The 57,671-nt window shown below is 71.9% G+C and carries 57 protein-coding genes and 1 rRNA gene; 15 read left to right on the top strand and 43 right to left on the bottom strand.

Annotated features, from left to right (window positions below; translation table 11 throughout):
• Window positions 1–136 precede the first annotated feature (136 nt).
• Entirely contained in the window at window positions 137–790 is a 654-nt protein-coding gene (locus VFZ92_RS03205; protein WP_330874150.1) for a TetR/AcrR family transcriptional regulator, read from the bottom strand.
• Between the two features lie 130 nt (window positions 791–920).
• Complete coding sequence (locus VFZ92_RS03200; protein WP_330874149.1) at window positions 921–1,751, bottom strand: class I SAM-dependent methyltransferase; 831 nt, start codon at window positions 1,749–1,751, stop codon at window positions 921–923.
• An 83-nt stretch (window positions 1,752–1,834) separates the two neighbouring features.
• Between VFZ92_RS03200 and VFZ92_RS03195 the strand changes: the two genes are divergently transcribed.
• Window positions 1,835–2,824 (top strand): PHP domain-containing protein, encoded by a 990-nt coding sequence (locus VFZ92_RS03195; protein ID WP_330874148.1) that lies wholly within the window; start codon window positions 1,835–1,837, stop codon window positions 2,822–2,824.
• Between the two features lie 4 nt (window positions 2,825–2,828).
• Here VFZ92_RS03195 and VFZ92_RS03190 read toward each other — a convergent pair whose 3' ends face one another.
• Window positions 2,829–3,764, bottom strand: coding sequence for a hypothetical protein (locus VFZ92_RS03190; RefSeq protein ID WP_330874147.1), 936 nt, complete (start codon window positions 3,762–3,764; stop codon window positions 2,829–2,831).
• 253 nt (window positions 3,765–4,017) lie between these two features.
• Between VFZ92_RS03190 and VFZ92_RS03185 the strand changes: the two genes are divergently transcribed.
• The 5 genes from VFZ92_RS03185 to VFZ92_RS03165 are packed head-to-tail and all read left to right on the top strand — an operon-like array spanning window position 4,018 to window position 6,960.
• The gene (locus VFZ92_RS03185) at window positions 4,018–4,275 is read left to right on the top strand and encodes a hypothetical protein (RefSeq protein WP_330874146.1); all 258 of its coding nucleotides are present in this window, start codon (window positions 4,018–4,020) and stop codon (window positions 4,273–4,275) included.
• The gene (locus VFZ92_RS03180) at window positions 4,275–4,679 is read left to right on the top strand and encodes an ATP-binding protein (protein WP_330874145.1); all 405 of its coding nucleotides are present in this window, start codon (window positions 4,275–4,277) and stop codon (window positions 4,677–4,679) included. The genes VFZ92_RS03185 and VFZ92_RS03180 overlap by 1 nt, the downstream gene beginning before the upstream one ends.
• Entirely contained in the window at window positions 4,676–5,416 is a 741-nt protein-coding gene (locus VFZ92_RS03175) for a SigB/SigF/SigG family RNA polymerase sigma factor (RefSeq protein WP_330874144.1), read from the top strand. Before VFZ92_RS03180 ends, VFZ92_RS03175 begins: the two co-directional genes overlap by 4 nt.
• A gap of 52 nt (window positions 5,417–5,468) precedes the next feature.
• Entirely contained in the window at window positions 5,469–5,906 is a 438-nt protein-coding gene (locus VFZ92_RS03170; RefSeq protein ID WP_330874143.1) for a DUF4383 domain-containing protein, read from the top strand.
• A 52-nt stretch (window positions 5,907–5,958) separates the two neighbouring features.
• Window positions 5,959–6,960 (top strand): hypothetical protein, encoded by a 1,002-nt coding sequence (locus VFZ92_RS03165; RefSeq protein ID WP_330874142.1) that lies wholly within the window; start codon window positions 5,959–5,961, stop codon window positions 6,958–6,960.
• A 594-nt stretch (window positions 6,961–7,554) separates the two neighbouring features.
• Here the strand turns inward: VFZ92_RS03165 and VFZ92_RS03160 are convergent.
• Window positions 7,555–8,556 (bottom strand): DNA topoisomerase IB, encoded by a 1,002-nt coding sequence (locus VFZ92_RS03160; protein ID WP_330874141.1) that lies wholly within the window; start codon window positions 8,554–8,556, stop codon window positions 7,555–7,557.
• Window positions 8,557–8,634: 78 nt separating this feature from the next.
• Between VFZ92_RS03160 and VFZ92_RS03155 the strand changes: the two genes are divergently transcribed.
• Window positions 8,635–9,717: a glutamate--cysteine ligase gene (locus VFZ92_RS03155; RefSeq protein WP_330874140.1), complete on the top strand. Its 1,083-nt coding sequence runs from the start codon at window positions 8,635–8,637 to the stop codon at window positions 9,715–9,717.
• Between the two features lie 77 nt (window positions 9,718–9,794).
• Window positions 9,795–10,187 (top strand): STAS domain-containing protein, encoded by a 393-nt coding sequence (locus VFZ92_RS03150; RefSeq protein WP_330874139.1) that lies wholly within the window; start codon window positions 9,795–9,797, stop codon window positions 10,185–10,187.
• Here VFZ92_RS03150 and VFZ92_RS03145 read toward each other — a convergent pair.
• The 4 genes from VFZ92_RS03145 to VFZ92_RS03130 form a co-directional block, all read right to left on the bottom strand.
• Window positions 10,184–10,522, bottom strand: coding sequence for a hypothetical protein (locus tag VFZ92_RS03145; protein ID WP_330874138.1), 339 nt, complete (start codon window positions 10,520–10,522; stop codon window positions 10,184–10,186). The two genes, VFZ92_RS03150 and VFZ92_RS03145, sit on opposite strands and share 4 nt — an antisense overlap.
• 70 nt (window positions 10,523–10,592) lie before the next feature.
• Entirely contained in the window at window positions 10,593–11,048 is a 456-nt protein-coding gene (locus VFZ92_RS03140) for a nucleoside deaminase (protein WP_330874137.1), read from the bottom strand.
• A gap of 16 nt (window positions 11,049–11,064) precedes the next feature.
• Entirely contained in the window at window positions 11,065–13,689 is a 2,625-nt protein-coding gene (locus VFZ92_RS03135) for a CHAT domain-containing protein (protein WP_330874136.1), read from the bottom strand.
• A 107-nt stretch (window positions 13,690–13,796) separates the two neighbouring features.
• A complete protein-coding gene (locus tag VFZ92_RS03130; RefSeq protein WP_330874135.1) occupies window positions 13,797–14,135 on the bottom strand; it encodes a hypothetical protein in 339 nt (112 codons plus the stop codon).
• A gap of 9 nt (window positions 14,136–14,144) precedes the next feature.
• Between VFZ92_RS03130 and VFZ92_RS03125 the strand changes: the two genes are divergently transcribed.
• From VFZ92_RS03125 to VFZ92_RS03105, 5 genes are all read left to right on the top strand, one after another.
• The gene (locus tag VFZ92_RS03125; RefSeq protein ID WP_330874134.1) at window positions 14,145–14,990 is read left to right on the top strand and encodes a S8 family peptidase; all 846 of its coding nucleotides are present in this window, start codon (window positions 14,145–14,147) and stop codon (window positions 14,988–14,990) included.
• Between the two features lie 139 nt (window positions 14,991–15,129).
• A complete protein-coding gene (locus VFZ92_RS03120) occupies window positions 15,130–15,741 on the top strand; it encodes a sigma-70 family RNA polymerase sigma factor (protein ID WP_330874133.1) in 612 nt (203 codons plus the stop codon).
• Complete coding sequence (locus tag VFZ92_RS03115; protein ID WP_330874132.1) at window positions 15,719–16,171, top strand: hypothetical protein; 453 nt, start codon at window positions 15,719–15,721, stop codon at window positions 16,169–16,171. Before VFZ92_RS03120 ends, VFZ92_RS03115 begins: the two co-directional genes overlap by 23 nt.
• A gap of 184 nt (window positions 16,172–16,355) precedes the next feature.
• Window positions 16,356–17,150: an SAM-dependent methyltransferase gene (locus tag VFZ92_RS03110; RefSeq protein ID WP_330874131.1), complete on the top strand. Its 795-nt coding sequence runs from the start codon at window positions 16,356–16,358 to the stop codon at window positions 17,148–17,150.
• Window positions 17,151–17,202: 52 nt separating this feature from the next.
• Complete coding sequence (locus VFZ92_RS03105) at window positions 17,203–19,248, top strand: diguanylate cyclase domain-containing protein (protein WP_330874130.1); 2,046 nt, start codon at window positions 17,203–17,205, stop codon at window positions 19,246–19,248.
• A gap of 157 nt (window positions 19,249–19,405) precedes the next feature.
• Here VFZ92_RS03105 and VFZ92_RS03100 read toward each other — a convergent pair whose 3' ends face one another.
• The 6 genes from VFZ92_RS03100 to VFZ92_RS03075 form a co-directional block, all read right to left on the bottom strand.
• Window positions 19,406–19,948 carry a snapalysin family zinc-dependent metalloprotease gene (locus VFZ92_RS03100; RefSeq protein WP_330874129.1) on the bottom strand — a complete coding sequence of 181 codons (543 nt, stop codon included), beginning with the start codon at window positions 19,946–19,948 and terminating at the stop codon, window positions 19,406–19,408.
• An 88-nt stretch (window positions 19,949–20,036) separates the two neighbouring features.
• The gene (locus VFZ92_RS03095; protein WP_330874128.1) at window positions 20,037–21,197 is read right to left on the bottom strand and encodes an alkaline phosphatase PhoX; all 1,161 of its coding nucleotides are present in this window, start codon (window positions 21,195–21,197) and stop codon (window positions 20,037–20,039) included.
• Between the two features lie 97 nt (window positions 21,198–21,294).
• Window positions 21,295–21,885: an ATP/GTP-binding protein gene (locus VFZ92_RS03090; RefSeq protein WP_330874127.1), complete on the bottom strand. Its 591-nt coding sequence runs from the start codon at window positions 21,883–21,885 to the stop codon at window positions 21,295–21,297.
• Window positions 21,886–21,914: 29 nt separating this feature from the next.
• Window positions 21,915–22,337: a roadblock/LC7 domain-containing protein gene (locus VFZ92_RS03085; RefSeq protein WP_330874126.1), complete on the bottom strand. Its 423-nt coding sequence runs from the start codon at window positions 22,335–22,337 to the stop codon at window positions 21,915–21,917.
• On the bottom strand, window positions 22,334–25,261 hold the full coding sequence (locus VFZ92_RS03080) for a nitrate- and nitrite sensing domain-containing protein (RefSeq protein WP_330874125.1): 2,928 nt from the start codon (window positions 25,259–25,261) through the stop codon (window positions 22,334–22,336). The genes VFZ92_RS03085 and VFZ92_RS03080 overlap by 4 nt, the downstream gene beginning before the upstream one ends.
• A gap of 429 nt (window positions 25,262–25,690) precedes the next feature.
• Window positions 25,691–26,713, bottom strand: a complete 1,023-nt coding sequence (locus VFZ92_RS03075; protein WP_330874124.1) for an ABC transporter substrate-binding protein — start codon at window positions 26,711–26,713, stop codon at window positions 25,691–25,693.
• Window positions 26,714–26,858: 145 nt separating this feature from the next.
• Between VFZ92_RS03075 and VFZ92_RS03070 the strand changes: the two genes are divergently transcribed.
• Window positions 26,859–28,106: a 4-hydroxybenzoate 3-monooxygenase gene (locus VFZ92_RS03070; protein WP_330874123.1), complete on the top strand. Its 1,248-nt coding sequence runs from the start codon at window positions 26,859–26,861 to the stop codon at window positions 28,104–28,106.
• 1,085 nt (window positions 28,107–29,191) lie between these two features.
• Here VFZ92_RS03070 and VFZ92_RS03065 read toward each other — a convergent pair.
• The 10 genes from VFZ92_RS03065 to ald form a co-directional block, all read right to left on the bottom strand.
• Window positions 29,192–30,067, bottom strand: a complete 876-nt coding sequence (locus VFZ92_RS03065; RefSeq protein WP_330874122.1) for an ABC transporter ATP-binding protein — start codon at window positions 30,065–30,067, stop codon at window positions 29,192–29,194.
• Window position 30,068: 1 nt separating this feature from the next.
• On the bottom strand, window positions 30,069–30,878 hold the full coding sequence (locus VFZ92_RS03060; RefSeq protein WP_330874121.1) for an ABC transporter permease: 810 nt from the start codon (window positions 30,876–30,878) through the stop codon (window positions 30,069–30,071).
• Entirely contained in the window at window positions 30,875–31,642 is a 768-nt protein-coding gene (locus VFZ92_RS03055; RefSeq protein WP_330874120.1) for an ABC transporter permease, read from the bottom strand. The genes VFZ92_RS03060 and VFZ92_RS03055 overlap by 4 nt, the downstream gene beginning before the upstream one ends.
• A gap of 407 nt (window positions 31,643–32,049) precedes the next feature.
• Window positions 32,050–32,811: a pseudouridine synthase gene (locus tag VFZ92_RS03050; RefSeq protein ID WP_259627360.1), complete on the bottom strand. Its 762-nt coding sequence runs from the start codon at window positions 32,809–32,811 to the stop codon at window positions 32,050–32,052.
• Complete coding sequence (gene scpB, locus VFZ92_RS03045) at window positions 32,804–33,478, bottom strand: SMC-Scp complex subunit ScpB (protein WP_414719795.1); 675 nt, start codon at window positions 33,476–33,478, stop codon at window positions 32,804–32,806. Before scpB ends, VFZ92_RS03050 begins: the two co-directional genes overlap by 8 nt.
• A complete protein-coding gene (locus VFZ92_RS03040; RefSeq protein WP_330874118.1) occupies window positions 33,418–34,338 on the bottom strand; it encodes a segregation and condensation protein A in 921 nt (306 codons plus the stop codon). Before VFZ92_RS03040 ends, scpB begins: the two co-directional genes overlap by 61 nt.
• The gene (locus VFZ92_RS03035) at window positions 34,335–34,679 is read right to left on the bottom strand and encodes a hypothetical protein (RefSeq protein WP_330874117.1); all 345 of its coding nucleotides are present in this window, start codon (window positions 34,677–34,679) and stop codon (window positions 34,335–34,337) included. Before VFZ92_RS03035 ends, VFZ92_RS03040 begins: the two co-directional genes overlap by 4 nt.
• The gene (locus VFZ92_RS03030; protein WP_330874116.1) at window positions 34,676–35,647 is read right to left on the bottom strand and encodes an AAA family ATPase; all 972 of its coding nucleotides are present in this window, start codon (window positions 35,645–35,647) and stop codon (window positions 34,676–34,678) included. The genes VFZ92_RS03035 and VFZ92_RS03030 overlap by 4 nt, the downstream gene beginning before the upstream one ends.
• A gap of 119 nt (window positions 35,648–35,766) precedes the next feature.
• Window positions 35,767–36,087, bottom strand: a complete 321-nt coding sequence (locus VFZ92_RS03025) for a metalloregulator ArsR/SmtB family transcription factor (protein ID WP_330874115.1) — start codon at window positions 36,085–36,087, stop codon at window positions 35,767–35,769.
• A gap of 302 nt (window positions 36,088–36,389) precedes the next feature.
• Window positions 36,390–37,499 (bottom strand): alanine dehydrogenase, encoded by a 1,110-nt coding sequence (ald, locus tag VFZ92_RS03020; RefSeq protein ID WP_330874114.1) that lies wholly within the window; start codon window positions 37,497–37,499, stop codon window positions 36,390–36,392.
• A gap of 79 nt (window positions 37,500–37,578) precedes the next feature.
• On the opposite strand from ald, the gene VFZ92_RS03015 reads away from it, so the two are divergent.
• Window positions 37,579–38,187, top strand: coding sequence for an NINE protein (locus VFZ92_RS03015; RefSeq protein WP_330874113.1), 609 nt, complete (start codon window positions 37,579–37,581; stop codon window positions 38,185–38,187).
• On the opposite strand, the gene VFZ92_RS03010 is transcribed toward VFZ92_RS03015, so the two are convergent.
• The 19 genes from VFZ92_RS03010 to rrf form a co-directional block, all read right to left on the bottom strand.
• On the bottom strand, window positions 38,176–38,529 hold the full coding sequence (locus tag VFZ92_RS03010; protein WP_330874112.1) for a DUF2752 domain-containing protein: 354 nt from the start codon (window positions 38,527–38,529) through the stop codon (window positions 38,176–38,178). The two genes, VFZ92_RS03015 and VFZ92_RS03010, sit on opposite strands and share 12 nt — an antisense overlap.
• 848 nt (window positions 38,530–39,377) lie before the next feature.
• Complete coding sequence (locus VFZ92_RS03005) at window positions 39,378–40,004, bottom strand: NUDIX hydrolase (RefSeq protein WP_330874111.1); 627 nt, start codon at window positions 40,002–40,004, stop codon at window positions 39,378–39,380.
• A complete protein-coding gene (locus VFZ92_RS03000; RefSeq protein ID WP_330874110.1) occupies window positions 40,001–41,701 on the bottom strand; it encodes a CTP synthase in 1,701 nt (566 codons plus the stop codon). The genes VFZ92_RS03005 and VFZ92_RS03000 overlap by 4 nt, the downstream gene beginning before the upstream one ends.
• A gap of 125 nt (window positions 41,702–41,826) precedes the next feature.
• The gene (locus VFZ92_RS02995) at window positions 41,827–42,765 is read right to left on the bottom strand and encodes a copper transporter (RefSeq protein ID WP_330874109.1); all 939 of its coding nucleotides are present in this window, start codon (window positions 42,763–42,765) and stop codon (window positions 41,827–41,829) included.
• Entirely contained in the window at window positions 42,762–43,946 is a 1,185-nt protein-coding gene (steA, locus tag VFZ92_RS02990; protein ID WP_330874108.1) for a putative cytokinetic ring protein SteA, read from the bottom strand. The genes VFZ92_RS02995 and steA overlap by 4 nt, the downstream gene beginning before the upstream one ends.
• Before the next feature lie 63 nt (window positions 43,947–44,009).
• Complete coding sequence (locus VFZ92_RS02985; protein ID WP_330874107.1) at window positions 44,010–44,600, bottom strand: hypothetical protein; 591 nt, start codon at window positions 44,598–44,600, stop codon at window positions 44,010–44,012.
• On the bottom strand, window positions 44,597–45,205 hold the full coding sequence (locus VFZ92_RS02980; RefSeq protein ID WP_330874106.1) for a hypothetical protein: 609 nt from the start codon (window positions 45,203–45,205) through the stop codon (window positions 44,597–44,599). The genes VFZ92_RS02985 and VFZ92_RS02980 overlap by 4 nt, the downstream gene beginning before the upstream one ends.
• 130 nt (window positions 45,206–45,335) lie before the next feature.
• Entirely contained in the window at window positions 45,336–45,887 is a 552-nt protein-coding gene (locus tag VFZ92_RS02975) for a hypothetical protein (protein ID WP_330874105.1), read from the bottom strand.
• Window positions 45,884–46,762, bottom strand: coding sequence for a hypothetical protein (locus VFZ92_RS02970; protein ID WP_330874104.1), 879 nt, complete (start codon window positions 46,760–46,762; stop codon window positions 45,884–45,886). Before VFZ92_RS02970 ends, VFZ92_RS02975 begins: the two co-directional genes overlap by 4 nt.
• 11 nt (window positions 46,763–46,773) lie before the next feature.
• Window positions 46,774–48,561: a DNA repair protein RecN gene (recN, locus tag VFZ92_RS02965; protein WP_330874103.1), complete on the bottom strand. Its 1,788-nt coding sequence runs from the start codon at window positions 48,559–48,561 to the stop codon at window positions 46,774–46,776.
• Window positions 48,562–48,644: 83 nt separating this feature from the next.
• Window positions 48,645–49,541 (bottom strand): NAD kinase, encoded by an 897-nt coding sequence (locus VFZ92_RS02960; protein ID WP_330874102.1) that lies wholly within the window; start codon window positions 49,539–49,541, stop codon window positions 48,645–48,647.
• Window positions 49,538–50,347, bottom strand: coding sequence for a TlyA family RNA methyltransferase (locus VFZ92_RS02955; protein ID WP_330874101.1), 810 nt, complete (start codon window positions 50,345–50,347; stop codon window positions 49,538–49,540). The genes VFZ92_RS02960 and VFZ92_RS02955 overlap by 4 nt, the downstream gene beginning before the upstream one ends.
• Window positions 50,348–50,351: 4 nt before the next feature.
• Window positions 50,352–50,525, bottom strand: a complete 174-nt coding sequence (locus tag VFZ92_RS02950; protein WP_330874100.1) for a hypothetical protein — start codon at window positions 50,523–50,525, stop codon at window positions 50,352–50,354.
• A 191-nt stretch (window positions 50,526–50,716) separates the two neighbouring features.
• Window positions 50,717–52,114, bottom strand: a complete 1,398-nt coding sequence (locus VFZ92_RS02945) for a HAMP domain-containing sensor histidine kinase (protein WP_330874099.1) — start codon at window positions 52,112–52,114, stop codon at window positions 50,717–50,719.
• Window positions 52,111–52,785: a response regulator transcription factor gene (locus VFZ92_RS02940; protein WP_330874188.1), complete on the bottom strand. Its 675-nt coding sequence runs from the start codon at window positions 52,783–52,785 to the stop codon at window positions 52,111–52,113. The genes VFZ92_RS02945 and VFZ92_RS02940 overlap by 4 nt, the downstream gene beginning before the upstream one ends.
• On the bottom strand, window positions 52,670–53,929 hold the full coding sequence (locus VFZ92_RS02935) for a hypothetical protein (protein ID WP_330874098.1): 1,260 nt from the start codon (window positions 53,927–53,929) through the stop codon (window positions 52,670–52,672). The genes VFZ92_RS02940 and VFZ92_RS02935 overlap by 116 nt, the downstream gene beginning before the upstream one ends.
• A 247-nt stretch (window positions 53,930–54,176) precedes the next feature.
• Window positions 54,177–54,971: an HAD-IIA family hydrolase gene (locus VFZ92_RS02930; protein WP_330874097.1), complete on the bottom strand. Its 795-nt coding sequence runs from the start codon at window positions 54,969–54,971 to the stop codon at window positions 54,177–54,179.
• Window positions 54,968–57,442, bottom strand: a complete 2,475-nt coding sequence (locus VFZ92_RS02925; RefSeq protein ID WP_330874096.1) for a hypothetical protein — start codon at window positions 57,440–57,442, stop codon at window positions 54,968–54,970. The genes VFZ92_RS02930 and VFZ92_RS02925 overlap by 4 nt, the downstream gene beginning before the upstream one ends.
• Window positions 57,443–57,530: 88 nt before the next feature.
• Window positions 57,531–57,647, bottom strand: a 5S ribosomal RNA gene (rrf, locus tag VFZ92_RS02920).
• Window positions 57,648–57,671 lie beyond the last annotated feature (24 nt).

Genomic DNA, 57,671 nt, shown 5'->3' with positions numbered 1-57,671 from the left:
GGACCACGAGCGTCGACGGCGTGGAGGGCACCGCGCGCCGGACACCGCGCTTCCCGCGCACCGGGCGGTGGTGCGCGGCTCGACGTGCGTGACCGGGCCGGTGCCTGCGTTCCCGGCGCTCCGGTGGACGACGTCCCTACCGACCCCGCGCTGACGCGGTGCCGTAGACCGACCGCAGCCAGACCGTCGTCAGCGTGTCGACGAGCCTGCGGTCCCGCACCGGCGAACGGCGGGACAGCGACTGCGCGTAGCAGGCCTGCTCGTTCATGTGCTCCAGGACGGTCACCAGCGACCGCGCGTCCGGCGGTCCCGGCAGGGCGACCCCGGCCGCGCGTTCGCGCTCGATCTGCTCGGCCGCGGCGTCGACGAAGCGGCGGCCGACGTCGGACCAGAACTCCTGCATCCGGGGGTTCACGTCGCGGGCGCGCATGGCGGCGCGCAGCACCGGGCCGTGGTGGCGCCACAGCGCGACCGTGGCGGTGAGAGCCCGGCGGATCGCGTCCTCCGGCGGCTCGCTTCCGCGCCGCAGCCACAGGCCCGCGCACCCGTGCAGCTCGACGGCGACCTGTTCGGACAGCGCGTGCAGCACGGCCTCGCGCGACTCGAAGTGGAAGTAGAACGTGGACCGGGACACGCCCGCGCCCGACGTCAGCTCGTCGACCGCGATCTCGTCGAGCGACCGGGACTCCAGCAGCCGCTCCGCGGTGTCGAGGATCGCCTGCGACGTCAGGTCGCCCTTGCTGCGCTTGCGTCTCGACGCGACCTGGTGCACGGGTGTGCGTGGGGGCATGGCGGCCATCCTGGTCCACTCGTCGCGGCACGGCAACGGTTTCACCAGCACGTTCGATTCAGAAGGCCTGGCGCGGCCACAGGAGACGGAGCGGTCGTCCCGAGTGGATCCCGGCGCGTGGCCGACGACGTCAGACGTGGGCGGGACTTCTCGGTTCCGCCACGGTGAAGCGGACCTCCGTGGCGAGCACCAGGTCGCCTTCGGACGACCGCGCCGCCTCGATCTCGGCGAAGGCCGCGGCCCGCGCGCGGGGCAGGTGCCCGGCGGGCACGCGGGCCAGCAGGTCGCGGCCCCCGTTCGCCCACACCCACTCCAGCCAGTGCTCCGGATCGCGGAACCTGATCTCCCGCACGTCCTCGGTGATCACCACCCGCTCGTACCCGTGCCCGGTGACGAACCCGCGGATCGACGCCTCGTCGTGGAACGGTCCGCGCCGCGCGCCCACCTCCGGGGCGAAGCGGCCGATCGCGGCGAGTGCGCGGGTGAAGGCGGGGTCGGGCGCGGCGACGGTGCTGAACGCGATCCGCCCCGCGGGCCGCAGCAGGGTCGCGTAGTGGCGCAGCGCCGCAGCCGGGTCGGACAGCTGGACGATCATCAGGTCGGCCAGCACGACGTCGAAGGAGCCCGGCTGGAAGTTCGGCTTCCCGGCGTCGTCCAGGCGCACGTCCGACCCGTTCCAGTGCCGGGCGCGGACGCGGGCGCCCGCGAGCTGCACCATGCCGGGCCGGTGGTCGACGCCCATCACCGAGCCGTTCTCCCCCACCGCGTCCAGCGCGGCCAGCAGCGTCGAGCCCCGGCCGCAGCGGACCTCCAGGACGTGCTCGCCGTCCCGCAGCCCCGCGCGCTGCACGAGGACCGCGCCCATGGCGGGGGAGCTGTCGACGGCGAAGCGGTCGTGCCCGCGCGCCGACAGGTCGAACGCCGCGACGGTCGACGACTCCAGCAGCTCGGACGGTCCCACGGACCGATTGTCCCGCTCGCACGTTTCGGGCGTGTTGCCCGCGACGGGTGCGCCCTGCCGCCGAACGGGTGGACACTGGGGGTGTGGATCCCCTCCGGGCACTGCGTCAGGTCGCGTTCCGGCTCGAACGCGCGGGCGAACCCACCTACCGGGTGCGGGCGTTCCGCCGGGCCGCGGACATCGTCGCCGGGCTCCCCGCCGGTGAGGTGGACCGCCGGGTCGCCGCGGGCACGCTGACCGACCTGACCGGCATCGGCAAGGCCACCGCGAGCGTGATCGTGGACGCCGTGGAGGGCCGGGAACCCGCCTACCTCGCCAAGGTCGGCGCTCCCGAGCCGGTGTCCGGCGGCCACGAGCTGCGCGCGGCGCTGAAGGGCGACTGCCACACCCACTCCGACTGGTCGGACGGCGGCAGCCCGATCCGCGAGATGGCCGAGGCGGCCCGCGACCTCGGTCACGAGTGGGTGGCGCTGACCGACCACTCGCCGAGGCTGACCGTGGCGAACGGCCTGACCGCCGACCGGCTGCGCAGGCAGCTGGAGGTCGTGGCCGAGCTGAACGTGGAGCTGGCGCCGTTCCTCGTCCTCACCGGCATCGAGGTGGACGTCCTCGACGACGGCTCGCTGGACCAGACCGACGAGCTGCTGGAGCGGGTCGACGTCGTGGTCGCCAGCGTGCACTCGAAGCTGCGGATGCCGGAGCCGGAGATGACCGAGCGCCTCCTGACGGCCGTGGCGAACCCGCACGTCGACGTCCTGGGCCACTGCACCGGCAGGCTCGTGGTCGGCAAGGGCCGTCCCGAGTCCACGTTCGACGCCGACGCGGTCTTCGAGGCGTGCCGCGAGCACGGCACGGCGGTCGAGATCAACTCCCGCCCCGAACGCCGCGACCCGCCGACGCGCCTCCTGCGACTCGCGGTCGCCACCGGCTGCGACTTCGCCGTCGACAGCGACGCCCACGCCCCCGGCCAGCTCGACTGGCTCGTCCACGGCTGCGAGCGCGCCGAGGCCAACGGCGTCACCGCCGACCGCGTGATCAACACGCGGTCGGCCGCCGACCTGCTGGCCCGCTGACCCGCTACCCCCGCAGCGGCACCCGTGCCCGGACCTCGGCGAGACCGGCGAGCGGCCAGGAGACCAGCAGGTCGAGCACACCGCCGTCGGGCCGGGTCACGACGAAGGTGCTGCGGTCGTGGAACCGGCCCGGCCCGCTCCCACCGCCGACGGAGCCGCCGTGGGGTCGGAGCAGGTGAGCGCCCCGGCCGCGCACCTCGGCGACGGACGCCCGCACGCTCGCGCCCTCCTCGCGCGGCGGCGGACCGGTTCCGGGGAAGGCGCGCAGGCCGACGGCGACCGCCGTGGTGCCCCGCGCGATGCTCAGCACGTCCAGGGTCAGCACCGGACCGACGACCGTCACGCCGGCGAGCACGACGACCGCGTCGGCGGAACCGTGCAGCACGACGGGCGCCGCCACGGCCACGCCCTCCTCGACCGCCAGGTCGAGCGGACCGGCGTCGGCGAGGTGGCGCTCGAACTCCTCCGCCACGGGCACGCCGACCCGCGGCCCGTCCCAGACGGACGTGCCCGCCGCCGCCACCAGTGCCCGCGACGGCAGGGGCAGCGGGAGCACCGCCTCCGGAAAGCCGATCTCCGGCCAGGCCAGCACCAGCGACACCTCGTCGAACAGCGGCGGCAGCAGGTAGACGCCGCGGTGGACGGCGGGAGCGGTGGGCGAGGTCGAGCGCGTCTCGGACACCACGTACTCCCACCGCGCCCGATCGTCCGGCCCGAGCCACCCCACCCGCAGGTCGAGGCCTTCGTCGTAGGCGGGCAGCAGGTGCCGCGGCGCCACCGGGGGCCGGACCGCGACCTCCCGTGCGACGCGCGAGAGCAGTTCCAGCGTGAGCCCGGTCGGTCTGGCCACCGCCCGCACCACACCGACGCTCAGCTCCGGCCGCCGCACCAGCACCCCGCCGGGGTGCGCCACCACTCCCAGGACCTCGATCGGTTCCACCCGTCCACCTTGCCCGCCGGCAGCACCCGGCGGTGTCGCCCGACCGTGCGACAGCGGGCGTCGTGGTCGCCACCGGCCGACCGTGGTCCAGACCCTTCGCGACCGACAGAATCCGCTCACGCTCCGTGACAACACCTCGGGCCTGCCACGACTGGGTCGTCACGTCCTGTGTGGACCTGATCAGGTCGATGTGTAGACGTCGAACCTCTGGGTACTCCGCTCCCGACGGCAACCGAATCCCCAGGAGGTTCTGGTGACCACCATCGAGAAGTCGGTCGGCGTCCGGGGCCCGGCGAGCACCGTCGAGCACACCGCGGAGGACACCCCGCACGACGGCGTCGTGACGTCCAACCGACCCGGCGAGCGGACCGACGAGGTGAACCCGACCACGACGGTGCCCGACGTCGTCGCGCACGACCGCACCGGACCCGGCGTCCTGGGCGGACCGGGATCGCCCACCGCGGGCGGGCCCAGAGAGCACCGCGCCGACGACGGACAGCACATGGCGTGATGAACGCACAGGAGCAGGGCCCCGCCACGACGTCGGACCTCGACGTCCGCGTCCCGGCGGGGCCCGCTCATCTCCCCAGCATCCGGATCGTCACGGCGGGCATGGCGGATCGAGCGGCGTTCGACGCCGACATCGTCGCCGAGCTCGTGCTGGCGGTCGACGAAGCCTGCTCGCTGCTCATCCGCCGGGCCGCCGAGGGCGCCCGGCTCACGTGCCACTTCGCCGTCGAGCACCACGTGCTGCTGTTCCGCGCGCAGGTGTCCTCGCCCAGCACCTGGGTGCCGAAGACGACGTCGTTCTGCTGGCGCGTGATCAGTTCGCTCGCCGACTCGGCGTCCACGATGGTCGACGCGGACGGCGTGCTGCACATCGAGCTGCGGCGGCGGGAAGCGGCGTTGCGATGATCCAGTACCCCGCCATGGAACCGGTGTTCCGCGAACTCGCCAAGACCGACCCGGAACGACCGAGGTTCCAGGAGCTGCGCGACCTGCTCGTCACCTCCCACCTGCCGGTCGCCGACCACATCGCCGACCGCTTCGCCGACCGCGGCGAGAACCCCGAGGACCTGCGGCAGGTCGCGGCGGTCGGCCTGATCCACGCGGTGGACCGGTTCGACGTCGGCCGCGGCATCGAGTTCCTGGCGTTCGCCGTGCCGACCATCACCGGCGAGATCCGCCGCTACTTCCGCGACCTGTGCTGGACCGTCCGCGTGCCGCGCAAGCTGAAGGAGCTGTGCCTCGCCATCGACGCCGCCCGAGCCGAGCTCGGTGAGCTGCTGGGCCGCGCGCCGACCCCGAGCGAGGTCGCCCGGCACCTCGGCGTCAGCGTCGAGGACGTCTACGAGGGACTGCACGCCGGCAGCGCGTACCACCTGCTCTCCCTGGACGACCTGCCGGACGAGGAGCTGGACGACCAGCTCCAGGCGGACGACCACGAACTGGAGATCGCCGAACTCCACCACGCCCTCAACCCCATGCTGCGCGGCCTGCCCAAGCGCGAGCGCCGCATCGTGATCCTGCGGTTCTTCGAGGACAAGACGCAGACCGAGATCGCCCGCACCGTCGGCGTCTCGCAGATGCACGTCTCCCGCCTGCTGGCCCAGTCGCTGGAGAGGTTGCGGAACCTGCTGGAAGAAGGATGAGCGCTGGTGGTCCCCTGGTGGTAGGACTGGGGTTCTCCTCCAGGATGGGGTGGTGGCCGTGGCGGACTCCCGGTTGACCGAGTTGGCGTGGCCGCAGCGCGCGGCCCTGGGGCTCAGCGTCCTGCTGCTGCTGTTCGGCCTGGCGGGCTTCGCCGTCACGGGCTTCGACGACTTCACCGGCGCCGGCCCCGACTACGTGCTCGGCCTGCGCGTGAACCCCTTGCAGAACACCATCTACCTGATCACCGGCCTGATCGGCACCACCATGTGCTGGCGCCCCCGCTCGGCGCGCGTGTTCGGCGCCCTCATGGCACCGGTGTACCTGGTCGTGTTCGCGATCGGCGCCCCCTCGGGCGAGGTCGCGGGCACCGGCCCGTTCAACGCCAACAGCGCGGCCGGGTTCGTCCACCTGGCGATAGGGTTCGCCGCCGTGGTGATCGCCCAGGCCTGCGTGCGCGTGGAACAGCTCAAGCGCCATCACGAAGCGTGAACACCCACCCCGCGGGGTACCTCACACGGGAACCGATCTGAGGAGCACCGCCATGGACACCGGAGATCTACGAGGACTGGTCCACGGCAGCGGACCGTTCACCTCCGTGTACTACGACGCGTCGAGCCTGGTCGACCTGCGCTGGCGCGCCATGCGAGACCAACTGGAAGCGCAGTCCGCGACCGACCAGACCCTCGCGGTCCTCGCGGAAGCCGTCCTGACCACCCCCACCCCGCAGGGCTTGGCGGGCCGGGCCCTGATCATCGCCGACGACGGCATCGTGCTGGACCGCTACCTCCCCCTCCCCCCGAACGGCTACACGGCCCGACTCTCCCCCCTCCCGTACCTGCTGCCCCTGGTGGACCTGGCGGAACCGATGGTCCCCCACGTGATCGTGCACCTGGACCACCTGGGAGCGGACCTCAGAGGCGTCGACCACTCCGGCCGCTCGGTCGCGGTGGCCACCGTGGGCGGCAGGATCCCCCCGACCGGCGAACGCCTGCGAGCGGCCGAACTGTCGGACATCACGGAGGAAGCGATCCGCCTGGTGACCTGGCTGCACGCCCCGCTGCTGATCCTCGCGGGCCCGCTGCGCGCACGCCGCACCCTCAGGAACGCCCTGCCGGCGGGCCACAACCACATCATCGTGGAGGTCGAAGCCACTCCCCGCTCCGGCAACACGAACCTGGACAACGTCGTCCACCACCTGGCCAGCCGCCGCAACCACGACCAGCACAGGACCATCGTCGACCGCTTCCGCGACGAGTCGAGCCGCCTGACGGGCACAGCGGTGCACGGCCTGCGAGCCGTCTCGGCGGCACTGAGCGCGGGCGCGGTGGACACGCTGCTGCTCAGCGACACGGTGGTGGGCGAACGAACACTGTGGGTGGACCCGGCAGGCAACCAGATCTCCGCGACCCCGCACACGGGCTTGATCAAACAACGAGCAGACGAAGTACTCCCCCACGCGGCAGTGGCCACGCACGCGGACATAGTCCTGGTGGGCGACCGCCTCAACCTGCACGAGGACGTAGGCGCACTACTGCGCGACTGAAGCAGTCCAGAACCACAACGCACGCAAGACGCGAGAAGACCCGCCCCACAACGAAATCGAGACCACTGCCCGAAACCGTGGCCGATTCTACTCGGGGGATTTGCCCCTTGCGCTGGTGGATCGGGCAGGCCACCGCCTCTGCCCGCAAGCCCGATCAAGGGGCGAACCGAGGGGCCCCCGAGTCAAATCGGCCACCCCGCTGGAACCAGCGGCCACCCCGTCCAACGGGACCGGCAGCCACCCCGACCGACAGACCCAGCAGCACCGCCCTCCGACAGGACCGGCAGCCACCCCATCCAACGGGACCAGCAGCCACCCCGACCGACAGACCCAGCAGCACCGCCATCCGACAGGACCGGCAGCCACCCCATCCAACGGGACCAGCAGCCACCCCGACCGACAGACCCAGCAGCACCGCCCTCCGACAGGACCGGCAGCCACCCCATCCAACGGGACCAGCAGCTACCCCATCCGACGGGACCAGCAGCTACCCCATCCCCGAGGACCAGCACCACCCCGACCCGGCAGCCGCGCGACCCGACGGACCACCTCACCCCGACCCGACGGGACCAGCAGCCGCACCACCCGACAACCTCACCCCTTCAACAACCGCACCACAGCCCTCTCCACCGCACTCCGCCCCTCCCCCGTCTCCCACTCCCCACCAACCTCCCGCACGACGTCCCCCACGGTCCGCCCCTCCTCGAACCCCTCCACCACCCGAGGATCCACATAGGACTTCCGAGCCACGGCGGCCGTGTTCCCCAGCTCCTCGGCCACTTCCCGCATCACGGCCGCCTCCACCCTGGCCACCCCCCGCCCGGACCCCGGCCTCTCCACCCGCCCGAACGCCACAGCGGCCAACACCGTCGCGTGCCACGTGCGGAGGTCCTTGACCGAGTACCCCTCCCCCACCATCTCCTTGAACCGCTCGTTCACGTCGTCCGACCGCACCTCGCACCAGTCCCGCCCGCTCCGGTGCACCAGCAACCGGTCCGACCCCGACCGGGACCTCCGCAACGACCGGACGACAGCGGCCAACGCGGAATCCTCCAGGCACCGCGCGAACTCGACGCCGCTCTTGGCCGGGTAGCGGAACTCCACCACGTCCTTCCGCACCGCGACGTGCGACCGCAGCAGCGTGGCGACGCCGTGCGACCCGTTGTCCTGCTGGTAGCTCTCCCCACCGACCCGGAAGATCCCCCGGTCCAGCAGGTGCAGCGCGACCGCCAGCACCCGGTCGCGCCCCAACCCGGAACCGCCCATGGCACGGGCCACCTCCTCGCGGAACGCGGGCAGCGCGGGCGCCAGCTCCAGCACCCTCGCGTGCTTCTCCGCGTCCTGCTGCTCCCGCCACGCGGGGTGGTAGAGGTACTGCCGCCGGCCTGCGTCGTCGGTGCCCACCGCCTGGATGTGCCCGTTGGGGTGCGGGGAGATCCACACGTCCCGCCACGCGGGCGGGATCGCCAGCGACGTGACGCGCTCGCGGGCGTCGGCGGCGACGGTCGCACCCGCCTGGTCGGTGTAGGTGAAACCGCGACCGCGCCTGGCCCGCCGCCAGCCGGGACCGGTCACGTCGCTGCGCCGGAGTCTCATGATCGACCTGTGCCCACCCGTGCGGGATCCAAACCCGGATCGGGGGTTGGCGGTCCACCCGAACGGGTACAGGCAACCATGACCCCCCTTTGGACCGTCGGTGTCGAACAGGAACTCTTCCTGGTGGACCCCGTGTCTCGACGTCCGGTGCCCCTCGCGCCCGAGGTGGTGGCCCAGGCCGGTGACACCTTCGACGTGCAGCGCGAGCTGACCCCGTTCCAGATCGAGGTTGCCACACCGGTCTGCGAGACGCCTGGCGAGCTGCTCGACCAGATCCGCGCCGGGCGTGAGCACCTCGCGAAGGCCGCGAAGTCCGCGGGCTGCCTGCTCATGGCCTCGGCGATCCCGCCGCTCGGGAAGGCGGGCCCGCCGCCGGAGTCCGACGACCCCCGCTACCGGCTGATGGAGGCCTCGCACCGCAAGCTCCTGGGCGGCCAGGGCGTGTGCGGGTGCCACGTGCACGTCGGCGTGCCGGACGCGGACACGGCGATCACGATCTCGAACGCGATCCGGCCGTGGCTGCCGACGCTGCTCGCCCTGACGGTGAACTCGCCCGTCATGGACACCGAGGACACCGGCTACGCGAGCTGGCGCGCGATGATCTGGTCGAGGTGGCCGGGAGCGGGCGCGCCGCCGCACTTCGAGTCGGCCGCGCACTACGAGCGGCTGGTGCGGGCCCTGATCGCCTCGGGCGCGCTGCTGGACAAGGGGATGGTGTACTGGGACATCCGCCCGTCCGCCAACCACCCGACCGTGGAGGTCAGGGTCGCAGACCTGCCGCTGACCGTGCGGGAGGTCGCCGTGTTCGCCGAGCTGGTCAGGGCGCTCGCGATGACCGCCGCGGAGAACCCCCCGCGGGACGAGCCGGTGGACCCGGTGCTGCTCCGGGCGGCGACGTGGCGCGCGGCGCGGGACGGCATCGACGGGCGGGGCGTCGACACCCGCACCGGCGAGCTGGTGCCCGCGCACGACCAGGCGGCGCGGCTCGTCGCCCACACGGCGGACGCGCTGCGCCGGACGGGTCAGCTGTCCACTGTGGAAGAGCACCTGGCGTGGTTGCGCGCCAACGGTTCCGCGGCCACGAGGCAGCGCGCGGCGCTCCGGCGCGACAGCGACCCGCGAACGCTGGTGGACCAGTTGGTCTCGTGGACCCTGGACTAGGGATGACCACCCGCCTCCAGCGGGTCTACCGTAGGTGGACTGCCGGAACCGGCAGCCCGAACTGAGAGGAGACCGGTGTGCCCGACCCCACAGCGACGGGAGCGACCGCGCCTCAGCCCGCCGTCCTGGCTTCTGTGCGGCTGAACAGCGCGGAGCCCGGAATGGTGGTGCTGCACGTGTCCGGCGAGCTGGACACGACGAGTGCCCAGGAGCTCGCCCTGCCGCTGCAGGACCAGTTGACCGAGGGCAACAGGACCGTGGTCGTCGACCTCGGTGGTGTGCGCTTCCTCGGCTCGGCCGGACTGGAGGCGCTGGTCGTCGGCCAGCAGCGGGCGTCCGAGCTCGGCATCGCGTTCATCGTCGTCGCGTCCAGCCGCGCCGCACTGCGGCCGATCGAGGCCACCGGCCTCGATTCCGTGTTCACGCTGGTCAGCAGCGTCGAAGAGGCCGCTGCGAAGCACTCGCGCTAGACCAGCGAGCGCCTGACCGTCCGGATGGCGCAGCGCACCGCCCCCACCGTGGGCAGTGCGCTGCGCCCCGGCTCGACCACCCAGCGCGCCGCGCCGGTCTCGATCCGCCGCGGCCCGTCCCAGCAGCGCACCGCGGGCGGCAGGACGTAGCGCTGCCGCGGCTCCGGCTCGGGGTCCGCGAGGAACAGCCAGCGGGACCGCGCCGCCGCCAGGATCGGCCCGAGAGGCCCCGCGAACGTGAGCTGGTGACTCACCTCCCCCGCCCACCCGGCGGGCACCTCGACCGCCACCACGCCCTCGTCCAGCAGCAGTTCCCCACCGTGCCATCTCCACATGCCGGGTGATCTTCACCAGGGCACGTGTCCGGAACGTGTCGTGCCGCGACGCGGCGTGTTACGGGGTGTTTCAGCCCGTCCCGCCGTCCTCGCCGATGTCCTCGAACCACAGCTCGGGCCGCTTCTCGATGAAGTCCGTCATCAGCGCCACGCACTCCGGGTCGTCCAGGACAGCGATGTCGACGCCGTGCTCGGCGAGCCAGTCGTGGCCGCCGGAGAACGTGGTCGCCTCGCCGATCACGACGCGCGGGATGCCGAACTGGCGCACCAGCCCGCTGCAGTACCAGCACGGCGACAGCGTCGTGACCATGATCGTGTCGCGGTAGCTCGCCCGCCGCCCCGCGTTGCGGAACGCGGCCGTCTCGCCGTGCGTGGACGCGTCGCCGTCCTGCACCCTCCGGTTGTGACCGCGGCCGAGCAGCGTCCCGTGCGCGTCGAACAGCGCCGCGCCGATCGGGATCCCGCCCTCCGCGAGCCCCGCCCTGGCCTCCTCGACGGCTACCGCGAGCATCTCCTGTGCGTCCATCGGCCCACGCTAGCGCTCACCCGGCGCCGAAGCAGACGAAGCCGACGCTCGCCGAGTACGCCGTGTCGCCGCCGTCCGAGTGCTCCCGCTGGGCCTGGGCGAGGGCCACGGCCGGCGACACGCCCTCGCCGAGCCTGCGGTGCAGGTCGACCATGAGCGGCGTGGTCATCTCGGTCGGCACGGGCATGACCGGCGCGATCAGCGTCGCCGTGCCCAGACCGAGGAGCGCGGCGGTGAACCCCATCAGCTCGTCCCCCGGTCGCACCGCGGACATCCCCGAGTCGCACGCCGACAGCACCACCCGCGCGGGCGGGGTGCGCAGCCGTTCCAGGTCGTAGACGGTCAGCGGTCCGTCGGCCAGCTCCAGCGCGGAGAACAGCGGGTTGTCCGCGCGGAACGAGCCGTGCGCGGCCACGTGCGCCAGGGGCGCGCCGTCCATCGCGGCGGCGACCTCGTCCACGGTCGCCCTCCCGTCCACCAGCACCCGCGCGCCCGGCACGTGCTCGGCGACGGCGCCGATCTCGGTCGGCGCGGCGGGCAGGCGCGGCCCGGCGGCCAGCACGGACCGGTCGGACGGGCGCGGCACGCGCGACTGCGTGGCCGCCCGCAGCCACACCGTCGCCGACGGGGCCACGGTCACCGAGCGGCCCTCGTTGCCCGGCAGCACGGACCACGGCAGGCCGTTGAGCACACCGGTCGGCGCGATCACCAGCGCCCGGCCGTCGACCCGGCCGCGCAGCGGCGCGAGCAGCCGGTCCGCGAGCCGCCGGGCGGCGTGCGCGGAGGTCGACCGCAGGTGCGACCGGTCGACCGACGTCGGCAGCGTCACCATGCGGTGCAGCGCGAAGCGCAGCAGCCGGATCTCCCGCACCGCGCCCTCGACGTCGCCGATGCGGTGCAGCGACGCCCGACCGCCCGCCACGACGACCGCGAGCAGCTCGTCGTCGAGGTGCACGTACTCCACCAGCGCCGCGTCGCCCAGCGCCCACGCCAGGTCCCGCACGGCGGGTGGCCGGTGGATCGCCCCTCCGCCGCTGACCTGGCGGCTCAGGTCGCGGACCCGCTGCTCCATCCGCACCTGCCGCTGCCGCAGCGCCCCCGACGCCCTGCCCGCCAGCAGCGCGCCCTCCAGGTCGGCGGTCACGGCCCGCAGCTCGGCCAGCGCGTCGGCCACCGCCGAGTCCTCGGGGGGCCGCGCGGGCGTCATCCGCAGCGCGCCCGCCCGCCAGCTCTCCGCCCAGCTCAGCACCTTCGCCGCGTGCCCGGTCGAGACCGCTCCCCGCAGCCCCGCCAGCGCCAGCTCCTTGCCCTGCGCCCCGGACAGCGCCCGCAGCTCCGCCGCGCCGAGGGACACCCGGTACTCGTCGAGCAGCGCCAGTCCCCGCCGCAGCGCCGTCTGCGCGCCGCGGGTGTTGCCGTCCAGCTCCCGGCGCAGCGCCTCGGCGTACCAGCCCTGCGCGCGGTTGGCCGCCGTGCCGCCACGCCGGGCCGCGCCCGCGACCTCCAGGTGCTCGCGCGCCAGCGCGGTGTCGCCCAGGTCGCGGGCGATCAGCGCCGCGTCGACCCGCGCCTCCAGGCCCGGTGTCCGCCAGCCGAGCCCCTCCAGCCGGTCGGCCACGGTCGCCATCGCCGTGCCCAGCCGCCGCGACCTCCTGCCGCTCAGGTACGCCGCGTGCAGCTCCGCGTGCCGCGCGCCCGCCTCCCAGACCTCGCGCTTCTCCCGCCGGAACCCCTTGCGCGCCTGTGCCGCGAACTCGACGGCCTGGTCGAGGTCGCCCTCCAGCAGGGCGATGCGGGCCCGGTAGAACAGCGCCTCCGACCGGCCCAGCACCAGGTTGCGGCCGCTCATCTCGGCCAGCGCCCGGTCGGCGGCGGCCCGCGCCTCCTCCACCAGCGGCACCGACACCAGCAGCTCCAGCCGGTTGATCAGCAGCAGCGGCCGGGGCACCTCCAGCCGCCGGTACTCCAGCTCCGCCTCGGCGAACATCGTCAGCGCGCGCGGGATGTCGCCCGCCCGGACCGCGGAGATGCCCGCGTTCCACCGCACGTCCGCGACCGCCAGGTCCTGCCCCAGCTCCCGGTAGAGCAGCGCGGACCGGTCGAAGTCCTCGTCCGCCGCCCGCAGACCACCGGTGTACGCCCGCAGCAGGCCGCGGTTGTTCAGCACGCGCGCCTCGGTGAGCCGGTCGTCGAACCGCCGCACGACCTCCACGGCCGCGTTGTACTCGCGCAGCGCCTCGTCGTAGCGGCACAGGTAGTGCAGCACGATCCCGCGGGTCGTCCGGCCGCTGCCCGCGTCCTGCCCGTGCAGGTCCGGCAGCGCCGCGGTGATCGCGCGCAGCGCCTGGGCGTGGCGGCCGGTGTTGGACAGCACGAACGCCAGGCTCATCCGCGCCAGTGCGGTCAACCGCGCCGAATCCGCATTTTTCGCGATCCGGATCGATCGCCTCAGGTGGCGTTCGGCGGCGTCGAAGTCGTGCAGTTCCCGGAACGACAGCCCGATGGCGCGTTCGGCCAGCGACGCCTCCTCGGCGTCCCCCTCCGTTCGTGCGCGACGCAGCGCCGAACGGCCCATCTCGATTGCCGCGTGCGGATCACGTTGTCGCGCGTCCAGCGCATCAGCGGCGGAAACATCGGCCACCCGCGTACTTTATCGGTCCCATGATTGGGAACGTCGTTGTGGTAGCTTGATCACGCTGTTCGGTTGCCGCATGTCCACCTCCGCGACGTTGTTGTGAGGCTTTGGTGTCAAAATCGTCGGACCGCGCCGAGCTTTACCTGAAAGCACTTGACCAGCTCATCGCCAAGGATGAACGCATTCGGCTGCACGCCGAGCCGGGTCGGGAGTTCCTGTTCCGTCCGGGCCAACTGCTGGTCACCACCGAGGACCTCCAGCGGGTAATCGCCAAACTCCGCGAAAACGGGTTCCGATTCGAATTGGGCAAGGGCTTCCTCGGTTTGGAACGGGTGATTCTCCCCAACAATCGCGACGACATTCCGCGGATCGTGCGACTGCTGCGGGACCCGAAGACCTGGCCCGGCGAGCGCATCCCGCTGGTCCAGCCGCACCACCTCACCGTCGGGCACGGCGGCAACATGCACGGCTGCCCCGGCGACCGCCCCCGGCCGACCGACCCGCTGCCCAAGCCGGGCAAGCCGGACCGCGGCAAGGGCGTGACGATCGGGGTGATCGACACCGGCATCTCCGCCACCGCCGCGACGGACCACCCCGACTGGCTCGCGGGCTGGTACACCCCGCAGGCCGACGACGTCGACACGGCCTACGACCACGGCGACTTCTTCGCGCTCCAGGGCGGGCACGGCACGTTCGTCGCGGGCGTCGCGCGGCAGGCCGCTCCGGGGGTCCGCTTCGACCCGGAGGTCGCGCTCGACCCGAACGGCCTCGGCGACGAGGAGTCGCTCGCCACCGCCATCACCGGGCTCGGCCAGGGCGTGCAGATCGTCACCATGTCGCTGGGCTGCTTCACCCTGGACAACGTGGCGTCCGAGCCCGTCCGGCGCGCGGTCAACCTGCTGCCCAAGGACGTCGTGGTCGTCGCGTCCGCGGGCAACCAGGGCACCGAGCGGCCGAGCTGGCCCGGTGCGCTGGCCAACGTCGTCGGCGTGGCCGCGCTGGCCCAGAACGGCGACGGCTCGATCGTCCCGGCGTGCTACAGCAACCACGGCCACTGGGTGGACCTGTGCGCGGTCGGCAACCGCAGCAGCACCTACCTCAAGGGCGAGTGGCAGCTGCCCGGCGAGCCGACGCCCGAGGTGTTCGACCGGTACGCCTACTGGGCGGGGACCTCCTTCGCGACCCCGCACGTGTCCGGGACGATCGCCGCGCTGATGACCGCGAACGGGATCAGCGCGCCGCAGGCCCGCGACCTGCTGCTGGCGGGCCCGGAATTCCACCCCGGCTACGGCGTCCAGGTCCCCTGATCGGTCGAAAGACGACACCGACGTGTATCTGACGAGCGCTTGGGCGCTCCGCACCCTGTGGCAGCATTTCGAAGGTCCCCGGCTGCGGAGCCGGCCATCAGACAGGCACGTCAGTCCCTGCTGAACAAGAGGAGGGGACGTGACCCCTGCATCCCCGATCGCCGCGCTCGTCGAGGCGGCGAGCGCGGGCGACCAGCGTGCCTGGAACGAGATCGTCGACCGCTACACGCCGCTGGTGCTGTCGGTGATCTACCAGCACCGGTTGCGCCCGGCGGACGCGGCGGACGTGAACCAGACGCTCTGGCTCCGGCTCGTGGAGCAGATCGGCAGGCTCCGCGAGCCGGACGCGCTGCCCGGCTGGATCGCGACCACGACCCGCAACGAGTGCCTGCGCATGCTGAAGCTCCAGCAGCGGACCCAGCCGTTCGACCCCCAGGCGACCGACGAGCAGTCGGTGGCCGTGGACCAGGGCGACGTCGAGGCCGAGCTGCTGGCGGCCGAACGGCGGCAGGCGCTGCGGGACGGGTTCCGGATGCTGTCCGAGCAGTGCCGGGAGCTGCTGGCGAAGCTGATGGCCGACCCGCCACCGAGCTACGCCGACGTCAGCGCCCAGCTCGACATGCCGATCGGCAGCATCGGGCCCACGCGGATCCGCTGCCTGAACAAGTTGCGCAAGACGCCCGCGATCCTCGCGTTCACGGGCGCCACCCCGGAGGGAGGTGTGCTCGGTGCAGCACTGGGACAGCGATGAACGCCTGCTGGGGGACCTCCACGCCGCGCTGACCGAAGCGGCCTCCGTGCCCGCCTCGTACCTGGAGGCCGGCCGGGCCGCGTTCGCGTGGCGGACGATCGACGAGGAGCTGCTGCTGCTCACCAGCTACGACTCGATCCTCGACACGGAGCTGGCGGGCCGGGCGCGGGCCGTGCTGACCGCCAGGCAGCTCGTGTTCGACGCGGACGGCTTCTCGTTGCAGGTGGAGGTGACGGAGGCCGGGATCGCGGGCCAGCTCATGCCGCCGAGCCGGGCCGTGGTCGCGCTGCTCACCCCCGGCGGTCCCGCCGAGGAGACCACGGCCGACGAGTTCGGCTCGTTCCTGCTGGGCCCGCCCCCGCCCGGCCCGATCCGCCTGCGCTGCACCGTCGACGGCACCACCGCGCAGACCGACTGGATCTGCGTCTAGCCCCGTCGTGTTCCCCCCGCGGTCCACGACGGGGCTGCCGTGCTCCTCGACCGCGTCAGCCGGTGTTCTGCCGCGCAGAAGGGTGAACCGCCCTGTCATCCGTTCGGGCGATGGAATTGGTCAGTAAGGTGATTCCCGTTCGCGATATCCGGGTGAGGGTGGGCGGTGCGGGATGGTCGACCGGGTGAGCTGGGTGCCCGAAGGGGTCAACGTCGATCTGCCCAGTTCGGCGCGGATCTACGACTACCTCCTCGGCGGCGGCCACAACTTCGCCGCCGACCGCGACACGGCCGAGCAGCTCATCAGGGTCCTCCCGGTGCGGGACATGGCCCGCCTCAACCGCGCCTACCTGCGCCGCGCGGTCCTCGAACTCGTGGACCTCGGCATCCGCCAGTTCCTCGACCTCGGCTCGGGCATCCCGACCGTCGGCAACGTGCACGAGGTCGCCCAGGAGGCCGACCCGACGTGCCGCGTCGTCTACGTGGACTTCGAGCCGGTCGCGATCACGCACGCCGAACTGCTGCTCGCCGACGACCCGAACGCCACCGCCGTCCTCGCCGACCTGCGCGACCCCGCCGCGGTCCTGTCCGCGCCGGAGACGCGGCGGACGCTGGACCTCGACCAGCCGATCGGGCTGCTCGCGGTCGGCGTGCTCCAGTTCATCCCCGACGAGGACGACCCGTGGGGCGTGCTGGCCCGCTACCGCGACGCGCTGTGCTCCGGGAGCTACCTGGCGCTGTCGCACTTCACCCCGGACCGGATGCCCGAGGCGATGGCCGCGGGCGCCGGTGTCTTCCGGAACACCGCCGAGCCGATCACGCCGCGCACCGCCGAACAGGTGCTGCGGATGATGGACGGCTTCGACGTGATCGAACCCGGTCTGGTGATGACGCCCGAGTGGCGTCCCGAATCACCGGACGAGGTGGGCGACGACCCCGGTCGCGCCAACCTCTACGCGGTGGTCGGCCGGAAGCCCTGACACCCGGCCGCTCCTCCCCGCCAGTCCGGACGACGCCCACCGAGAAACGACGATGAGCACGATCCCAGGTGCTGCGCAGCCCTCGGACGGTCCGCCCCCGCCCGAGGTCGGCCCCGCTCACCCGCCCACGGGTGAGCGGTGGTCCAGGGCGCTCGCGCGCACGGCGTACTCGCCCACGTCGCGCCGGAGGATCCGGCGGCACGTGGACGGCCACGTGACCGCGCTCGTCGCCCTGCTCGGGGCCGAGGACTTCACCGCCGAACCCGCGCACGCCATCGGCGCCTGGCTGGTGGAGTCCCGCTACACCGGGCCGCACAGCCTCCAGACCACGGTGGACGTCCTGGGGCCCGCCCTGCGCACGCACCCGGACCTGGTGGACGTGCCCGACCTGGAGGACCGCGTGGTGTTCGTCCTGGGCGCGCTGGCCGCGGGGTACGCGAACGCCGTGCGGGAGCAGATCTTCGAGGAGCAGGAACGGGTCCGCAACGCGCTGCTGCTCACCCTCGGCGAGACCCAGCAGAGCCTGCACGACAGCGAGGCGCGGTTCCGGCAGGTGTTCTCCAGCTCCGCCGTCGGCATCGCGATCCTGGACCTCGCGGGCGCGCTGGTCGAGGCGAACCCGGCGCTGGCGCGGATACTGGGTCACGAGGTCGACGCCCCCGACGAGGTGTTCGCCCCCGAGGACCTCGACGCGCTGCGGACGTCGAGCCACGCGATGCTGGCGGCGCTGGACGACACCACCAGGTCCGAACGCCGGTTCACCGGTCCGGCGGGCGACGAGATCTGGGCGAACGTGGTGCTGTCGGTGGTGCGCGACAGCGACGAGCGGCCGAAGTACTTCGTGGCCGTGCTGGAGGACGTGACCGATCAGCGACAGCTCCGGGAGTACCTGCGGTTCCAGGCGCTGCACGACGTGCTGACCGGTCTGCCGAACTGGCAGAGCTTCCTGCCGCACCTGGAGAAGGTGCTCGGCAAGCTCCGCACCCCGAACACCGTGACCCTGTGCTACCTCGACGTGGACAGCACGGCGCTGCTCAACGACGGCCTCGGCTACCGGGCCGGGGACCGGGTCCTCACCGCGGTCGCCCGCAGGCTGAGCGCCGCCGTGGCGGACGAGGCCGCGATGGTGGCCAGGGCGGGCGGCGACGAGTTCGTCGTGCTGATCGAGGACTCCCCCACCACACCGAGCATCTCCGAGCTGGCCGCCCGGATCGACGCCGCTCTCACCGAACCGGTCGAAGTGGACTCGACGCGGACCACCGCGGTGTCCGCGGGCATGGGCTTCGTCCGCACCTCGGCGCGCGGCGCGGACGCCATGACCCTGGTGCGCCAGGCGCACAGCACCCTGCGGCGCGCGGAGGCCAAGGGCAAGCGCCAGTGGGCGTACTACGACCACGACCTGGACGCGCTGGACCGGCCGCGCCTGGAACTGGTCGCCACGCTGCCCGGCGCGCTCGCGGCGGGCGAGGTCTACACCGAGTTCCACGCCGTCGACGACGTGGTGCTGACCGCGCGGCTCCGCTGGGAGCAGCCGGACGACACCGTCGTCACGCACGGGGAAGTCCTGCTCCAGGGCGATGAACTGGGCCACACCATCCCGCTGGGCGACGCGCTCCTGACGCAGGCGTGCGCCAGGGCGGCCGAGCCGGGCGAGCACCTCCCGGTCCTCGTCCGCCTGTCGCCCGACCACTCCCGCGACCCCGACCTGACCGCCACCGTCGGCCGCGCGCTGACCGGCTCCGGTCTGGCCCCTGACCGGTTGTGGCTCAGCCTGTCGCTGCGCGGGCTCCACGGCGAGGAGGGTCAGGACAACCTCGCGGTGCTGGCCGACCTCGGCGTGAAGGTGTTGCTGCACGACCTTTCCGGCGCACTGGCCGAACTGTCCACAGTGGAGTCGTCGAGACCGCACGCCGTGGCGCTCGGCCCGGTGCCGGAGGGCGCGCTGGCCAGGGCCGCCGCGACGGCCCTGGTCCCGCTGCTGCGCGCGACGGGCGCGCTGGTGATCGCCGACGAGACGACCGGCGAGCAGGACGAGTGGCTCCGCTCGGTCGGCGTCGACCTCCTGCTGCCACCGCAGCCGGAGATCGAGGAGTACTAGCCGGGAGCGTGCTCCACCTGTTCGGCGGACGGCCGGCCGGGTGGCCGCGTGGACCGCTCCCGCGGAATACCGCGACCGCGAGACGCCTGCCAGGGCCCGGAAAAGCCCCGGCGCCCCGCTCCGCAGGAGGAACGGGACGCCGGGGCGGTGGGACCGGTTAGTCCACGAACTCGCGAGCCCAGTCGGCGGTCGCGCCGATCCTGGCGGTGCTGAAGGCCGCCTCGACCTCCGACTTCTCCCGCGCGTTCGGGTACGGGTTCGTGCAGGACACACCCGCGCTGCTGCCCGACATCAGGCTGGTGCACGGGCCGGGCTTGCGGTCCGGCTGGCCCAGGATGTGGCCCAGTTCGTGCGAGGCGATGCGGATGGCGTTGTAGCCCTGGTCGGTGGCCTGGCGGCCCATCCAGACGCGGCCGTTGCCGAGGCTGGTCGTCTGCGCGCGCGGCCAGCCGTCGTCGGCGATGATGCGGATGTTGGCGGAGCTGGACGTGGTCGACACGAGCCGGACGTTGACCACGCTGGAGTTCCAGATCTGGGCGCCCTGGTCGACGGCGGCCTTGAACTCCGCGGCACCGCTGGCGTTGTAGGTCAGGGTTCGGACAGCGGCTACCTCGACGTCCGGCGTCGCGGAGGCGGTCGGGGCGTGCAGGCTGATGAGCCCGACGGCGACCACCAGCGCACCCGTGAGTTTGCGCAGCACGGTGATTCTCCTCGTTGCAGGGTGGATCATGCAGGGAATTCGACCGTAACGACGTCGCGGAGCAGACCGCAAGAACGGTTAATGTGATTCAGCGGCGGAACGGACCGCTGACCTCGTAGGTGATCCCACCGCCGCTGCTGCCGCTCGTGCCGCGCTGCGAGGAGAAGTAGAGCCGGTCGCCCGCGGGGGTGAAGGCGGGTCCGGTGATCTCCGAGGAGGACTGGTTCGGCACCCGCAGGAACGGTGCCACGACACCGTCCGGCGTGATGAGGCAGATCTCCAGGTCGCCGCCGTCCTCGGCGACGAAGAGGTCGCCGGAGGTCGAGCGGGTGACGTTGTCGACGCCCGTCAGCGGCGCGGTGCCGGAGGCGACCAGGGAGTCGTCGTAGGTGAGGCCGATCGTGCTCGCGTCCGCGTCGTAGGCCCAGACGCGGTTGTCGCCCTTGGTGGTGAACCAGCACGTGCCACCGGCGTAGTAGCACCCCTCGCCGCCGTTGAACCGCTTCGCGCCGGACACCTGCGAGCGGGTCGCGGTGGGGCTGCCGTCGGGGTCGGGGACGGCCTTCCACGTCACCGGCCCCGAGGTCTGCGAGGTGGGCCCCACCATGACCTCCAGCGTCCCGGCGGACAGGTCACCCCAGGCCGTGGGCTTGAACCGGTAGAAGCACCCGTCGCTCACGTCCTCCGTCAGGTAGACGTAGCCGTGGTCGGCGTCGGCCGCGCAGGCCTCGTGCTTGAACCGCCCCATCGCGGGCCGGGCGACCGCGGCGGTCACGCCCCGCGGGTCGGTCTCGAAGACGCGCCCCCGGTCCACCTCCTCGCAGGAGAGCCAGGTCCCCCACGGGGTGGCGCCGCCCGCGCAGTTCACGTTCGTGCCGGAGAGGGTGCGGTAGGCGTCGGTGATGGCGCCCGTGGAGGAGAAGCGGATCGCCCCGACACCACCGGTCGTGGGCACCTCGCTGTTGGAGACGTAGATCCACCCGCTGCCGTCGGGGAAGCACGCGCCGCCGTCCGGGGCGGGGTGCCAGGTGTAGGACGTGCCCGCGACCCGCTGGCCGCTGCGGGCCACGACCCGGCTGGTGAACCCCGCGGGGAGCATCAACCCGCCGGCGTTCACGGCCTGCGGGAGGCCGTAGGGGCTCGGCCCCGGCTGGGCGCCCGCGGCGAAGGCTTCCGCCCACGAGGCGCCGCCGAAGGCCGCGGCCGCCGTTCCGACGACCGCGACCCTCAGGAAGTTCCGACGTTCCACCGTTGTTCTCCGTTCACCCGAGAAGGCCGACCTCATCGGCCAGCCTTCTCGGAACAGCGGACAACGGTGGTTCACACCACCTGAACAAGTAGCGAATTCACGCGTAGGTGGGTTGGCGCAACGCGTGCTCCACCAAGGTGATGAGCGTCTGCTTGGTCGATTGGCGGTTGCGCGCGTCGCAGGGGACGATGGGCACGGACGGCTCGATGGTGAGCGCCTCGCGGATGTCCTCCACCCGGTGGTGCATGAGGCCGTCGAAGCAGTTCACCCCCACCACGTACGGCAGCTCGCGGTCCTCGAAGAAGTCGATCGAGGCGAACGCGTCGTCGAGCCTGCGGGTGTCGACCAGCACGACGGCGCCGATCGCGCCGCGCACCAGGTCGTCCCACATGAACCAGAACCGGTGCTGACCCGGCGTGCCGAACAGGTACAGGATCAGGTCGCTGTCCAGGGACACGCGGCCGAAGTCCATCGCCACGGTGGTGGTGACCTTGTTCGGCGTCGCCGACAGGTCGTCGATGCCGACGCTGGCCTCGGTCATCACCGCCTCCGTCGTCAGCGGCACGATCTCGGACACCGACCCGACGAAGGTCGTCTTGCCCACGCCGAATCCACCAGCCACGACGATCTTCGTCGACATGGTGGGCTTGGCGGGCGACCCCGGTCGTCCGAGAGCACCAGAGCTCATCGCTGGTCTGCTTTCCCTTGAGTAGTTGGTCAGCCGCGCATCGACACGTGCAGTTGCGAGCGGATCTCCGGCGTGAGCTGGATGCCGACCCGCTCCACGAGCCGGGTCATGGCGTAGCCGATGAGCCCGATGTCGCAGTTGGGGGCGGCCAGCACCGCGAGGCAGGACCCGTCGCTGATCGACATCAGGAACAGGTAGCCCCGTTCCATCTCGACCACGGTCTGCTTCACCTCACCCGCCTCGAAGCAGCGCGCCGCTCCGAGGTTGAGGCTCACGAGGCCCGACGCCACGGCGGCGAGCTGTTCGGCGCGGTCGATCGGGAGACGCTCGGAGCCCGCCAGGAGGAGTCCGTCCGCGGACACCACGATGGCGTGCGCGACCCCGGCTACCCTGCTGACGAAGTCCTCGACCAGCCAGCTGAAGTTGTCCAGTTCTTCGGACGTGGTGGTCACCGCTGCTCCTTCTGTGCGCTCGTGTCCCCTGAGGTGCTACCGAACAAGGGACTGTCCCACGACTCGATGTCGTCGAGGGATTCGCGTCCCAACTGCACGCCCCGCTGGTAGGTCGCGAACTGCTGGCGCAGCCGCTCGGCGGACCGCCGCCGCGTCGGGGCGACCGCGGTCGCGACCGAGGCGGTCTGCCCGCCACCCTGGCCGCTCTGGGCCTGCTTGGCGGGCGCGGAGGCCTGCTTCGCGGGCGAGCCGGGGATGAGACGGGCGTTGGGGACCCGCTTGGGCAGCCCAGCGGTCGTCTTGTCGTCCACCGCGGTCTTCAGGACCTTGTTGGCCGTCTGCCAGCCCTCGTCCGCCACGCCCCAGTCCGCCTTCGGCGACTTCTTGCGCGCCGGGACGGGCGGGGTGGTGTCGGAGAGCTCGCGCTTGGGCAGCTGCGGCGAGGACGTCCGCTGGGCGGGCGGCTCGGCCGCCGCGGCGGGCGCGAGCATCTCGGTGGCCTCGGCGCCCTTGGTGTGGCCGTTGCCGTTGCCGTTGGTGTGCCCGTTGCCGCTGCCGGGCGCCTCGGAGGTCTCGCCGCCCTGGAACCAGCGCGACAGCACGTCCTCGTAGATCGGCAGCCGCTCGGTGACCGGCTCGACCTTCGGCTTCGGCGCGGGCTTGCGCGGCAGCACGGTCCGCTCGGCCGCGGGCGGGTAGGAGTAGTCGATCGGGTCGACACCGTCCGGCTGCACGGGTTTCATGCCCTGGACGGTGGCGGTGAACAGATCCTCGGTGGACGTGCGCTCGACCAGGTGCTCCGCGTGCGGGTCCTCGTCGGGCGCCGACATCACCTGCGGGAACTGGCCCGAGTCGACCTGACCGGGAGTCCACTTGGGAACACCGGCGATGACGCCGACACCGGTCTGCTCGACCTGGCCGGACAGGTGGTCCTCGAAGCTCGACGCGGTCGACCGCGCGGGCGGCGCGGGCGGGAGCTGCGAGACACCCTTGTGCAGCAACGAGGCAGGCAGGACGACCTGCGCGGTGACGCCACCCTCTATGTCGTCGTTGTTGCTCAGCGTCACGCGGATCTCGTGGCGCTTGGCGAGCTGGCCGACCACGTACAGGCCCATCTCGCGGGCGACGGAGACGTCGACCTCCGGGGGCTCGTTGAGCTTGTGGTTGGCCTCCACGATGTCGTCCTCCTGCATACCGACACCGCGGTCGTGGATGCGGATCGCGATCTCGCCGCGCCGGGTCTCCGTCGCCCGCACCGTGACCTTGGTGGTGGGCTTGGAGAACGCGGTCGCGTTGTCCAGCAGCTCGGCGATGAGGTGCGCGAGGTCGTTGACGACCCGGCCCTGCACCTTGATCTCCGGGCCCGGCGCGATCTGGATCCGGGCGTACTTCTCCACCTCGGACACCGCGGCGCCGAGGACCTCGGACACCGGGACGGGCCGGGTGACGCGGCGGTTGACCGTCGTGCCGGAGAGCACCAGGAGGTTCTCGCTGTTGCGGCGCATCTGCGTCGCGAGGTGGTCCAGCTCGAAGAGGCTCGCGAGCTGGTCCGGGTCCTGCTCGTCCTGCTCCAACCGGTCGATCACGCCGATCTGGCGCTCGACGAGCGCCTGGCTGCGCCGCGACAGGTTGATGAACATGTCGTTGACGTTCGCGCGGAGGGCCACCTGCTCGACGGCGAGGCGGACCGCTTCGCGCTGCACCGCGTCGAACGCGCGGGCCACCTGGCCGACCTCCTCCGTCGTGTTGATCGGCACGCGGAACAGGGCTTCCTCGGCGGCCAGCTCCGGGTCGCGGTGCTGGCGGATCCGCTGGATGGCCTCCGGCAGGCGGTTGCGCGCCACGTCGAGGGCCGTGCGGCGCAGGACCCTCAGCGGGATGACCATGGAGCGGGCGACGATCGCCATGAGGCCGAAGGCGACGAGCAGGGCGACGAGCACGAGGGCGGCGTCGCGCCAGGCGCCCGCACGACCCTCGGCGATCAGCTCGTCGGAGGTGACGCGGATCTGGCTCTCGATGTCGCGCGACACCGTGGTGATCAGGCCCGCGGTGTCCTCGCCGAGCCGGAGGACCTCCGCGTCGGAGATGGTGACCCGCTGGTCGTCGTCCTCCTCCTGGCTGATCTCCTGCTGCACGAGGGCCAGTTGGACGAGCCGGTTGCGGCCGTCGACGGCGCCGCCGGACACGACGTCCTGGAAGCGCTGCCGGTTCTCCTGCGAGGCGGAACCGGTGAAGTCGACGAGCGCGGCGTCCAACCTGGACTGCGCGGCGCGCAGGGCGTTGACCTGTCCGGGCGCGAACTCGCCGCGCTTGGCCGTGGCCACCAGGATCGCGTTCTGCTGCGACATCTGTTCCCGCGCGCCGTAGAGCGCGAGGTTCGCCGACGACAGCGGGGTCAGCCGCGAGTTGCTCACGCCGCCCGCCGCGATCCGGTGGACCTGGTTCACGGCGGTGAGGATCTGGCTGTACGCGCTGAGGACGGAGGCGTCCGGGTAGCGCGTGCTCAGCATCGTGTTGCGCAGGGAGCTCAGGTTGTCCAGCGACTGCAAGGACTTCTGGAACGCGTCGGCCACCGCGGGGTCGACGCCCTCGGTGGAGACGGCCACGTCGCGGTACTTGCCGACCTCGACGTCGACCTTGGCCGCGCGGGTCACCTGCTCCGCGCTGTTCTCCTGCCGGTTGCCCGCCACGTAGTGGACGGCGGCGTCTCGTTCGAGCTGGAGCGCGTCGGACACCGACGCCGCCTGGGCGCTGAGCGCGAGTTCGCGCTGCACCTTGCCGAACTGCGCCACGTCGTCGAGCTGGCTGTTCAGCCGCAGTCCGGCGAGCGCGAGCGTGCTCAGCGCGGGGACCAGCAGAACCACGGCCAGCTTGCTGCGCAGGCGCCAGTTGGTGAGGCGCCAGCGTCGGATGCCCCCTGGCACGACCAGGGCCTCCGTGTCTGCGCGAGCATCCCGGCCGCCGGCAGCGGGACGGGATGACGCGGAATTCGCGGTCGGAACCGAGTTGGCGGGTCTACCGCTCTCGGCATCCGACTCTTGTCGGGCTCGCTCCGGATCGGATCCGGACGCGGGGTCACCGTGACCGCGCACCGTCAGCACACTCCCCAGCTTCCAAGCCGATGAAAGGAAACTTATCTACAAACCTGGTGGATCTTCGAGTAAAAGCGGCCGAAGTGATACCGCCATTTGGCGGACTTCGCAGGTAGTTCACAAATCAACCAGTATGACTGATCGCTGTGAGAAGGCCACTAAACAGACACTAACAGCGGCGGTTCACGACATTTTCACCGATGAGACGGGTGTGAAACAACTGCGGGGAGCCGAAGAGGCTCCCCGCAATCGCCTGATTCGTCAGCTACTGGGGGCGATGAGCATCGGCTTGACGTCCATCTCCTTCTCCAGCAGACCGTAGGTCTTCATCAGCGTCGCGACCCTTTGCAGGCGCGTGGCGTCCAAAGTGGTGGGGAACTCACCGAAGTGGACGAGGCTCGCGGTTTCCTTGTCCACCTTCGCGTACTCCTGGAGCAGCGGCTCGACCGTGGGGCGGTCGGCGGCGTCCTTCTGCCCCTTGGCCATGGCGCGCTGGAACGCCGCGACGGTGTTGGGGTTCTCCTTGGCGAACTTCCCGCTGGTCGCGTAGCCGGCGATCGGGATGTTGTCCGTCGGGCCGCTCGCGGCGTCCAGGGCGGTCACGGAGCCGATGGAGCGCTGGGCGCGCGTGATGAAGGGCTCGACCATGAACGCCGCGTCAACGGTCTTGTTCTCGATCGCGGCCTGCATGTCCGGGAACGCGAACTCCTTGAACGTGACGCTCGCGGGGTCGACGTCGTTGGCCTCCAGGGTGGCCTTCGCGGTCAGCTCGGCGATGTTCTTGAACGTGTTGATCGCGATGGTCTTGCCCGCCAGGTCCTTGGGGGACTTGATGGGCGAGTCGGCGGTCGTCACGATCAGGAACATGTCGGGCTTGGCCTGGTAGCCGTCCGACACCAGCTTGATGCCCTCGACGGCCTTGGCGGCCTCCTTGGACTCGGCGGCGAAGAACGAGACCCAGTTGCCGAAGGTCAGGTCGAGGTCGCCGCTGATCAGGCCGGGGATGGCCGCGGCGCCGCCCTGGATGACCTTCAGGTCGACCTCCAAGCCCTCTTCCTTGAAGTAGTCCTTCTTGATCGCCACGTGGACCGAGGCCACGTCGAGGATCGGAAGCACGCCGAGCGTGATCTTGCTCTTCTCGACCTTGCCGTTCGCGGGCTTCTCGGCGGCGGGGGTTTCCGACGAGCCTCCCAGAGCGCCGCAACCTGCGACGGAGGCGAGCAGCGCGAGGACGGACAAACCGCCGACGATCATGCGTGCGTGGCGGCCGACTCTTCGAGTCATCTGAAGCACTCTCCTGGTTGGAGCGGGGCGTTCGTTGCGGGGGATTCTCGATCGACCAGACGCGGCGAAAACCACTCAAAGTGACACTCGCGGTTCACTAGGACCCCGGTCGACCGACACTCGAAGGCTGTATCCACTACCTTCGGTGAGCATCTTTGCACAGGCCGTCCAGAGGCAGGGGTACACGGTGAGAGAAGCTCATCTCGAATGGACCATTCAGAGCACAGCCCGTCCCGTGGTCGTCATCGGCGCCGGACCTGCGGGTTTGATGACGGCGAACCTGCTCCAGCGGGCGGACGTGCCCTGCGTCGTCCTGGAGCGGGGCACACGCGAGTACATCGAAACGAGACCTCGCGCGGGAATGCTCGAAGACCGCTCGGCGCGGATGCTCGAACGGCACGGTCTGGCCGACCGATTGCTCACGGAAAGTGACACTCACACAGCGTGCGAATTCCGCATCGACGGGAAAGCGCACGAGCTGAACTACTCCGAGCTGTCCGACGGCAGGACCCACTTCGTCTACCCGCAGCAGGAGGTCGTGACCGACCTGCTGGGGCAGTACCTGGCAGGCGGCGGCGACATCCGCTTCGAGGTCTCCGACGTCGAACTCCACGACCACCTGGACGAGATCCCGTCGGTGTCCTGGACATCGTCGGGCGGAACGCGGGAACAGCTCGACTGCTCCTTCATCGCCGGGTGCGACGGCTTCCACGGCGTGAGCCGGAAGAGCATTCCGGCGGGTGCGGTCAAGGAATTCACCCACCAGCACGGCATCGGGTGGCTCAGCATTCTCGCCGAGGCGCCGCCGTCGACCGAGAAGGTCATCTACGCGCTGCACGCGGACGGATTCGCGGGTCACATGCTCCGCAGTTCTACGGTCAGCCGCTTCTACCTCCAGGTACCGGTCGGGGAGAACGTCGACAACTGGCCGGACGAGAAGGTCTGGACCGAATTGCACAAGCGCCTGGCGCTGCGCGACAGCGACTGGACGCTCACCGAAGGAAAGATCATCGAGAAGCGGGTGCTCGACATGCGCTCGCACGTGGTCGAGCCAATGCGCTACGGGCGGCTCTACCTGTTGGGCGACGCCGCCCACATCATCACGCCGATGGGCGGGAAGGGAATGAACCTCGCGCTGAACGACGCCGAGGTCTTCGCCGACGCCATCGCCTCCTACTACAACCACAAGTCCACCGCGGGCCTGGACGACTACTCGGCCGTCTGCCTGCGGCGCGTGTGGCGTGCGCAGGAGTTCTCGCAGTGGATGGTGGACCTGGTCCACCGCAACGAGCAACCGTTCCTGAGCCGATTGGGCCACGCCCGGTTGCAGCACTTGATCCAGTCGCGCGAGGCGGCTGCCTCCTTCGCCCAGATGTACGTCGGGGCGAACTGACCGTTCCAGCCCACGAGGAGGATTGTCCATCTCGCGAATAACACGGAGTCGCCGTGCGCGGTGAACCGATATTTGCCGATTTAACGAGCCCCTGATCCCCGCGGTGCCACAAGGGGATCAGGGGCTCGTCCGCTCTCCGCGCGAGGGTCGTCCGCGCATTGTCCCGACGAGAGTTCCACGGTGGCGGACGCCCGTGGCGCGGGCGTGAATTCGGACCGCCGCCGCCCCCTGTTCCACACCGGTGGATCGATACCGATTCCCGAAGCGCGAACCGCTCCCGCTTTGCCCGGCTCCCGCGCGTTCCCGTCCCACCCGCCTGTTGAGACCGGGTGCATTGACGAGCGATCCACCCTCACCGCGCGGTAGAGGTCCCCGACGAGGTCGGGACCACTCGCGCGAACGCCGCCCGACCGCGACGGGGAGCCCTCTCGGGGGACCGGATCGGGGAAATCCGCGACAAGGCGACAGGAAGCGTTTTCCGGTCAGGTCGGCGCCCTTCGGGGACGTTCCCACCACAAGCCCCGGAACGGGCCGCGCACACGCGATCAGAGGGGCGTTCGGACCACTCGCGCAACCGTCCCGGCAGGGCCGCCCGGCAGACGCCCAGCACCCGGTTCACGACCTTTGTGGACATCCGGCACGAGATCGCCCGGACCGCCGGAACGCGTTCAGCGACACCGGGAAGGACCGATCGCAGTGTCCACATCGACCTGGAATTCCGGAGGACCGGACGGTCTTCGGCAACGTTCGGTAACCGGCGCACGGGCCGAGGCCTGCGAGCACGCGTCCGAACGGGGGACGCGCGCGAAGTCCACCCGACGGGGCCCAAGTGGACAAGGGCACGATCCGGTCACGCTTCGAGAGTGGCCGGAGCCCTCTCCGCGAAGTGAGCACGCTGACATTCCACGTGACGACTATTTCGGGGAAAAATCCGAAAGTCACCAATTGAGACACGGCTGGATCTATCCAGAGCCCTCGGGAAACCCGGCAGCAGAAGGAAAACGGCCTGAAACGCCGCAGGCGCCCCTGGACCCCCGAAGCGGGAGTTACCAGGGGCGCCCGTTTTTCGGCGCTACCGGGGGAACTCAGTTGGTCGCGCGGTCCTCCGCGTGGGCCTCGCGCAGCGCGGCGCGCTCCGCCTCGGCCCACTTCGCCGCCACGGCGGCCTCCGCGGCGACCTTGCGCCGCGCGGTGGGCCTGCCGACGTTGAGCAGCCGGGCCACCTCCCCGCGCAGCGTCACGAACGCGTCCGACTCGCGCGTGGTGATCTGGTCCCGCACACCGGGGAGGTCGACCCTGAGGTCGGCCACGACCGCCGCGGGCGACCCGGACAGCACCAGCACGCGGTCACCGAGGTAGACGCTCTCGTCGATGTCGTGCGTGACCACCAGGACCGTGGTGTTCTGCTCCCGCTTCACCTTCAGCAGCAGGTCTTCCAGCTCGAACCGGGTCTGCGCGTCCACCGACGCGAACGGCTCGTCCATCAGCAGCAGCGCGGGCCGGTACGCGAGCGCCCGTGCGATGGAGACGCGCTGCTGCATGCCGCCGGAGAGCTGCCACGGGTACTTGCCACCCGCCCCGCCCAGCCCGACCAGTTCCAGCGCCTCGGCGGCGCGCGTGCGGCGCTCCTTGCGACCGAGGCTGCGGCGCAGCGGGAACTCCACGTTGCGCTGCACCGAAAGCCACGGGAACAGCGATCGGCTGTAGTCCTGGAACACCACGGCCAGGTCGTCGGGCACACCGTCGATCTTGTTGCCGTGCAGGCTGATCCCGCCGTCGGTCGGCTTCACCAGACCGCAGATGGTCCTCAGCAGCGTCGACTTGCCGCAGCCGGACGGACCGACCACGCACACCAGCTCACCCGCGCCGACGGTGAACGTCAGCCCGTCGATGGCGCGGTGCGCCCCGTCCTTCGCCTGGTAGGTGTGGCCGAGTCCGGCCACCTCGAGCATGGCGGTCATGTCAGTCCCCTGCCGTCGCGAGTTGTGCGGGTTTGGTGTGCTCCTGCTTGGGCTGCCACCCGAGCACCCGGCGTTCCACGGCCAGCAGCACGGTGTTCAGCACGTAGCCGATCACGCCGAGCAGGACGATGCCCGCCCACATGTTCGGGAAGTCGAACTCCCGTTGTGCCACCAGGAGTTGCGACCCGATGCCGTTGTCGGTGCCGACGAGTTCGGACACCACCATGAGCACCAGGGACAGCGACAGCGACACCCGCAGGCCCGCGAAGATCTTCGGTGCCGCCGAGGGCAGCACGACACCGAGCACCCACTGCCACTTGGGCACGCGGAACACCGCGGACGTCTCCTGCTTCAGGGTGTCGACCGAGCGGGCGCCGTCGATCGTGTTGAGCAGGATCGGCCACAGGACGCCGAAGACGATGGTGGCCAGCTGCATCGAGGTGCCGACGTTGAACAGCAGCAGGAACACCGGGACCAGCGCGGGCGGCGGGATGGACCGCATGAAGGTCAGCAGTGGACCGGCGAACTCCAGTGCCGTCCGCGACCGTCCCAGCGCCACGCCGAGCGAGATGCCGATGACCGCGGCGATGGCCCAGCCGCCGATGAGCCTGGCAACACTGGGGATCAGGTGTTCGAACACGATGTCCGTGAGGAACAGCTGCTCCAGCGGACCGGAGAGCCAGAGCGTCCACGCCGCTCCCGCGATCTCCGTCGGCGGTGGGAAGAACGTGTCGTCGGCCAGCACGGTGGCGATCTGCCACACCGCCACGAGCCCGACGAAGACGATCCACCGCTTGAAGAAGTTGGTCATGAGCGACCTCCGGTGGCCGCGCTCCAGCCGACCCAGCGGCGCTGGGCGCGTTCGAGACCCTCGTTGAGGAGGTAGCCGAGCACACCGGCGACCACGGTGCCCGCGAGCACCATGTCCATCCGCCCGGCGCCGCTGCGGGCCAGCATGATGAACTGCCCGAGCCCACCGCTGCCCCCCGCGAGCAGTTCCACGCTCACCAGGACCACGAGGCTCGTGGTGGCAGCGAGGCGGATGCCGGTGAGGACGAACGGCAGCGCGTTGGGCAGCGCCACCGAGAACAGCACCCGGACCCGTCCGGTGCCGAAGACCTTGGCGGTCTCGACCAGCAGCGGGTCCAGTTCGTCGAGCGCGTAGATCGTGTTGAACAGGATCGGCCAGATCGCCGCGTACACCGCGAGCACGATCTTCGTTTCGGGACCGATCCCGAGGAACACGATGGCCAGCGGAATCAAGGCCACGGAAGGAATGGGACGCAGGAACTCGACCACGGCCCTGGTCGCGTACCGCACCGCGGGCACGCTTCCCAGGACCAGGCCGAGCGGGACCGCGATCCCAACGGACACACCGACTGTGATCAGCAGAGCCAGAACCGTCGCGAGCACGTCGCGGAGGAACAGCTGATCACCCAACAACTTGCCGAGCTCGCCGAAAACCACACTGGGTGGCGGCAGGTATTCCGCGGAGACGAGCCCGGACCGGCCGAACAGCTCCCAGACAAGCAGGAACCCGACCACGCCGAGCACACCTCGGGTGAGGGCACGCACGCCGAACGCCTCTCCGATTGATCATCATCAGGACGACCCGGACCAATCTAGAGACAGGTGACCCCGCGCCACAATGAGTGGCGAGGAAACTTCGCAAAGTCACACGCCCGTACTGGATGCGGCGCGGTTCACGCGGAAGGCCGCGGAGAGGCGGGAATTCCGGCCACGGACGGTGTCGAGCCGCCCACGCTGAGCCGATTGCCGCAACGCCCTGCTGCGGCGGGCCCAACCGCGGGTCGCCGGAAGGGTGCGGCCGAGGGCACGCCCTTCCACGTCAAGAAGAATTCCGTTGATCGGAAGATCTTCCCCGGTGATCACTCCCACTCGCGGAATTGACGGCCGTGAAAAAACCGATCGTCGAGAACCGGAGTTCTCGACGATCGGTCAATTGAGGGGGTGGGAACTCGTCACAGCCCCACGAGCTTGTAGAGGGAGCCGACCTCCTGGCGGTTGAGCACCCGCATCGAACCCGGCCGCTGGTTGCCCAGCTGGACCTCGCCGATGTGGGTGCGCACCAGGCTCGCCACCGGGTAGCCGACGTGGTCGAGCAGGCGGCGCACGATGTGCTTGCGGCCCTCGTGCAGGACCACCTCGACCAGGGCCTTGCCGGGCATCGAGTCGACCAGCTTGAACGAGTCGACGCGGGCGAAGCCGTCCTCCAGCTCGACGCCCGCGCGCAGCCGCTTGCCGACGTCCTTCGCGACCGGCCCCTGGACCTCGGCGATGTAGGTCTTGGGGACCTCGTAGGACGGGTGCATGAGCCGGTGGGCGAGGTCGCCGTCGTTGGTGAGCAGCAGCAGGCCCTCGGTGTCCGCGTCGAGCCTGCCGACGTGGAACAGCCGCTCGCGGCGCTCGTGCAGGTAGTCGCCGACGCACGGGCGGTGCTGGTCGTCGTGCATGGTCGACAGCACGCCGCGCGGCTTGTTCAGCACGAGCGTGACCACGTCGTCCTTGAGGACCACGCGGACGCCGTCGACGTGCACGACGGCCGTCTCCGGGTCGACGCGGCGACCCTGCTCGGTGACGACCTCACCGTCGACGGTGACGCGGCCGAGTTCGATCAACTCCTCGGAGACCCGCCGCGAGGCGATGCCCGCCTTGGCGAGCACCTTCTGCAACCGGATCCCCTCGTCGTTGGGGTTGGGTCGCGCGGAACGGGTTTCAGACATCGTCGATCGCATCCACTTCGGGCAACAGGGGAGCGATCGGGGGCAGGTCCGCCAGGGACGACAGGCCCAACCGCTCCAGGAACAGTTCGGTCGTGCGGTAAAGGATGCCACCAGTGTCGCTGTCGGTACCGATCTCGCTGATCAGACCCCGTGCGACGAGCGTGCGGATCACGCCGTCCACGTTGACCCCGCGGACCGCGGCGATCCGCGCCCTGGTGACCGGCTGCCGGTAGGCGATCACGGCGAGCGTCTCCAGGGCGGCCCTGGTGAGCTTGGCGCGCTGCCCGTCGAGCAGCAGCTTCTCCACGTAGGGCGCGTACCGGTCTCGCGTGTAGAACCGCCAGCCGTCTCCGATTCTACGCAGGTCGATGCCGCTGCCCGACTCGGTGTACCTCGCGGACATCCTCTTGAGGGTCTGGGTGACCCGCTTCACGGACTGGCCGAACACCTCGGCGAGCAGCTTCTCGCCCGCGGGGGAGTCGATGACGAGCAGCACCGACTCCAGCGCGGCCTCCAGCTCCGCGTCGTCGGAGAGGTCGGGGCCGGTCTCGACGACCTCGGCCTCGGCCTCCTCCGGGAGGTCCGGCTCGGCAACCACCGGTTCGCTCACCCGTACTCCTCGTCCTCGTCGAACTCGACCACCGGCGCGTCCTCGTCGCCGATCCAGCGCACGACCAGCTCGCCGAGCGGATCGGGCTGGTCGAACGCCAGCACGGTCTCGCGGTACAGCTCCAGCAGCCCGAGGAACCGGGCCACGACGTCCAGTGTCTCCTCGCAGTCGGCGACCAGCTCGCTGAACGTGAGCTGACCGGCCGCGATCAGCCGTTCGCGCATGACGTTGACGTGGTCGCGGACGGACACCCTGGCGACGTGCAGGTGCGTCAGCGACACGGTGCGCGGCGGCTTGGGCCGGAACACCGCGGCGGCGATGTCGGCGAACCGCTTGGGCGTGACGCCGAGCATGACCTCGGGCAGCAGGCCCTCGTAGCGCGGCTCCAGCGCGACCGACCGGGGGTAGCGGCGCTGCGCGCCCTTCTCCAGCTCGCCGAACAGGGCCGCGACCTGCTTGTACGCCCGGTACTGGAGCAGCCGCGCGAACAGCAGGTCGCGCGCTTCGAGCAGCGCCAGGTCCTCCTCGTCCTCCACGTCGCCCTGCGGCAGCAGCCGGGCGGCCTTGAGGTCGAGCAGGGTGGCCGCGATGACCAGGAACTCGGTCGTCTCGTCCAGGTCCCACGCGTCGCCCATCGCCCGGATGTAGGCGATGAAGTCGTCGGTCACGGTGTGCAGGGCGACCTCGGTCACGTCGAGCGTGTGCGCCGAGATGAGCTGGAGGAGCAGGTCGAACGGGCCCTCGAAGTTCGTGAGCTTGACCTTGAAGCGACCGGACGTCCCGTGGTCGGCGGGATCGGCCCGCTGCGCTGGATCGACCTGCGCCTGCTCGGTCCGCGCCGGCTCGGTCCGCGCGGGGGCCGGTCCCGGCGGTACCGGTTCCGCCGGTTCCCGCCGGGTCGCGTCGGGAGTGGTCACCGCCTGCGCAGCCTCCGCACGAGCTGCGACCGCTCCCCGTGCTCCTCGAAGTCGGCCAGGAGCACCGCGATGGCCTCGCGGACGATCCGGCCGCGGTCGACGCCCAGGCCGAACGCGCCGCGCAGCGACAGCCGCGCGTGCTCCAGGGCCAGCAGCTCCTCGTCGGAGACGTACACCGTGATCTTGGTGTCGTGCTTCTGCCTGCCGGTGCTGGGGCGGTCGGGGACGGCGGCGGGCGGAGCGGGCTCCGGGGCGAGGCCGGGTTCGGGGTCGACAGGGCGTACGAGACTGGTCGGGCGGAACAGTTCGGACGCGCCGGGCAGCGAGGCGCGACGGGTCACCTGGCGATCACCTCGCGCGCCAGTGCGCGGTAGGCCTTGGCGCCCGCGGAGCGGGGCGCCCACTTCGTGATCGGCTCGCCGGCGACCGTGGTCTCCGGGAACCGCACGGTGCGGTTGATGACCGTGTCGAACACGATCTCGCCGAACGCCTCCACGACCCTCGCCATGACCTCGCGGGAGTGCAGGGTGCGCGGGTCGTACATGGTGGCGACGATCCCGGTGATCTCCAGCTTCGGGTTCAACCGCTCCCTGACCTTCTCGATGGTGTCGATGAGCAGGGCGACCCCCCGCAGCGAGAAGAACTCGCACTCCAGCGGGATGAGCACGCCGTCGGCCGCCGCGAGGGCGTTGACCGTGAGCAGGCCGAGCGAGGGCTGGCAGTCCACCAGCACGTAGTCGTAGTCCTCGATGACGGGACGCAGCGTGCGCACCAGCGTGTGCTCGCGGCCCACCTCCGACACGAGCTGGATCTCCGCCGCCGACAGGTCGATGTTGCTCGGCAGCAGGTGCATGTTCTCGACGCCGGTCTCCATGATCACGTCCTGCACGCCGACCGCGCGCTCCATGATCACGTTGTAGATCGTCTGGTCCAGCTGGTGCGGGTGGATGCCGAGGCCCACCGACAGCGCGCCCTGCGGGTCGAAGTCCACCAGCAGCACCTTGCGACCGTACTCGGCCAGCGACGCGCCCAGGTTGATCGTGGACGTGGTCTTGCCGACCCCGCCCTTCTGGTTGCAGATGGCGAGGATCTTGGCGGGCCCGTGGACGGCGACCGGCTGCGGCTCGGCGGTGAAGCGGAGCTCACGGCCGGTGGGGCCGATCTCGCCGACCTCCTGCTCCGCCGCGTCCTCGTCGTGCGGGGCGGCGTGCGGGGCCAGGCTCAGCTCGACGGACGCGCGGGGCACACCGGGCGACGGCGGCGGCGGAGCGTCGTACGCCCTGCCCTCCACGTGCTCCGGTGTCGACATCGCAACCTAACTCCTCGTAGTCCTCGACCTGGGCGCAGCCTAAGGCCGTGGCCGAGCGGCGGCAACGCGCCTCGCCGTGGCGGCGCGCACCGTTTTCCGCCGGTCGTGGACCGAACGGTTCAGTGCACGGCCTCCATCCGGGCCGCGGCCGACAGGACCACGTCGAGCAGTCCGGGGAAGAGCTGTTCCAGGTCATCGCGGCGCAGCGACACCCAGCGCTGGTTGCCGCAGCAGCGGGTCCGGGTGATCCCGGCCTCCCGCAGCACGCGCAGGTGTTGGGACAACGTGGATTTGGCCACGTCCACGGCCATCGCTCCGCACAGGCGCTCCCCGTCGGCCTCGATCTGCTGGACCACCGCCAGCCTGGTCGGGTCGCTCAAAGCGTGGAGCACCGCCGAGAGCTCGATGGCCGGGGGCTCCGGCTCGTCCAAGTTCGGCACGGTTCGCGGTACCTCCCGCTCCGGTGGGACTCAAGTGCGGACACCGTACCCGCGGCCGCCGAAAGATCGCCCGTGTTCACGAAACCCTCATTGTCACGAAGTGGCGTCGTCACCCGGCGCGGTCGGGGAGTTCTTGCGCGACAGGGACATCCGGGTCGGACGGGGGCGCGGACGGTCGCGAAATCGCCGTCTCGAATGCCGGGTGGGAGGGGTGGGGTGGTGAGGGGGGCCGTGCCGCTTCGCCGGGCCGCGTCACTTCGCCGGGCCGCGTCGTCGGAGCAGGTGTCGTCGGGGTCGCGCCGTCAGAGGTCGGCCAGTGAGCCGTGGCGCAGGCCGTGCGCGAGGGCCACCTCCGGCAGGACCACCGTCCCGCGCACCACGTTGACCCCCTTGGCCAGCGCCGGGTCGTCCAGCACCGCCTGGCGGAAACCCTTGTCGGCCAACGACAGCGCGTAGGGCAGGGTCACGTTCGTCAACGCCCAGGTCGAGGTGTGCGGGACCGCGCCGGGCATGTTCGCCACGCAGTAGAACAGCGACTCGTGCACCCGGTAGGTCGGGGCGTCGTGCGTGGTCGGCCGCGAGTCCGCGAAGCAGCCGCCCTGGTCGATCGCGATGTCCACCAGCACCGAACCGGGCCGCATCGCCGCCACCAGGTCGTTGCTCACCAGCGACGGGGCCTTCGCGCCCGGCACGAGCACCGCGCCGATCACCAGGTCGGCCCAGCGGCAGGCCTTCTCGACCTCGTAGGCGTTGGAGGCGACGGTCTGGAGGTGGCCGCGGTAGGTGAAGTCGATCTGCCGCAACCGGTTGACGTTCGTGTCCAGCACCACGACCTCGGCCTGGAGCCCGACCGCGATGGCCGCCGCGTTCAGGCCCGCGACCCCGGCGCCGATCACCGCGACCTTGCCCGCGGGCACACCGGGCACACCGCCGAGCAGCACGCCGCGCCCTCCGGACGCCCGTTCCAGGCAGTGCGCGCCGACCTGCGCGGCCATCCTCCCCGCGACCTCCGACATCGGCGCCAGCAGCGGCAGCGAGCCGTCCGGGAGCCGCACGGTCTCGTAGGCGATGGCGTTGATCCCGGACGCGACGAGCGCGCGGGTGCAGTCCGCGCTCGCGGCCAGGTGCAGGAAGGTGAACAGCGTCTGGCCGGGCCGCATCCGGTGGTACTCCTCCGGCACCGGCTCCTTGACCTTGAGGACCAGCTCGCACTCGCCCCACACGTCGTCCGCGGAGGGCGCGATCCGCGCGCCCGCGGCGACGAACTCGCCGTCGGGGATGGACGAGCCCGCACCCGCGTCGGTCTCGACCAGGACCTCGTGACCGCGGCGTGCCAGCTCCACGACCCCGGCGGGCGTCACGGCCACCCGGTACTCGTGGTTCTTCACCTCGCGCGGAACGCCGACCAGCACCGGTCCAGAGTAGGCCCGTAGTGGTGTTCCGGCGCGTTTCGGCAGTGCTCACCAGGCCTCATCGACTACCGTTCCGGCCGTGTCAGGACCTTTCGAGCCGAACCCCGTGCGCATCGGCAACCAGCAGCGCGAAGAAGCCATCCGCGCCCTCAACGACCACTTCGCCGCCGGGCGGATCGAGATCGGCGAGTACGAGCAGCGCGTCTCCTACGCGTCCGCCGCCCAGACGGTCGCGGAACTGGGCTCGCTGTTCACCGACCTTCCCCAGCCGCACCCGCCGTTCCTGGCCGAGCAGCCTCCGCCGCCGTACGCGCCGCCGCCGTTCGGGGGTGCGCCCGATCACGGGACGTCCGGCTACGGGACCTCCGGCTACGCGCAACCGGGGTACGGGCAGCCGGGGTACGGGCAGGGCTACGGGACCGCGCCCGGTTACCAGGTGCCGTACGCGCCGTACGGGATCGATCCGTTGACCGGGTATCCGCTGTCGGACAAGTCGAAGGTCGTCGCCGGGGTTCTGCAACTGTTCATCGGGACGTTCGGGATCGGGCGTTTCTACACCGGGCACACGGGAATGGCCATCGCGCAGTTGTTGACGTGCGGCGGATGTGGGATCTGGGCTTTGGTCGACGGCATTCTGCTGCTCGTCAACGGCGGCACGGACGCCCAGGGGCGACGGCTACGCGATTAGGTTCCGGGTGATGGCCCAGGTGAGGCCCACCGCTATCACCACTTGCCCGACCCGAGGGGGCAGAGGGGTGGTTCTGGCGCCTTTTCGATCGGCCCGGAACCACCTCAGCCACAGCCAGGCCAGGAACGGGAGGCCCGCTGTGAGCATCACCGGGTTGTAGTGCCAGGCGGCCGACAGGTCTCCGTGGAGCAGGGCGTAGACCATGCGGGTCGAACCGCAGGCCGGGCAGTCCAGGCCGGTGAGGAAGTTGAACGGGCACCTCGGGAGCCAGGAGCCGGGGTTGGTCGGGTTGGTGAAGTAGAGGGCCGTGGCGGCTGCCGCTGCCGCTACCGCTGTGGCCACGGGGCCGGTTGCGGCTTTCCTCAGGCGGGTCGGGGTCATGGGCTTGGCCTCCCTCCGGTGGTGAGTGTGGCGCATGGCGTTGTCGAGTTCCAGCGGTGGTGGCTGAGGTGACTCGGGAACCTCTGGATCGACGAGGGCAAGGGTCAATCCCCCGAGCAAAATCGGCCACAGGTTCAGGGCACAATGCGGAGATCCCAGTTCATGCGGCAATGATGACTTGCCAAGACGTGACGCCGGTAGCCTGGCTGAGATTTCCAACAAATGCGCACCAGGCAGCCAGAACGATTGGCCCACCATCCGGCCATGAGGTTGTGCGCCGCCAACTCGTCGAACTGTGCGACTTTTCAGTTACCCGACGGCCTGATCACCAACTCGCCGCCAACCACCGAACCAACCCGCCGCAAGACCCCGCCGGAGAGAATGATTGCATACAGTATCCTGAATGCAGAAGCTCGCATCCAGTTAGCACAAAACCCGTGGCCACACCGCCCTGCTCCACATCGCCTTGCCCTACCCGCGCCACCCGACACCGTTCCGCGCGGCGCCACCCCGGCCGACACCGTCCTGCCGGCGCCACCCCGGCCGACACCGTTCCGCCCGACACCGTTCCGGCCGACACCACCCCGCGCGACCCTGCCCCGCGCGCGACCCTGCCCCCTGCACCAACCTGCCCTGCCCGGCACCACCCCGACATCACCGCCCGCCCTACCGAGCACCACCTCACACCGCGGCCCCCGTACGCAGTCCCCCTCCCCCGCGCATACCCTTCATGAAGATTGCATACAGTATCCCGAACCCTCGTAAAACAAACTCGGGGCCACCAACGGCGGCCCCGAGTTCGGGAAGGATCAAGCCTGCGCGCGTGCCGCAAACGTGTGCGGGCGGTCCGGCCACGGTGCGTCCGCGGGCCTCGCCTCAGCTCCCGCCATCACCGCCTGCGCGGCCAGCAACCCGCCCACGGCCGCGCCGTTGACGATCTCCCCGGCCAACGCCATCCGCACCGCCTCCGCCAACGGCACACGACGGATCACCAGATCGGCTTCCTCGTCCCCCTGCAACTCCCGATCCACAGTGGACAATCCCTGCGCCAGGAACACCCGCACCACCTCATCGGTGAAACCGGGCGACGCGGCAACATCGACCAAAGTGGACCATCGGGACGCGGCCAGGCCCACCTCCTCGGCCAGTTCCCGCCGCGCACCCTCGACCGGCTCCTCGTCCGGGGAGTCGAGCAGACCTGCGGGCAGCTCCCACAGGCGGTGCCCGAGCGGATGGCGGTACTGGTGGATGAGCGCGACCTGGCCGTCGTCGTCGAGTGCCACGACGGCGACCGCGCCCAGGTGCTCCACGACCTCGCGGAGCGCCGTGCCGCCGCCCGGCATGGCCACCTCGTCGACGCGGAGCCCGACCACGCGACCGATGTGCACGTCCCGCGTGGCGACGGTGCGGAACTCGTGCGCTCCCGCGGCGGTCACTTGGCACCCGCGGTGGTGACCTCGGCCAGCTCCACCGGAAGGCGGTCGGCCAGCCGGTAGTCCAGGGCCGCCTTGACGAACGCCGCGAACAGCGGGTGCGGCTTGGTCGGCCGGGACTTCAGCTCCGGGTGGGCCTGGGTGGCGACGAAGAACGGGTGGACGTCGGCGGGCAGCTCGACGAACTCCACCAGCCTGCCGTCGGGGGACGTGCCGGAGAAGACCAGACCCGCCTTGGACAGCCTGTCGCGGTAGGCGTTGTTGACCTCGTAGCGGTGCCGGTGGCGCTCGGACACCTCGGTCGAGCCGTACGCGCGGGCCACCACGGAACCGGGGGTCAGCTTGGCCGGGTACGCGCCGAGGCGCATGGTGCCGCCCATGTCGCGCTCACCGGAGACGACGTCCTGCTGGTCGGCCATCGTGGAGATGACCGGCGTGCCGCCCTCCTCGAACTCGGCGGAACCCGCGTCCTCGATCCCGGCGAGGTTGCGGGCCGACTCGATGACCATGCACTGGAGCCCCAGGCACAGGCCGAGCACGGGGATGCCCCTGGTGCGGGCGTAGGTGATGGCGCCGATCTTGCCCTCGATGCCGCGGACGCCGAAGCCGCCGGGCACGAGGACGGCGTCCAGGCCCGCGAGGGCGTGCGCCGCGCCGGACGGGGTCTGGCACTCGTCGGACGGCACCCACACGACCTCGACCTTGGCGCGGTGGGCGAACCCGCCCGCGCGCAGGGCCTCGGTGACCGACAGGTAGGCGTCGGGCAGGTCGACGTACTTGCCGACCAGCGCCACCCGCACGGTCTCGGTCGGGTTGTGGACGCGGTCGAGCAGGTCGCCCCACACGGTCCAGTCGACGTCGCGGAACGGCAGGTCGAGCCTGCGCACGACGTAGGCGTCGAGGCCCTCGCCGTGCAGCACCTTGGGGATGTCGTAGATCGACCGGGCGTCGACGGCCGCGACGACGGCCTCGTTGTCGACGTCGCACATGAGGCCGATCTTGCGCTTGAGCGCGTCCGGGATCTCCCGGTCCGCCCGGCACACGATCGCGTCGGGCTGGATGCCGATGTTGCGCAGCGCGGCGACGGAGTGCTGCGTCGGCTTGGTCTTCAGCTCACCGGACGGCGCCAGGTAGGGCACCAGCGACACGTGCAGGAAGAACACGTTGTCGCGGCCCACGTCGTGGCGCACCTGCCGCGCGGCCTCCAGGAACGGCAGCGACTCGATGTCGCCGACCGTGCCGCCGACCTCGGTGATGACGACGTCCGGCACCAGGCCCTCGGCGTCCGGCTCGGCCATCGCGCGGATGCGGCGCTTGATCTCGTCCGTGATGTGCGGGATCACCTGCACCGTGTCGCCCAGGTACTCGCCGCGGCGCTCCTTGGCGATCACCTCGGAGTACACCTGGCCGGTCGTGACGTTCGCCTCGCCGGACAGGTCGCGCGCGAGGAAGCGCTCGTAGTGGCCGATGTCCAGGTCCGTCTCGGCACCGTCGTCGGTGACGAACACCTCGCCGTGCTGGAACGGGTTCATCGTGCCGGGGTCGACGTTGAGGTAGGGGTCGAGCTTCTGCATGGTCACCCGCAGACCACGGGAAGTCAGCAACTGGCCGAGGCTGGAAGCGGTGAGCCCCTTGCCCAAGGAGGACGCGACGCCTCCGGTGACGAAGACGTGCTTGGTTGTACGTGCTTGAAGCACCAACGAGGCTCCCGTGGTCTGAAAGATTTCCGAAAGGGGATAACCCCTGTCCACGGGCCACAACGCTAACATGCGCGCGCCGGGCCCCACCGCACGCACCACGCGAGCACTTCACTCGAATGGGTTAATCAACCGGCCTGACCTGGTGCCGGGGACTCGGCGTTGCCCGCCACGCCGTAGCGGCCGGACTTGCCGTCGAGCTGCTCACGCAGCGCGAGCACCGTGACGACGCGGCCCGCCGCCGAGTCGGCGTTGTCGACGGTCGACAGCACGGAGGTGGCCGCGGTGTCGGCCCGGACGATGCCGATGCCGCCGGTGCCGTCGGCGGAGCCCGCGCCGCCCGCGAGCACGGCGCCCGCGCCGGAGCGGTCGAGCTGGATGGCGAAGCGGGCGACGGTCGCGGCGCGGTCACCGGCCGAGTCGCCGACGGCCGCGCCGCCGGTGAGCACGACGGCGAGCTGCGCCGGGCGCAGGCCCTGGCCGGGTTTCACGAAGCCCGCGCCCGTCAGCCCGCCGAGCGCCGAGGCGATCTCGTCCGCGGTGGCCTGGGGTTCGTCGCTGTCCTTGCCGAGCAGCAGCAGGGTGCCCAGCAGGCCGCCCGCGCGGGTGCCGGGGTCGGACGCGGTGGGCAGCTGGGTGCCCGCGGGTTGCAGGCGGGCGACCAGGTCGCGGAGCTGGTCGGCCTTGCGGGGGTCGGCGAAGGAGTCGGTGAGCTGGAGTTCACCGGTGACCGACGCGCCTGCCGCGCGCAGCAGCGCGGCCAGCGAGTCGCGGTCGCCCGGACGCGCGTCGGCGGTGGTGACCAGCACGACCGTGCGGTCGGCGAGCTGGCCCTTGACCGACAGCGGGCCGACGGAGGTGGCGAAGCGGTCGGCCTCGGACAGCCTGGCGTTCAGCGCGTTGCGCTCGGACTGGAGGTCGACGACCTGCTTGCCCAGGGCTCCGTTGTCGTCGCTCAGGCCGGACAGCAGCCTGCTGCTGATGGCGGTCGACCCGAGCACGACGCCCACCGCGAGCGCCAGGAAGACGGCCGTGATCGAGACGATGTGGTAGCGCAGGGAGATCACGAGAACAACCCCTTCGACCAGTCGGAGACGGTGCGGAACGCGTCGACGGCGATGTCGACGTAGACGTGGCCGACGCCGGAGACGGCCACCGCGGCGACCATCGCGAGCACGGCGGCCAGCACCAGCAGGAGGATCACGCCGAACGAGACCCGGCTGCGGTGCAGGGCGACGACGGCCTCGCCGTCGACCAGCTTGCTGCCGAGCTTGAGCCGGGTGAGGAACGTGGACGGGTTGGAGCCCGAGTGGCCGCGGTCGAGGAACTCCCGCAGGCCCGCCTGGACGCCGACGGTCACGACGAGGCCCGCACCGTGCGCCTCGGCGATGAGCAGCGCGAGGTCCTCGGCGTTGCCGGAGGACGGGAACGTCACCGCGCCGATGCCGAGGTCCTGGATGCGCTCCAGGCCGGGCGCGTGGCCGTCGGTCTGCGCGGGCACGACGACCTCCTTGCCCGCCTTCAGCGTGGCGGTGCCGATGCCGTCCGGGTCGCCGACGATGACGTCCGGCTCGTAGCCCGCGTGGAACAGCGTGTCCGCGCCCGCGTCGACGCCCACCAGCACCGGCCGGTACTCGCGGATGTACTTGCGCAGCCGCCGCAGCTCGTCGGCGTGGCTCGGGCCGCCCGCGACGACCAGCACCTGCCGGTCGCGCATCGGCACGTACAGCTCGGGCACGCCGATGCCGTCGAGCACCAGGGCGCGCTCGCGGCGCAGGAACTCGATGGTGTTGGCGGAGAACGCCTCCAGCTGCGCGGCCATGCCCGCCTTGGCCTCGATCATGGCGTCGGCGATGGACTCGGCGTTCTGCTCGTCGCCGCGCGCGACCTCGGTCTCGCCGACGTAGACGACGCCGTCGAGCAGCCGCAGCTTCGTGCCGTCCTTGACGTCGCGCAGCACCGCGCTGCCGACGTTGTCGATGAGCGGGATGCCCGCCTCGATCAGCAGTTCCGGCCCCAGGTTCGGGAACCGGCCGGAGATCGACGGCGAGGCGTTCACCACCCCGACCACCTCGGCGGCGACGAGCGCCTCCGCGGTGCGGCGGTCGATGTCGACCTGGTCGAGGACCGCCACGTCGCCGGGGCTGAGCCGCCTCAGCAGGTCGCCCGCGCGGCGGTCGACCCGAGCGACGCCGATGGCACCCGGCAGGTCGTGGTTCGTGCGGCTGAGCAACCCGGAGAGCTTCATGGACCCGATGGTGGCTGATCCACGGGCGAGCGCACCGGAGCCACGCCGACCGGTCTCAGCAGCTCAGCCGGGTGATGATTCCTCTGTGGACACTGATGGGTGAATCGGTGTCCCCATCGGAGGGGTATCGGTGTCGTCGTCGAACGGAACCTGGTAGGCGACCGCGGGCTCCGGCCGCCGCTGGACCAGCAGGGCACCCGCCACCGCGACGAGGGCCGCGATCAGCAGCAGCACCATCCCGGAGCCCACCACGGTCACGGCGCTCCCCCCGATGGGGTCTTCCCGCGAAATCGCCGACAGGACCATCTGCCACATGCTCCACACCGTGCCGACGAGCAGCGCGGCGGCCACGACCGCGGCCACCCCGACCGCCGGTGCCGCGCGGGCCGGGATCCGCGCCGAGACGAGTTCCAGGACCGCGACGAGCACCAGCAGCACCGCCGCCACGACCGACGGCACGCCGAGCAGGATCGGGAACGGGTCGACCTCGACCGCACCGCCGGGGGTGGTGTACTCGCCGCCCCACGGGGTCAACCGCGCCCCGGACCGGTACCCGCTGTCGAAGCGCTTCGTCTCGTACAGCGGCCGCGACGACGCCGCCGCCGTCAGCACCGCGCCCGCGAGCAGCAGGACCACGCCGGCGATCCGCTTCACGAGCCACCCCCGGCGGTGCCGGGAGCGGGGGTCCCGAACGGCGGTGTGGGCGTGTCCGCCTCGTCGTCGGGCAGCCGGTAGACCACCGCTCCCGCGGGTTCCGGTCGCGGCGCGCGCTCCCGCGCCGACCACGGCTGCACCAGCAGCCCTCCCGCCAGCGCGACGACGCAGGCGAGCACCAGCACGCCCGTGCCCGCACCGACGACCGTCTCCATCCCCTCGTCCGCGCCGCCGCCCATGCCCCGCACACCCCTCAGCACGACCTGGCCCACGGTCCACACGGAGCCGGTCAGCACGGCGGCCGACCCGATCGCGGCGACGGCCACGGGCCGGGTGATCCCGACCGGGAGCCTCGGCGCGGCCAGCACCAGCAGCGCCGACACGGCGAGCAGCACCGCCGACGCGACCACCGGCACCCCGAACTCGATCCCGCCCTCGTCCAGCTCGATGGTGTCGATCGACGACTCGTAGCCCCAGAGGGTCATCGAGAACGTCTCCCGACCGGGGGTGAAGATCAGGATCTGCTCGAACACCGGCAACGTCGCCCCGACGGCCGCGAGCACCGCGCCCGCGCCCAGCGCCGCCGCGCCCACCACGAACCTCACCCGCGTCGTCTCCCCGCTCCCGCGCGCAGGACCTCCCCCGACGTCCGCCTGTTCCACCGCGCCCCCACTCGACGGTCCGAGCTCCACTCGTCCCCCACTCTGCCCGAACGCCGGTCGGGGACGCACAGCACTACGAGACCTGCTCGCGGTCCTCCGCGTCGGGCAGCCGGTGGACCACCGCGGCCTCGGGGTCCGGCTCGGGCTCGGCGCGGTCCGGCACGCGCTGCACCAGGACACCCCCGGCGAGGGCGACCAGGCAGGCGAGGCCGAGGATCCACAGGCCGAGCCCCGGCGAGGTGAGGGTGATCGGGTCGACGCGGCGGTTGCCCTCGGCCAGCCGCAGGTACACCTGGAGCACGACCCACACGGCGCCGACCAGCATCAGCGGCACACCCGCCGCGAGGAACCGCGCCGCCGCACCGAGCCGGCGGTGACCCAGGAACAGCGCGGCCAGCACGAGCACCGCGGCGGCGGCGGCCAGCGGCACGCCGTACTGCACCGAGGACCGGAACTCGTCGCTGTCGGGCTGCGGCCCGGTGATGGTGCGGACGTTCCAGGCCGTCACCTCGAACTCCAGCTGCTCGGCGAGCCGGTAGGCCTGGCGGTACAGCGGCAGCAGCGACCCCACCAGCACGAGCACCGCGCCCGCCAGCAACGAGAACACGCCGAGCCGCTGCCTCACGAGCGACGGGGCGGGTCGACCGGGTCGAGGGTCACGCGGGTGGTCGGCTCCGGCTCGTCCTCCGGGCCCTGCGGCCCGAACTCCTCGGGCGGGAAGCCGTACGACTCCGGTTCCTCCGGTTCCGAGGGACCGAACTCGGCGGGCGGGAAGCCCAGCGGCGGGGTGTCCACGTCGTCGACGGACACGTCCGGCAGCTTGTAGATGACCGCCTCGTCGTTCTCCGGCTCCTCGTCGCGTTCCCGCAGGGCGTGCCTGCGCCGACGGCCGGACGCGGAGCGCGCGGGTTCCCGCTCGCGTTCCGGCTCGGGGTCGCGCGCGGGCGTCCGGACCGTCTCCCGCGACTCCTCGGGGGCGCGGACCCTCTCGCGGACGCGCTCGGCGCGTTCCCTCAGCTCCGCCTGGGCCGTGTCCGCCTCGGGCAGGTCCTGCACGAGGACGGCGCCGAGCGTGCCGACGACCCACCCGACGCCGAGCAGCACCAGGCCGACGTCGAGCGTCTGCACGAGCTGCCCGCCCGGTGGCACGGACACGACCGCGACGGCCGCCTGGTTCGTGACGAACAGGTAGACCGACCAGGCCACGCCCAGCAGCACGGCGGCGCCCGCGATGGCCGTCATCCGCCCGAGCGGCGTCGACGGGGTCTCGCGGAACACCAGCGCGGCGGCCACGAGCAGCAGGAGGGCGGCGAGCACGAGCGGAACCCCGAAGCCGGGGCTGGACGCCCCCGCGCCGGTGCTGCCGAACGCCGTCACGACCAGGGACGAGTTCTGCCCAGGGAAGGTCCGGGTCTCCCGGTAGAGCGGCAGGAGGACGCCACCGATCGTCGCGACCGCGCCCAGCGCCAGCGCGACCGCTCCGATGAGGCGTCGGTTCATCCCGGCTGGATTCATGTGACCTTTTTACGCGTCTTGCGCCGCACGACCGGGGCGCTGTCCTTGTCCGCCTTGGCCGCCGCGAGCAGTTCCACGGCGTGCGCGCGGCCGGTGTCCGTCGAGTCCATGCCCGCGAGCATGCGGGCCAGCTCCACCACGCGCTCCGACTCGTCCAGCACCCGGACGCCGCTGCGCGTGAGGATCCCGTCCGCCGTCTTGTCCACCACCAGGTGCCGGTCCGCGAACGCCGCGACCTGCGGGAGGTGGGTGACGACGATGACCTGGTGGCTGCGCGCCAGGCGGGCGAGCCGCCTGCCGACCTCCACCGCGGCCCGACCGCCGACCCCGGCGTCGACCTCGTCGAACACCAGCGTCGGCACCGGGTCGGAGTGCGAGAGCACGACCTCCAGCGCGAGCATCACCCGTGACAGCTCACCGCCGGACGCGCCCTTGTGCACCGGCAGCGCGGGGGCACCGGGGTGCGCGATGAGGCGCAGCTCGACCTCGTCCACGCCGCTGGCACCCGCGTGCAGCAGCACCTTCCCGACCTGCAACGCCTGCGCGTCGCCCTTCTCGGCGGCACGGGGGTGCACGGCGACCTCGATGTTCGCGTGCGGCATCGCGAGCCCGGTCAGCTCGTCCGACACCTCCTTGCCCAGTTCCTCGGCGGCGCTCGCGCGCGCCTCGGACACCTGGGTCGCGTACACCGCGAGTTCGGCGGCCAGCTCGTCCCGGCGGGCGGCCAGCGCGGCCAGCGCCTCGTCGGAGGTGTCGAGCGTCGACAGCCGCTCGGTCGCGTTCTCGGCCCACGCGATCACGCCGTCGATGTCGGCGGCGTACTTGCGGGTCAGGTGCTTCAGCTCGGACTGCCGGGCCAGCACCGTCTCGAGGCGGTTCGGGTCGGCGTCGAGGTGGTCGAGGTACGAGGTGATCTCGGAGCCCACGTCGGCCAGCACGGCGGCGGCCTCGATCAGCCGCGCCTCCAGCCCGCGCAGCGCCGGGTCCTCCGACGTCGCCACGCGCCTGCGGGCCTCACCGATCAGCCCCAGCGCGCCGGGGTTGTCCGGGTCGCCGTCGGCCGCGCCGCTGACCGCGTACTGCGCGCCCGTCGCGGCTTCGCGCAGCTGGTCGGCGTCCGCGAGCCTGCGGGCCTCGTCGACGAGTTCGACGTCCTCCCCCGGCTTGGGGGCGACCGACTCGATCTCGTCGAGCCCGTGGCGCAGCAGGTCCGCCTCGCGGGCCAGTTCACGGGAGCGCTCGGAGCGCTCGGTGAGTTCGTTCGCGACGCGCAGCCACTCCTCGCGCAGCCGCTGGTACTGCCCGAGCGGCTCGGCCACGTCGTCGCCCGCGAACCGGTCGAGGACCGCCCGCTGCTCCGACGGCCGCAGCAGCCGCAACTGGTCGTTCTGCCCGTGCACGGCGAGGAGCTGCTCCGCGAGTTCCGCGAGCACGCCGACCGGCACCGAGCGACCGCCGAGGTGGGCCCTCGACCTGCCGTCCGCCCCGACCGTGCGCACCGCGATCACGGTGCCGTCCTCGTCCGGTTCGCCGCCGACCTCATCGGCGACCTTCGCGGCCGGGCTGCCGGCGGGTGCCCTGAAACGGCCCTCCACCACGGCTTTGTCGGCACCGGTGCGCACTCTCGACGCCTCGGCCCGACCACCACCCAGCAGGTGGAGCCCGGTCACGACCATGGTCTTGCCCGCACCGGTCTCGCCGGTCACGACGGTGAACCCGGCATCGAGTTCCAGGGTTGCCTCATCGATCACACCGAGGCCTTGGATGCGCATCTCGGCCAACACAGGGCGAACCCTAGCCGCACGCACCGACAGAGGGGTGCCTCGGGAGGCGAATCCGGTCACGACCGCGTGTCCCAGCGGTGCCGTCAGCCGACCGATGGTCCGCGCCAGCCCTGCACCGGCAGCGAGAACTTCTCCACCAGCCGGTCGGCGAACGGTCCCTCCCGCAGCCGCACGAGCTTGATGGGCGTCTCACCGCCCGCGACCTCGACCCGCGTCCCGGCGGGCAGGTCGTAGGTCCGGCGGCCGTCGCAGCACAGCACGGCGGGGTGGCCGTTGGGGTCGACCTCGAACGCCACGGTGGACCGCGGCGACACGACCAGCGGCCGGGCGAACAGGGCGTGCGCGTTGCTCGGCACCACCAGCAGCGCCTGCACGTCCGGCCACACGACCGGCCCGCCCGCGGAGAACGCGTAGGCGGTCGACCCGGTCGGCGTCGCGCACAGCACGCCGTCGGTGCCGAACGCCGACACCGGGCGGCCGTCGATCTCCACCACCACGTCGAGGATGCGCTCGCGGGAGCTCTTCTCGACGCTGGCCTCGTTGAGCGCCCACGTCCGCACCAGCTCGACGCCGTTGACGGAGGCGGTCACGTCGACCGTCATCCGCTCCTCGACGTGGTACTGCCGGTCGATCACGTGCGTGATGGCCTCGTGCAGCATGTCCGAGTCGGCCTCGGCGAGGAACCCGACCCGGCCGAGGTTCACGCCCAGCACCGGCACCCCGGCCGCGCGGGCGAGTTCGGCCGCGCGCAGCAGCGTGCCGTCACCGCCCAGCACGAACACGAGTTCGGTGCCCTCGGCGGCCTTGTCGTCGGCGGGCACGATGCTCATGGAGCAGCACGGGTAGAGCTGCGGGGCCTCCTCGTCGAGGAGCCTCAGCCGCACCCCCGCCTCCGCGAAGCGCAGCGCCACTTCCATGGCCAGCTTGATGTTGCTCTGCCGCCCGGTGTGGACGACGAGGAGCACTTCCCGATCGGTCATTGGGGCCCTTCCGCGACAGCGGTTCGGACGAGCGCGGCGGCGGCTTCCGCGTCCAGGGGGTCGCCCAGCCGCAGCCGGACGAAGAACTCGACGTTCCCGGACGGCCCCGGCAGCGGACTGGCGATGACGCCGTGCAGGCGCAGCCCCAGTTCGGCGGCCGCGGCGACCACGGTGAGCACGGCGTCGGCCCGCAGTTCGGGGTCGCGGACGACCCCGCCGGACCCGAGCCGCTCCTTGCCGACCTCGAACTGCGGCTTGACCATAGGCACGAGGTCGCCGTCCGGCTCCAGGCAGGACTTGAGCGCGGGCAGCACCAGCTTGAGGGAGATGAACGACAGGTCGGCGACGATCAGGTCGACCGGCCCCCCGACGTCCTCCGGCGTGAGCGCGCGGACGTTCGTCTTGTCCTTCACCACGACCCGCTCGTCGGTGCGCAGCCGCCAGTCCAGCAGCCCGCGGCCGACGTCGACGGCCACGACCTGCCGCGCGCCCGCGCGGAGCAGCACGTCGGTGAAGCCGCCGGTGGACGCGCCCGCGTCCAGGCAGCGGGCGCCGTCCACGGCGATGTCGGAGAACGCCTCCAGCGCGCCCACGAGCTTGTGCGCGCCCCGTGACGCCCAGTTCGGGTCGTCCACGTCGGCGCGCACGACCACCGCGGCGTCGATCTCGACGGCGGTGGCGGGTTTCGTGGCGACCGTGCCGCGCACGGTGACCCGACCGTCGGTGACCAGTTGGCTGGCGTGCTCACGGGACCGGGCGAGGCCGCGCCGCACCAGCTCGGCGTCGAGCCGAGACCTACGAGGCACCGGATCAGACCTTGTCGATGCTCGACAGCGCCGCGGTCAGCGCCGTGTGCGCGATGTCGAACCTCGCCACGTGGTCCACGATCTCCAGGTGCTCCAAGCCCTCCAGGCCGGCGATGGCCGAGTCGATCCCCACCACGGGGTCGACCGGCGGACCGGGCAGGGGAACGTCGACGTTCACGCGTTCACGGTAGCTGATCGGCGTGCGGGAACACGCGCGAGAGTGGCGTAGGGCGCTTCCCGCGCCGGGGGTGAACCGACCGGGCGCGGCCCACGTAGAAACGGGGGTGAACCCTGTGCGGGCACGGGGTGTCGAGCGGGCCTCGGCGGGGTGGACGGCCCGTCGACCCCGGCGTGCCGAGCCCGCCGCGGTCAGCTCGCACCGGGGAGGGCCATGGTGAACACCGCTCCCCCGCCCGGCGCGGTGGTGACGGTCAGCCGACCGCCCTGCGCCACCACGAGCGTCTTCGCGATGGCCAGCCCGAGACCGGCCCCTCCGCCGTCCACCCGGCTCCGGGACCCGTCGGTCCGGTAGAACCGCTCGAAGACCCGGTCGACCTGGTCGTCGGACAGCCCCGGTCCCGTGTCGGCCACCTCGATCACGCCCCAGCCGTCGACCGTGCCCACGCCGACGCGCACGGCCGTCCCCGCGGGCGTGTGGTGGACCGCGTTGCCGACCAGGTTCGTGACGACCTGGCGCAGCCGCGCCTCGTCGCCCAGCACCGGCGCCGGTCCGACCGCGCCCCCGCCGGGACCGGTGAGCGTCGTCGGCCGGGTCGGGTCCAGCGCGCGCAGGTCGTGCAGCGCGTCCACGGCCACCGCCCGCAGGTCCATCGGTTCCAGGCGCGGCACCGGCGCGGCCTCGTCGAAGCGGGCCAGCAGCAGCAGGTCGTCCACCAGCCGCTCCAGCCGCCGCGACTCCCGCTCGATCCGGTCCATCGTGCGGTCCACGTCCGCCCGCTCCGGCAGCGCCCCCATCCGGTACAGCTCGGTGGACCCGCTGATGCCCGCGAGCGGGGTCCGCAGCTCGTGGCCCGCGTCGGCCACGAACCGCCGGGTCCTGGCCTCCGACTCGGCCCGCGCCTCCGCCGCCCGGTCGAGGCGGTCCAGCATCCCGTTGACCGTGGCGGCCAGGCTGCCGACCTCCGTCGTGGGTGCCGCCACGGCGGGCACCCGGCGACCGGTGTCCCCTGCCGCGATGGCCGCCGACGTGGCCTCGATCTGCCGCAGCGGCCTCAACCCCGCGCGCAGCACGAGGTACCCCAGCCCCGTGAGCAGCGCCAGCAGCACCGATCCGATCAGGTAGCAGGTCGTCCGGACCCGGTCGACGATCGCGTCCACGTCCCGCAGCGACCCGGCGACGGTGACGGTCACGCCGTCACCCCCCTGGTAGCGCGCGGGCACGGCGACGACCCGCCACTCGTCGGGGTCGAACGCGGCCACCGGCGGGTCGGCGCCCGCGGCCCCGATCCGGAACGCCCGGTCCGGGCGGCCGTCCGCGAACGAGTAGACGACGGTGACGTCGGACACGAGGTCCAGGGCGCTGGTCGTGCTCGCGGGCACCTCCGGCCGCAGCGCGCCGATCGCCTCCGGCGAGAACCGCGACACCAGTTCGGCCGCCACCCCCACCTGGCTGTCCACCCGCGCGACCAGCGGTTCGCGCAGCGACGCCAGCACCAGCGCGCCCGCGGCGACCATCCCGACGGCCAGCAGCGCCGACGTCATCACCAGCAGGCGGGCGCTGAGCGGGACGCGGCCGAGCACGGTCACGGCCTCGGGGTGCGCAGGACGTAGCCGACGCCGCGCACGGTGTGGATCAGCTTCCGGTCGCCGCGGTCGACCTTCCTCCGCAGGTAGCTGACGTAGGACTCGACGATGCTCGGGTCGCCGCCGAAGTCGTAGTTCCACACGTCCCGCACGATCCGCGACTTCGCCACGGTCTGGTCGGCGTGCTCCATGAGGTACCGCAGGAGCTTGAACTCGGTCTGCGACAGCTCCACGCGCTCACCGCCGCGGGTCACCAGGTGGGCGTTCGGGTCCAGTTCCAGGTCGCCCACGGCGAGCGGGGCGCCGACGGCCCGCGCCGACCGCCCGGCGCGGCGCAGGACGGCGTGGATGCGGGCGATCAGCTCCTCCAGCCGGAACGGCTTGGTGACGTAGTCGTCCCCGCCCGCCGACAGGCCCTCGACCTTGTCCTCCGGGGTGTCGCGGGCGGTGAGGAACAGCACGGGCAGGTCCTCGCCGTGCGCGGCGCGCAACCGCCGCAGCACCTGGAGACCACCGATGTCGGGCAGCATCACGTCCAGCACGACGAGCGCGGGCGGCTCACGCCCGGCCAGCTCCAGGGCTGCCGCGCCGTCGACCGCCGTCGCGACCTCGAACCCGGCGAACCGCAGGCTCGCCGCGAGCAGCTCCCGCAGCGTCGGGTCGTCCTCGACCACCAGCAGCCGGGTCGCCCGCTGCCCGTGGTGTTCCCTGGACGCCATCCGCAACTCCCCCGAAGACTTCCCCCGAGCCGGTTCGACCAGGGTACGGGCCGTCCGCGCGCCGGACGGCGACCAGCAGCAGCGCGCCGAGGGCACCGGCCGACGCGCCCGCGACCAGCCCCAGCGCCACCGCGGTCCAGACCGGTCCGCCCACGCCGGCTGTGGTCTCCAGGAAGACGAACCCCCGCGCCGACACCAGCAGGTCCAGGTCCGGCGACGCCGCCAGCACCATCACGGCCGACGCGGCGCCGAAGACCAGCCCCAGCGCGGCGGCGTTGCGCAGCACCAGGTCCGTCGCGCCCGAGACAGGTGCCCTGGCCGCGGCCACCGTCCCGCACACCAGCAGCAGCACGCAGGCCAGCGCGGTGAACGGCCAGGTCGGCAGGTCCGTCGACGGCAGGTCGGGCAGCACCCCGCCGAGCAGCCCGGTGACCCGCGGGTCGACGTCGACCGACCAGGGCACGCCGAGGCCCGCGGTGATCGCCGCGAACAGCGCGCTCGGCCCGCCCAGCAGCACGGCCCCCACGGCGCGGGCGTCCTGGCGCTGGGCCACCACGGCACCGGCCGCGGTCGTGACCACCGCGGCCACGCCCAGCACCAGCGAGGTGGCCGAGAGGGCGGGGCGCAGCGCCGAGGGCGCGCGGCAGAGCGCCCAGACCGCGACGACGCCGAGACCGGCGAGCAGCACGGCGGACAGCGGCTCGGCGGACAGCGGCTCGGCGGACAGCGCGGCGCTCGCCGTCGCCGCGGTCGAGGAGCCGACCAGCACGGCGACCGCGGCGGCGGCGCCGACCATCGCCCCCGCACCCGCCTGACGGCGGAAACCCAGCACGAGAACCAGGACGCCGACCGCGGCGACCCCCGTGGCGACGGCGTGGAGCCGCACGTCGACCTCCAGCGCCGTCCCCGCGCGGGGCAGGTTCGGCACCAGCGTCAGCGGCGTCCCGACGGCCGACGCCACGACGGCGACCGCGTGGCCGACGACCGACCCGACACCGAGCAGTGCCACCCCGACAGCGGCCACGACTCCCGCGGCGACGAACGCCAGCACCCCGGTCACCGCCCCGGCCAGGACTTCCTGTGTCTTCCCGTTTCCCATGGGGGACAACGTATGCGCGCCGAATCGCGCTCCCCTGGGCGTTTCCTGGGAGTCCGCTGGGAAACCGGCGCGAACCCCGTGGACGAGCGCCGGGAGCCCAGCCGGGCAGGGGGGAGTTCCCAGCGAACTCCCGGGTCCCACCGCACGACGACGGGCAGCTCCCGACAGTCCACCGTGGTCGGACAAGCACAACCGCCCTGGTCTGGTGTGGACGTGTCCACACCAGACCAGGGCGGTCGGATCAGGGCTACTGGCCCAGCAGCACCGAGAGGTCGGCGGCGATGTAGGTCGGCCTGCGGTCGGCGGGCAGCGCCAGCGCCTCGGCCTCGGTGGAGACGCCGGTGAGCACGAGCAGCGAGTCCATGCCCGCGTTGACGGCTCCCGCGATGTCGGTGTCGAGGCGGTCGCCGACCACGAGGGGCCGTTCCGCGCCGAGCGACTTGGCGGCCTGTTCCAGCAGCGGGGTGGCGGGTTTGCCCGCGATCAGCGGTTCGCGGTCGGTGGCGGCCTTGAGGGCCGCGACGAACGCGCCGCAACCGGGCAGCAGGCCGCGTTCCGTCGGGAGGGTGACGTCCGCGTTGCAGGCCACCCACAGGGCCCCTCGGCGGATCGCGACGCAGGCTTCGGCGAGTTCGCGCCAGCCCATGTCGTGGGAGAGGCCCTGCACGACGGCGGCCACCTCGTCGGTGACCTCCCGCACGGGGCGCAGGCCGACGGTGCGGACCTCGTCCGCCAGGGCCTCGGTGCCGAGGACCAGGACGGCGGTGTCGGCGGGCAGGCGTTCGGCCAGCATCGCCGCCGCCGCCTGCGCGCTGGTGCTCACCTCGTCGAGGGCGGCCTGGAAGCCGATCTCGACGAGGTGGTCCACCACGGGCTGCGGAGCGCGCGAGGCGTTGTTGGTCACGTACCTGATGCCGACGCCCTGCGAGCGGGCGAAGGCGACGGCGTCAGCCGCACCCGGTACCGGTTCCCTGCCCCGGTACACGGTGCCGTCGAGGTCGAGCAGCAGGGCGTCGTAGCGTGCCAACAACGTCTCGGTCACTGCTCCGCGTTCTCCTCGTCGTCGTCTTCTTCGATGATCCCGAGCCCGAACGCGCGCTCGGCGGCGTCGGTCTCGTTCTCGTCGTCGGCTTCCGCCGCGTGGAGGAACCACTGTACGGATTCCTCGGCGCGACCCGCCGCTTCCAGGTTGTCCGCGTAGGCGTAGAACAGCCGGGCGCTCCACGGGTCGCGGCGCTTGGCGTCGAGGTCGGCGCCCTGGAGCGCGACCACGGCGGCGTCGAACTGGCCCATGTCGCGACGGGCGCCCGCCGCGACGATCCGCAGCTCCACGGCCTCGTCCGGCGACAGCGGCTGGCCCTGGACCTCGCGGGCGAGTTCCAGCGCCCGCTCGGGGCGGCCGAGCGCGCGTTCGCAGTCCGCCATCACGGCGACGTGGCCGGTGCCGGTGGACATGCGCCGCGCGGCACGCAGCTCGGACAGCGCCTCGGCCCATTCGCCCGCGTGGTACGCGGTGAGGCCGGCGGCCTCGCGGATGACGCCGATGCGCGCGGCCTTGCCGCGGGCGTAGCGGGCGTGCTCCAGCGCGAGCACCGGGTCGGTGTCGACCAGGAGGCCCGCGGCGGCCAGGTGCCTGCCGACGATCTCCGCGAGACCCTTGGGCAGGCCCCGCAGCTCGCCCTTGATCTCCGGGTCGAGCGCCGAGATGTCCGCCTCGGGCGGCAGCTCGGGCGCACGCGCCCGCTGGTAGCCCTCCTCGGCGGCGGGAGCGGCGGGAGCGGACTCCTGCTCGGGCGCCTCGACGGCGTCCACGCCCTCGACGTCGGCGTCCGCCGCTACGGCGACGGGCGTCTCGTCCGACCCGGTGGCCTCGGACGCCTCACCCGACCCGTACTGGGGGGTGCGCTCCTGGAACCGGGCGGCCCGCTGACGGCTGCGCTCGTCGCGCTTGTCGTCCTTGCGGTCCTCACGGGGGGAGTCCTCGCGGGGCTTCGTGTGCCGCGGCTTCTCGTGCCGGGGACGGTCCTCGCGAGCCGGGGACTCGCGACGCTCGCCCGCGCGCTCGTAGCGCGGCTTGTCGTCCCGCTGGTAGCTGCTCGGGCCGCGGTCGTCACGGGGCTTGTGCTCGCGGCGCTCGCCACTGCCCGAGCGGTCGTCGCGCGGCTTGTAGTCCGAACGCTCGCCACCACTCGCGCGGTCGTCGCGCGGCTTGTGCTCGCGGCGCTCGCCGGTGCCCGCACGGTCGTCCCGACGCGGGTAGCCGCCACCGCCCTCGGTGCGCGGCTTGTGCTCGCGGCGCTCGCCACCGCCGGAGCGGTCGTCCCGACGCGGGTAGCCGCCGCTGCCCTCGGTGCGCGGCTTGTACTCACGACGGTCGCCACCGCGGTCCTCGCGGGGCTTGTACTCGCGCCGCTCACCGCCCGCGGACTTGTCGTCGCGGTACTGGTAGCCGCTGCGACCGCTGTCGTCACGACGCGGAGCGCTGTCGCGGGCCGGGTACTCGCGACGCTCGCCGCGGTCGTCCCCCGACTTCTCGTAGCGGGGGCGGTCGTCACGCTGGTAGCCGCTGGAACCGGTGCGGGGCTTGAACTCCCGACGGTCGCCGCCGCTGGAGCGGTCGTCGCGCGGCTTGTCGTCCGTGCTGCGGTAGCGGCTGTTGCCGTTGCTGGAGATGCCGCCGCGCTCGTCCCGACGCGGGTAGCTGGTGCTGCCCTCGGTGCGGGGCTTGTACTCGCGGCGCTCGCCGCCGCCGGAGCGGTCGTCGCGCTTGAAGCTGCTGCCGGATCCCGTGACGCGGGGCCGGAAGTCGGGGCGGCCGTCGCGGTTGTCGCGCTGGTGGGTGCCGCCGTTGCGCGAGCGGAAGTCCGGACGGCTGTCGCCACCGCGGTCGTCGCGCTTGTAGGAGCTGCCCGACCCACCGGAACCGCCGGTGCGCTGGTAGCCGCCGCCGCGCGGGGCGTCGTCCTTGCGGTAGGTGCTGCCACCGCGGTCGTCACGCGCCTTGTCGTAGCGGGGACGGTCGTCGCGCGGCTTGTACTCGCGGCGTTCACCGCCACCGGAACGGTCGTCACGGGGCTTGTACTCGCGCCGTTCGCCACCGCCGGAGCGGTCGTCCCGACGCGGGTAGCCGCCGCTGCCCTCGGTGCGCGGCTTGTACTCACGACGCTCGCCGGAACCGCTGCCCGCGCGGTCGTCGCGACGGGGGTACCCGCCACCACTGCCGGAGCTGCCGGTGCCACGAGGCTTGTCGTAGCGCGGACGGTCGTCGCGGGACTTGAAGTCGCGACGGTCACCGCCGCCGGAGGACCCGCGCTGGTCGCGCTTCGGCCGATCGGCCGAGCTGGGGGCGTTCTTGTCATCGCGCCGCGGATAACCCGCCGCGCGCTCTGCACCGGTCGCACGACCACCACTGGATGGCTTGCGATCGCTCTGGGCTGGACCACCATCGGAACGGCGCGGTCGGTCTCCCTGGCCACGCTGACGGTCGCCGGGACGTTCCCCGAACCTGGACACCTGATTCCTCCTATGGACACGCCGAAAAGGGCTTGTGATTTGAGCACATACGATGTGCCCCCATCACAAGCCCTTTCAGGGAATAATAGTCCCGCAGCGACCTACTCTCCCACACCGTCACCAGTGCAGTACCATCGGCGCAGGAGGGCTTAACTACCGGGTTCGGAATGGGACCGGGTGTTTCCCCTCCGCTATGACTGCGGAAACACTATGAAATTACCAACCCGTA

It is taken from the genome of Umezawaea sp. (assembly GCF_036375055.1).
In the GTDB taxonomy this organism is placed as follows: Bacteria; Actinomycetota; Actinomycetes; order Mycobacteriales; family Pseudonocardiaceae; genus Umezawaea.
This window is presented reverse-complemented; position numbering and strand designations above follow the sequence as displayed.

Bases quoted from the DNA above. Each gene is read 5' to 3' on its own strand.
- VFZ92_RS03180 (WP_330874145.1), top strand. From the start codon at position 4,275: ATGAACGCACAGGAGCAGGGCCCCGCCACGACGTCGGACCTCGACGTC.
- VFZ92_RS03075 (WP_330874124.1), bottom strand. From the start codon at position 26,713: ATGACTCGAAGAGTCGGCCGCCACGCACGCATGATCGTCGGCGGTTTG.
- VFZ92_RS03090 (WP_330874127.1), bottom strand. From the start codon at position 21,885: ATGAGCTCTGGTGCTCTCGGACGACCGGGGTCGCCCGCCAAGCCCACC.
- VFZ92_RS02935 (WP_330874098.1), bottom strand. From the start codon at position 53,929: ATGGGAAACGGGAAGACACAGGAAGTCCTGGCCGGGGCGGTGACCGGG.
- VFZ92_RS03125 (WP_330874134.1), top strand. From the start codon at position 14,145: ATGCACGGCTGCCCCGGCGACCGCCCCCGGCCGACCGACCCGCTGCCC.
- VFZ92_RS03050 (WP_259627360.1), bottom strand. From the start codon at position 32,811: ATGTCTGAAACCCGTTCCGCGCGACCCAACCCCAACGACGAGGGGATC.
- VFZ92_RS03175 (WP_330874144.1), top strand. From the start codon at position 4,676: ATGATCCAGTACCCCGCCATGGAACCGGTGTTCCGCGAACTCGCCAAG.
- VFZ92_RS03140 (WP_330874137.1), bottom strand. From the start codon at position 11,048: ATGGACGCACAGGAGATGCTCGCGGTAGCCGTCGAGGAGGCCAGGGCG.
- VFZ92_RS02960 (WP_330874102.1), bottom strand. From the start codon at position 49,541: ATGACCGATCGGGAAGTGCTCCTCGTCGTCCACACCGGGCGGCAGAGC.
- VFZ92_RS03165 (WP_330874142.1), top strand. From the start codon at position 5,959: ATGGACACCGGAGATCTACGAGGACTGGTCCACGGCAGCGGACCGTTC.
- VFZ92_RS03155 (WP_330874140.1), top strand. From the start codon at position 8,635: ATGACCCCCCTTTGGACCGTCGGTGTCGAACAGGAACTCTTCCTGGTG.
- VFZ92_RS03105 (WP_330874130.1), top strand. From the start codon at position 17,203: ATGAGCACGATCCCAGGTGCTGCGCAGCCCTCGGACGGTCCGCCCCCG.
- steA (WP_330874108.1), bottom strand. From the start codon at position 43,946: ATGAAGCTCTCCGGGTTGCTCAGCCGCACGAACCACGACCTGCCGGGT.
- VFZ92_RS03205 (WP_330874150.1), bottom strand. From the start codon at position 790: ATGCCCCCACGCACACCCGTGCACCAGGTCGCGTCGAGACGCAAGCGC.
- VFZ92_RS03145 (WP_330874138.1), bottom strand. From the start codon at position 10,522: ATGTGGAGATGGCACGGTGGGGAACTGCTGCTGGACGAGGGCGTGGTG.
- VFZ92_RS03030 (WP_330874116.1), bottom strand. From the start codon at position 35,647: ATGTCGACACCGGAGCACGTGGAGGGCAGGGCGTACGACGCTCCGCCG.
- VFZ92_RS03160 (WP_330874141.1), bottom strand. From the start codon at position 8,556: ATGAGACTCCGGCGCAGCGACGTGACCGGTCCCGGCTGGCGGCGGGCC.
- VFZ92_RS03065 (WP_330874122.1), bottom strand. From the start codon at position 30,067: ATGACCGCCATGCTCGAGGTGGCCGGACTCGGCCACACCTACCAGGCG.
- VFZ92_RS02970 (WP_330874104.1), bottom strand. From the start codon at position 46,762: ATGAACCGACGCCTCATCGGAGCGGTCGCGCTGGCGCTGGGCGCGGTC.
- VFZ92_RS03060 (WP_330874121.1), bottom strand. From the start codon at position 30,878: ATGACCAACTTCTTCAAGCGGTGGATCGTCTTCGTCGGGCTCGTGGCG.